Origin of the sequence: Rathayibacter sp. AY2B5 (genome assembly GCF_002931645.1) — a bacterium.
Taxonomy (GTDB): domain Bacteria; phylum Actinomycetota; class Actinomycetes; order Actinomycetales; family Microbacteriaceae; genus Rathayibacter.
On the sequence record NZ_PSUE01000027.1, the window covers coordinates 1 to 43,552 of the forward strand.

A 43,552-nucleotide genomic window follows, 5' to 3' on the forward strand; every position below is an offset into this window, starting at 1 on the left:
GGCCGGGAGAGGGCGGGGCCGGGTCCCGCAGGCGCCTGATGCGACCCGGTGAGGGTCGCCGTCACGCTCCAGGGGCTGCCGCGGCTACCGGCGCCGTGGGCGCCGGGGCCGGCCGCCTCGCGTGACGCTAGGCGTCACGCGTCGTGGTCGGTGGTGAGGAAGGTCGCGAGCTCCTCGAGCACGGCCTGCTCGTTGTCGCCCTCGACGCTGACGGTGAGCTCGTCGCCGTGCTCGATGCCGAGCGAGATGATCCCGAGGATCGACGCGGCGTTGACCGGGGTCGCGTCGCCCTTGGCGACGAGGACCTTCTGACCCGACTTCGCCGCGGCCTGGCTGAAGAGCGAGGCGGGGCGGGCGTGGAGGCCCTTCGACGATGCAACCTGCACGGTGCGCTCGACCATGAACGTTTCTCCTTGATCCTGCAGTCGCGACTGCATCAGTGGTGCCCGGAGTCGGGCTCGCCCGGACGGACCGGGCGGGTGGAGGAGTCCCCGTCCGCGCCTGCGACGACCGCGCGAGCGGCGAAGAGGACGGGCAGGGTCTCGAGCACGGCATCGGCACCGTGCGCTCCGAAGACATCGGGCGGGAGGAGGGCGGCCGCGGCTCCCACGAGCTCCGCACGGTGGCGGAGTCCGTCGAACTGCGACTCGAGGTGCGGCCCCACGAGGAGGACGTCGGCCTCGGGGAGGGAGTGGTCGAGACCGGTGAGGGTCTCGGAGCGGAACACGGCATCCATGCCGCGCTCCTTCGCGCCCGCTCGCAGCCGGTGGGCCAGGAACGTGCTCGACGCGCCTGCACCGCAGACGATCAGGATCTTCCGCACCTCGTTCGCCTCCTCGCGTCCGGGTCGTGATTCATCCAAGCATCCCCTCGGAGGGGCGGCACCCTCCAGCAGACAATCTTCCGCGGGGGCGGAAGACGGCCCCTTCCACCCGCGGCGCGGGGGCTCCCGGGCGCGTCGCCGGGGTGATTGACTGACGGGACGTACGACTCGCCGCCCGCGTCCTGCGGGCCCGCGGCAGGGTCGTGGCGCTCCCGGCGCCCGCCCCGACCGCACGCCTGGAGCCTGATGCCTGACAACCGCGAACGACTGCTGGAGTACCTCTCCCGCGCCGACGGCTGGGTGACGGCGCACGAGCTCGCCGACAGGCTCGGAGTCACCACCCGCAGCGTCCGGAGCTACGTCACCGCGGTGAAGGCGCAGGCCGCCCCGCTGGAGCCGGTCGAGTCCTCCGCGAACGGCTACCGGCTCGCGCGCGAGGCGTACGCGGCCTACCTGGAGGCGCAGCGCAGCCGCGACGTCGAGCCCGACACCCCGCGCGACCGGCTGTACAGCATCGTCCGCCGCCTGGTCGACTCCGACGAGGGCCTGGACGTCTTCGCCCTCGCCGACGCGCTGTCGGTGAGCGAGTCGACCGTCGACGCCGATCTGCGCCGGGTGAAGGCCCTCGCCGACGAGGCCGGCCTCGGGCTGGTCCGGCGCGGCCCGTCGGTGCGCCTCGAGGGCAGCGAGGAGGCCCGCCGCCGCCTGATCTCGCGGATGTTCCGCGACGAGAGCGCGCAGGGCGTCTTCACGCTCGACGACGTCCAGCGCGAGTTCGCCTCCCCCGGCCTCGGCGCCTTCAAGACCGAGCTGCTGGCCGAGCTCGAGACCCGCGGCTACTACATCAACGACTACGGCGTGAACAGCGTCCTCCTCCACATCGCGATCGCCGTCGACCGCGTCGCCCGGGGCATCGGGGACCCCTCCGGCTCCCGCCCCTCCCCCGCGATCCACGGCGAGCTCGCGGCCCTGCTGGCGGAGCTGGTGGAACGGCACTTCGCGACGCGCCTGACCGACGCCGAGCTCGCCCAGCTCGCGATCCTGATGACGACGCGGGTGGCGACGCCCGGGCAGAACGAGCCGGTCGCCGCCGTGGTCGAGAACTACCTCGACCCGGAGGACCTCGCCGTCGTCCGCGAGCTCGTCGCCGACGTCAACCGCGAGTACCTGGTCGACCTCGACGACGAGGGCTTCATCGTCCGCCTCGCCCTGCACGTGCGCAACCTGATCGCCCGGGCCGCCGAGGGCGGCTACTCCCGCAACCCGCTCACCCGCTCGATCAAGACCAGCTACCCGATGACCTACGAGATCGCGGTGTTCCTGGCGAGCGGGCTGCAGCGCCGGCGGGGCGTCGTGGTCAACGAGGACGAGATCGCCTACATCGCCCTCCACGTCGGCTCCTTCCTCGAGCGGGTGTCCCGGCGGGAGGAGCGTCTGTCCTGCGTGATCGTCTGCCCCAACTACTACGACCTCGCTCACATGCTGCGCCTGCGCGTCGAGCGCTCCCTCGGCACCGAGGTGGAGGTGCGCTCGCTGATCACGCGGAGCGACGTCGACTGGGACCGGCTCACCGCCGACCTCGTGATCACCACGATCGACGAGCGCCCCGCGTCCGACGACGTCGTGGTGGTGCAGCCGTTCCTCACCGACCACGACGTCGAGACGGTGCGCCGGGCCATCGCCCGCGTCCGCCGGCACCGCCGCCGCGCGCAGATCAAGGACGAGCTGCTGCAGTTCTTCGACGAGGAGCTGTTCTTCCGCAACGTGCACGCGCGCGACGAGGCGGCGATGATCCGGATGCTGGGCGAGCGGATGATCGCCGGCGGCATCATCGACGAGGACTACGTCGACGGCGCCATCGAGCGCGAGCGGATGAGCTCCACGGCGTTCACCGACAACCTCGCGGTCCCGCACGCGATGGCGATGAGCGCCCGCCGCACCTCCATCGCGATCGTCGTGAACGACACGGCGATGGAGTGGGGCGAGCAGCGGGTGAACGTGATCGCTATGATCGCGTTCGCCTCGGCCGGCCGCAGCACCTTCCAGTCGGTGTTCGACCAGTTCGTCGAGGTGTTCGCCGACCGGGCGGAGGTGCAGCGACTCATCCGGCGCTCCACGGACTTCGGCGGCTTCATCGAGGAGCTGGTGCGGGTGATCGACAGCTGACTGTCCGCTCAGACAGGGATCGAGAGGGTGCTGTCGCCCTCTCGCGCCATCCCGCGCCCTGCGGGCGCCCGCCAGACCCGAGCCAGTCGCGAGAGGACGACAGCACCCTCCCTCCGCATCGGATCGGAGGAGCTCTGAGCTGGGGGCCTTTACGCGAAGGGCGTCGGCACGATCCCGTAGGGGGCGAGGCCGGCCGCGCCGCCGTCGGCGAGCGTGGTGACCCAGATGCCGTCGTGGTGCACGGCGACGGAGTGCTCCCAGTGGGCGGCCATGCTGCTGTCCTCGGTCGCGACCGTCCACTCGTCCTCGCGGACGAAGGTCTCGGCGCTGCCCGCGGTGACCATCGGCTCGATCGCGACGACGAGTCCCGGCTTCACCTCGGGGCCGCGCTGGCGCACCCGGTAGTTGAAGACCGGCGGAGCCTCGTGCATGGTGCGCCCGATGCCGTGGCCGATGTAGTCGGTGAGGATGCCGTAGACGCGGCCCGAGCGCTCGGCCTCGTCCTCGATGTACTCCTCGATCGCCGCGCCGACCTCGTTGAGATGGCGGGCGGAGGCGAGGGCGGCGATCCCCCGCCACAGGGATCCCTCGGTCACCCGCGAGAGCTCGGCGCGTGCCGCGACCTCCTCCGGGCGGGAGGGATCGGGCAGGACCACCGTCATCGCGGAGTCGCCGTTCCAGCCGTCGATCTCGGCGCCGCTGTCGATGGAGACCAGGTCGCCCGGCTCGAGCACGCGCCCGCCGGGGATGCCGTGGACCACCTCGTCGTTGACCGAGGCGCAGATCGTGTGCCGGTAGCCCGGGACGAGCTGGAAGTTCGAGTGGCCGCCGAGCGCGACGATCGCCGCCTCGGCGATCGCGTCGAGCTCGAGCGTGGTGACGCCCGGGCGGACCGCCGCGCGGACCGCGTCGAGCGAGGCGGCCGTGGCGAGGCCCGGAGCGAGCATCGACCGCAGCTGCGCGGGCGTCTTGTAGAGCGAGGAGCGGAACGCCACGGCTCAGGCGGCCGGGGTGTCGAGGCGGCCCACGCGGTGGCCCTCGAGGGCGACGACGATCCGCTCGGTCACCTCGTCGACCGGCCCGAGGCCGTCGACCACGACCACGAGCCCGCGGGCCGCGTAGACGTCGATGAGCGGAGCGGTCTGCTCCTCGTAGAGCGCGAGTCGGCGCCGGATGACGTCCTCGGTGTCGTCGCTGCGCCCCTGCTCGAGCGAGCGCTTGAGCAGGCGGCCGACGACCTCGTCGGGATCGGCCGTCAGCTGGACGACCGCGTCGAGCCGGTTGTCGTCCGCGGCGAGGATGCGGTCGAGCTCGTCGACCTGCTCCGTGGTGCGCGGGTAGCCGTCGAGCAGGAACCCGGTCGACGCGTCCGCCTCCTGGAGGCGGTCGTGCACGATCGCGTTGGTCAGCTCGTCCGGCACGTAGCGCCCGTTGTCGAGGTAGGCCTTCGCCTGGAGACCGAGCTCGGTCTCGTTGGCGACGTTCGCGCGGAAGATGTCCCCGGTCGAGATGGCGGGCACCCGGAGGATGTCGCTCAGCCGAGCGGCCTGGGTCCCCTTGCCTGCGCCGGGAGGGCCGATCAGCAGGAGACGGAAGCCGATCGGGTGCGACGTCATCGGAGGAGTCCTTCGTAGTGGCGCTGCTGCAGCTGGGAGTCGATCTGCTTCACCGTCTCCAGGCCGACTCCGACGATGATCAGGATGGACGTGCCGCCGAAGGGGAAGTTCTGGTTCGCACCGACCAGCGCGAGGGCCACGAGGGGCACGAGCGCGATGAGGCCGAGGTAGACCGATCCGGGCAGCGTCACCCGGGTGAGCACGTAGTTGAGGTACTCGGCGGTCGGGCGGCCGGCGCGGATGCCGGGGATGAAGCCGCCGTAGCGCTTCATGTTGTCGGCGACCTCGTCCGGGTTGAAGGTGATCGCGACGTAGAAGTAGGTGAAGCCCACGATCAGGAGGAAGTACAGCGCCATGTAGAGCGGGTGATCGCCCTTGGTGAGGTAGTTCGTGATCCAGGTGACCCAGACCGGGGCCTCCTGGCCAGCGGCGGGCTGGTTGAACTGCGCGATGAGCGCGGGCAGGTACAGCAGCGACGAGGCGAAGATGACGGGCACGACGCCGGCCATGTTGACCTTGATCGGGATGTAGGTGTTGTTGCCGCCGTAGGTGCGGCGGCCGACCATCCGCTTGGCGTACTGCACGGGGATCCGCCGCTGCGACTGCTCCACGAAGACCACGGCGACCACGAGCACGAGGCCCACGCCGAGGACGAGGAGGAAGGTCTCGAAGCCGCGCGACTGCGCGATCGACCACAGGGAGGTGGGGAACTGGGCGGCGATCGAGGTGAAGATCAGCAGCGACATGCCGTTGCCGATGCCGCGCTCGGTGATGAGCTCGCCCATCCACATGATGATCCCGGTGCCCGCGGTCATGGTGATGACCATGAGGAGGATGGAGTACCACTCGTCGGTGATGATGAGCGCCGAGCACTCCGGGACGCCGGAGTTGCCGAAGAGGGCGCCCGAGCGGGCGACGGTGATCAGCGTCGTCGACTGGAGGACGCCGAGCGCGATGGTGAGGTACCGCGTGTACTGGGTGAGCTTGCCCTGACCGGACTGCCCCTCCTTGTACAGGGTCTCGAAGTGAGGGATGACCACGCGCAGCAGCTGCACGATGATCGACGCCGTGATGTACGGCATGATCCCGAGCGCGAAGATCGACAGCTGGAGCAGTGCTCCACCGCTGAAGAGGTTCACGAGCTCGTAGAGACCCGAGGTGCCCTGGTTGCCGGCGAGACAGGCCTGCACGGCGCTGAAGTCGACGAACGGAGCAGGGATGAAGGATCCCAGCCGGAAGATCGCCACGATCGCGAGGGTGAAGCCGATCTTGCGGCGGAGGTCGGGGGTGCGGAAGATCCGCGCAACGGCGCCAAACACTACCTAAGGTCTCCTGCTCAATTCTGTGGTGCGGGATACAGGTCGAGCTTGCCACGCGCTCCCGGAGGGAGTCGGCGTGGCAAGCTCGACCGACAAGCTGCTGGTGCTACTTGATGGATCCGCCCGCAGCGACGATCTTCTGCTCGGCAGAGCTGGAGACCTTGTCGACCGCGACGTTCAGCTTAACCGCAATGTCGCCGTCCCCGAGGACTTTGACCTTCTCGTTCTTGCGGACAGCACCCTTGGCGACCAGGTCGCCGATGGTGACGTCGCCGCCCTGGGGGTAGAGCTCCGCGAGAGCGGACAGGTTCACGACCTGGTACTCGACCCGGAACGGGTTCTTGAAGCCGCGGAGCTTCGGGGTGCGCATGTGCAGCGGCATCTGCCCACCCTCGAAGCCGACGCGCACCTGGTAGCGGGCCTTGGTGCCCTTGGTGCCGCGACCGGCGGTCTTTCCCTTGGAGCCCTCACCGCGACCCACGCGGGTCTTGGCCTTCTTGGCTCCGGCAGCGGGGCGGAGGTGGTGGACCTTGAGCACGTGCTCCTTGGTCGCCGGCGCCGCCGCGCCCTTCGTGGTGGTCGCCTGCGCGGGAGTCGTGGACTCCGCGGCGGCGGCCTTCTTCGTCTCAGCCATTAGTCAATCTCCTCGACCTTCACCAGGTGGGCGACGGTCTTCACGTATCCGCGGTTCTGGGCGTTGTCCTCGCGGACGACGCTCTGACCGATCTTCCTGAGGCCGAGCGAGCGCAGCGTGTCGCGCTGGTACTGCTTCTCGCTGACCTTCGACTTGATCTGGGTCACCTTGAGCTGGGCCATCAGGCACCTGCCTTCGCGTTGGACGCGGCGGCGAGGGCGTCGGCCTCGGCACGGACGAGACGTGCCGGCGCGACCTGGTCGAAGTCGAGACCACGACGAGCGGCGACGGCGCGCGGCTCCTCGAGCTGCTTCAGAGCCTCGACGGTCGCGTGGACGATGTTGATGGTGTTCGACGAGCCGAGCGACTTGCTCAGGACGTCGTGGATGCCGGCGCACTCGAGGACGGCGCGGACGGGACCGCCGGCGATGACACCGGTACCCGCGGCGGCGGGGCGCAGGAGCACCACACCGGCGGCGGCCTCACCCTGGACAGGGTGCGGGATGGTCGAGGCGACGCGGGGGACGCGGAAGAAGTTCTTCTTCGCCTCCTCGACGCCCTTGGAGATGGCGGTCGGGACCTCGCGGGCCTTGCCGTAGCCGACGCCCACCAGTCCGTTGCCGTCTCCGACGACCACGAGCGCGGTGAAGCTGAAGCGACGGCCGCCCTTGACGACCTTCGACACGCGGTTGATGGTCACGACGCGCTCGAGGAACTGGCTCTTCTCGGCGTCACGGCCACCGCGGTCGCGGCCACCCTGGTTGCGGTCGCGGCCGCCGCGGCGGGGCTCACGAGCCTCCTGCTGCGGCTGCGTGGACGCAGCGGTCTCGACGGGGGCCTCCGACACAGCGGCGACCTCGGGTTCCTTGTTCTCTGCGGCGCTCACAGGTTGAGCCCTGCCTCTCGTGCTCCATCGGCGATCGCGGCGACGCGACCGGCGTACTTGTTGCCTCCGCGGTCGAAGACGACCGCCTCGACACCGGCGTTCTTGGCGCGCTCGGCGACGAGCTCGCCGACCTTGCGGGCCTTGGCGGTCTTGTCGCCGTCGAACACGCGCAGGTCGGCCTCGAGGGTCGACGCCGACGCGAGGGTGCGGCCCTGAGCGTCGTCGACGACCTGCACGAAGACGTGGCGGGCCGAGCGGTTGACGACGAGGCGGGGGCGCTCGGCGGATCCGACGACCTTCTTGCGCAGACGGTCGTGACGACGACCGCGCGCAGCGGACTTGCTCTTTCCTCTGGTTCCGAGTCCCATGATCACTTACCGCTCTTTCCGGCCTTGCGGCGAACGACCTCGCCGGCGTAGCGCACGCCCTTGCCCTTGTAGGGCTCGGGCTTGCGGATCTTACGAATGTTGGCGGCCACCTCACCGACGGCCTGCTTCGAGATGCCGTGCACGGTGAGCTTGTTGTTGCCCTCGACCGTGAACGAGATGCCCGCGGGCGGGGTGACGACGACCGGGTGCGAGAAGCCGAGCGCGAACTCGATGTCCGAGCCCTTCGCCAGCACGCGGTAACCGGTTCCGACGACCTCGAGGCCCTTGGAGTAGCCCTGCGTGACACCGATGATGTCGTTCGCGATGAGCGTGCGGGTGAGGCCGTGGAGCGAGCGCGACGCGCGCTCGTCATCGGGACGCGAGACCAGCACCTGGCCGTTCTCGACGGACACCTGGATGGGGCTGGCGACCGAGACGGTCAGCTCGCCCTTGGGGCCCTTGACGGTTACAGCGGATCCGGCGACGGAGACGTCGACGCCCGCCGGGATCTCGATGGGGAGTCTTCCAATACGCGACATGAGGGGTTACCACACGTAGGCGAGGACTTCCCCACCCACGCCCTTCTTCTCGGCCTGGCGGTCGGTCAGGAGACCGCTCGAGGTGGACAGGATGGCGACGCCGAGGCCGCCGAGCACGGTGGGGATCTCGGCCGACTTCGCGTACACGCGGAGTCCGGGCTTCGAGACCCGCTTGATGCCGGCGATCGAGCGCTCGCGGTTCGGGCCGTACTTGAGGGAGATGGAGAGCGTCGTGCCGACGCGCGCCTCCTCGACCTTCCAGTCGGCGATGTAGCCCTCGGTCTTGAGGATCTCGGCGATGTTCGCCTTGAGCTTCGAGCCCGGGAGGGTGATGGAGTCGTGGTGCGCGGAGTTCGCGTTACGGATTCTGGTCAGCAGATCTGCGACCGGATCAGTCATGGTCATGGCTGATGGTGCCTTTCTCGCCTGGTTTCGGCACCCTTTACAAGAGTGACGACCTGTGGTGTGGGACGGCGCCGACGACGTCGACGCCCATGCGGCCGCGCGAACGCAGGCCAACGAGCCATGCTACATGGCGGAGGTCCTGCGGTCGAGGGCTGATCGTGCACGGGATCCGGGGATCCCGCGTGGCGCCCGCCGCCGGCTCCGGACGGACCGGTCCGGCGGCGGACGCACGACGAGGCCGGAGGGCGGTTCTCACCGTCCCCCGGCCTCGAGGCTTGCTGCTTACGCGTTGTCCGACGACTTGAACGGGAAGCCGAGCTGCTTGAGCAGCGCGCGACCCTCGTCGTCGGTCTTGGCGGTGGTCACGACGGTCACGTCGAAGCCGCGGACGCGGTCGATGCGGTCCTGGTCGATCTCGTGGAAGATCGACTGCTCCGTGATGCCGAAGGTGTAGTTGCCGTTGCCGTCGAACTGGCGGTCCGACAGCCCGCGGAAGTCGCGGATGCGGGGCAGCGCCACCGAGAGCAGGCGGTCCAGGAACTCCCAGGCGCGGTCGCCCCGGAGGGTGACGTGAGCGCCGATGGCCTGACCCTCGCGCAGCTTGAACTGCGCGATGGACTTGCGGGCCTTGGTGACCTGCGGCTTCTGACCGGTGATGGCGGTGAGGTCCTTGACCGCGCCGTCGATGATCTTGCCGTCGCGGGCGGCCTCACCGACACCGGTGTTGACGACGACCTTGACCAGGCCGGGGACCTGGTGGACGTTGCCGAAGCCGAACTGCTCCTTGAGAGCGGGGATGATGTCGGCCTGGTACTTGGCCTTGAGCCGCGGCTGAACCTTCGCAGCCACTGCGGTGGTGTCAGTCATTACAGTTCCTCACCCGACGCCTTCGCGTAGCGCACGCGAACGGTCTTGGTCACGCCGTCCTTGGTGACGGCCACGTTGCGGTGGCCGACCCGGGTCGGCTTCTTGGTCTTCGGGTCGACGAGCGCGACGTTGGAGATGTGGATCGAGGCCTCGACGGTCTCGATGCCGCCCTCCTTCGAGCCGCGCTGCGTCTGGCCGACGCGGACGTGCTTCTTGACGAAGTTCACGCCCTCGACGACGACGCGGTTGCGCTCGACCAGCACCTCGAGGACCTTGCCCTGCTTGCCGCGGTCTCCACCGCGGGCCTGGGTAGCGCCCGAGATGACCTGGACGAGGTCACCCTTCTTGATCTTGGCCATGACTAGATAACCTCCGGTGCCAGCGAGACGATCTTCATGAACTTCTTGTCGCGGAGCTCGCGACCGACCGGTCCGAAGATGCGGGTGCCACGGGGGTCCCCGTCGTTCTTGAGGATGACGGCGGCGTTCTCGTCGAACTTGATGTACGAGCCGTCGGCGCGACGGGTCTGCTTGATGGTGCGGACGATGACGGCCTTGACCACGTCGCCCTTCTTCACGTTGCCACCGGGGATCGCGTCCTTGACGGTGGCGACGATGATGTCACCGAGGCCCGCGTAGCGACGGCCGGAGCCTCCGAGGACGCGGATGGTGAGGAGCATCTTGGCGCCGGTGTTGTCGGCGACCTTGACTCGGGATTCTTGCTGAAGCATGTGTCTCTCCTGCTAACTCAAGTAGGCCGCGGCCTACTTGGCCTTCTCGAGGATCTCGACCAGGCGCCAGCGCTTGGTGGCGCTGAGGGGACGGGTCTCGCTGATGACGACGGAGTCGCCGATGCCGGCGGAGTTCAGCTCGTCGTGGACCTTGACCTTGGACGTACGGCGGATGACCTTGCCGTACAGCGGGTGCTTCACCCGGTCCTCGACCTCGACGACGATGGTCTTGTCCATCTTGTCGCTGGTGACGTAGCCGCGACGGGTCTTGCGGTATCCGCGAGCGCCCGCCTCCTTCACGTCGTGGGCGGCCGACTCGTGGCCGGCGCTGTCATTGACGGTTGCCATTACTTGGCCTCCTCGTTCGACTCGGTCGCCTCGACCTCGGCCTTGGCGGCCTTCTTGGTCTTGGGCTTCTTCTCCGCCTTGGCCGGGGCCTCGACGGGTGCGGGGGTGGCGCGGATGCCCAGCTCGCGCTCACGGATGACCGTGTAGATGCGGGCGATGTCGCGCTTGACGGCACGCAGGCGGCCGTTGGTGTCCAGCTGACCGGTGGCCGACTGGAAGCGGAGGTTGAACAGCTCCTCCTTGGCCTTCTTCAGCTCGGTGACGAGACGCTCGTCCTCGTAGGTGTCGAGCTCGGCGGGGGCGAGCTCCTTGGATCCGATCGCCATTACGCGTCTCCCTCCTCGCGCTTGATGATGCGTGCCTTGAGGGGCAGCTTGTGGATGGCACGGGTCATGGCCTCACGAGCGAGCTGCTCGTCGACGCCGGCGACCTCGAAGAGGACGCGACCCGGCTTGACGTTCGCGACCCACCACTCCGGCGAGCCCTTACCGGAACCCATGCGGGTCTCGGCGGGCTTCTTGGTGAGCGGACGGTCGGGGTAGATGTTGATCCACACCTTTCCGCCACGCTTGATGTGACGCGTCATCGCGATACGAGCGGACTCGATCTGACGGTTGGTCACGTAGGCGGGGGTGAGGGCCTGGATGCCGAACTCACCGAACGACACCTTGGTGCCACCGGTGGCCTGGCCGGACCGGCCCGGGTGGTGCTGCTTGCGGTGCTTGACTCGACGCGGAATCAACATGGTTATGCCTCAACTCCTGCTGCGACGGGCGCCTCGCTCTGCTGGCGGGGTGCACGGCGCGGACGGTCGCTGCGCTCGGGGCGCGACGACTTGCTGTTCGCCTGCTCGCGGGCGAGCTCCTTGTTGGTGATGTCGCCCTTGTAGATCCAGACCTTCACGCCGATGCGGCCGAAGGTGGTCTTCGCCTCGTAGAAGCCGTAGTCGATGTTCGCGCGGAGGGTGTGCAGCGGCACGCGTCCCTCGCGGTAGAACTCCGAGCGGCTCATCTCGGCGCCGCCGAGGCGGCCGGAGACCTGGATGCGGACGCCCTTGGCGCCGGCGCGCTGAGCACCCTGCAGGCCCTTGCGCATCGCGCGGCGGAAGGCCACGCGGGCGGAGAGCTGCTCGGCGATGCCCTGGGCGACCAGCTGAGCCTCGGCCTCGGGGTTCTTGACCTCGAGGATGTTGAGCTGGATCTGCTTGCCCGTGAGCTTCTCGAGGTCGGCGCGGATGCGCTCGGCCTCGGCGCCGCGGCGGCCGATCACGATGCCCGGGCGGGCGGTGTGGATGTCGACGCGGACGCGGTCACGGGTGCGCTCGATCTCGATGCGGGCGACGCCCGCACGGTCGAGCTGCGTGGCGAGGAGTCGGCGGATCTTGACGTCCTCGGCGAGGTAGTCGCTGTACCGCTGGCCCTTCTTGGTGCTGTCGGAGAACCAGCGCGACACGTGGTCGGTGGTGATTCCCAGACGGAAACCGTAGGGGTTTACTTTCTGACCCATTACTTGGTCCCCTCCTCAGGAGTGGCCAGCACGACGGTGATGTGGCTGGTGCGCTTGTTGATGCGGAAGGCACGACCCTGAGCACGGGGCTGGAATCGCTTGAGGGTGGTTCCCTCATCGACGAAGGCGCGGGACACGATCAGGTCCTGGTCGTCGAGGTACTCGTTCGAGGCATCGGCCTTGACGCGAGCGTTGGCCATCGCCGAGGCGACGAGCTTGTAGACGGGCTCGGACGCACCCTGCGGCGCGAACTTCAGGATGGCCAGTGCCTCCTGAGCCTGCTTCCCGCGGATCAGGTTCACGACACGGCGAGCCTTCTGGGGGGTGACGCGGATGTGTCGCACGCGTGCGATCGACTCCACCATTTCTCTCCTCCTTCTCGTCGCCGCGTCAGCGGCGACGGCCCTTCTTGTCGTCCTTCTCGTGACCGCGGAAGGTCCGAGTGGGGGCGAACTCGCCGAGCTTGTGGCCGACCATGGTCTCGGTCACGAACACGGGGATGTGCTTGCGACCGTCGTGGACCGCGATGGTGTGACCCAGCATCGCCGGGATGATCATCGAACGGCGCGACCAGGTCTTGATGACGTTCTTGTTGCCGGCTTCGTTGGCCGTGAACACCTTGCGGAGCAGGTGGTCGTCAACGAAGGGGCCCTTCTTGAGACTGCGAGGCATCTTCTACAACTCCTACTTGCGCTTCTTACCGGCGGTGCGGCGGCGAACGATGAGCTTGTCGCTCTCCTTGTTGGGGCGACGGGTGCGTCCCTCGGACTGACCCCACGGGCTGACCGGGTGGCGTCCACCGGAGGTCTTGCCCTCTCCACCACCGTGCGGGTGGTCGACCGGGTTCATCGCGACACCGCGGACGGTCGGGCGGACGCCCTTCCAGCGCATGCGGCCGGCCTTGCCCCAGTTGATGTTCGACTGCTCGGCGTTGCCGACCTCGCCGATCGTGGCGCGGCAGCGCGCGTCGACGTTGCGGATCTCGCCCGACGGCAGGCGGAGCTGCGCGTAGGGGCCGTCCTTGGCGACGAGGCGGACCGAGGTGCCGGCCGAGCGGGCGAGCTTGGCGCCGCCTCCCGGCTTGATCTCGATGGCGTGGATGACCGTACCGGTCGGGATGTTGCGCAGCGGCAGGTTGTTGCCGGGCTTGATGTCGGCGCCGGCGCCCGACTCCACGACGTCGCCCTGCGAGAGCTTGTTCGGGGCCAGGATGTAGCGCTTGGTGCCGTCCACGAAGTGGAGCAGCGCGATGCGCGCCGTGCGGTTGGGGTCGTACTCGATGTGAGCGACCTTGGCGTTGACGCCGTCCTTGTCGTTGCGACGGAAGTCGATCAGACGGTACTGGCGCTTGTGGCCACCACCGATGTGACGCGTCGTGATGCGGCCGGAGTTGTTGCGGCCACCGGTCTTGGACAGCGGGCGCAGGAGCGACTTCTCGGGCGTCGAGCGGGTGATCTCGGCGAAGTCGGCAACGCTGGAGCCGCGGCGACCGGGGGTCGTGGGCTTGTACTTACGAATAGCCATTGTCTGTTTCCTCTACGCTTCTTCGGCTCAGCCGACGCTCGTGAAGATGTCGATGGAGCCGGACTTCAGCGTGACGATCGCGCGCTTGGTGTCCTTGCGCTTGCCGGTGCCGAACTTCGTGCGGCGGGTCTTGCCCTGGCGGTTCAGCGTGTTGATCGACGCGACCTCGACGCCGAAGATCTTCTCGATGGCGAGCTTGATCTCGGTCTTGTTCGAACGCGGGTCGACCACGAAGGTGTACTTGCCCTCGTCGATCAGGCCGTAGGACTTCTCCGAGACCACCGGGGAGATGATGACGTCGCGGGGGTCCTTGTTGAACGCGGCGGACTGGCTCATGCGTTCACCTCTTCCTTGTTGGACTCGACGCCCGACTTGGCCGCGATGAACGCGTCGAGCGCGCCCTTCGAGAACACGATGTCGTCGGAGACGAGCACGTCGTACGCGTTGAGCTGGTCGGCCGGCAGGATGTGCACGAACGGCACGTTGCGGAGCGAGAGCTCGGCGATGTAGTCGTCGCGCTCGAGCACCACGAGGACGTTGCGCGACACCGAGAGGGCGTCGAGCAGGACGAGGACGTCCTTGGTCCGGGGGGTGTCGCCGAGGGCGAGGGACTCGACCACGTGGATGCGGGCACCGCGGGCGCGGTCCGAGAGAGCGCCGAGCAGAGCCGCGGCGATCATCTTCTTGGGGGTGCGCTGCGCGTAGCTGCGGGGGGTCGGTCCGTGGACCACGCCACCACCGGTCATGTGCGGGGCGCGGATCGAGCCCTGACGAGCGCGACCGGTTCCCTTCTGCTTGAACGGCTTGCGACCGGCTCCGGAGACCTCACCGCGGTTCTTCGTCTTGTGGGTTCCCTGGCGCGCCGCGGCGAGCTGGGCCACGACGACCTGGTGGATGAGGGGGATGTTGGTCTGGACGTCGAAGAGCGCGGCGGGGAGCTCGACCGAGCCCGCCTTCTGGCCCTTGACGTCGATGATGTCGACAGAGGTAGCCATGGAACTACGCTCCCTTCACGGCGTTGCGAACGAACACGAGGCGACCGCGGGCACCGGGGACGGCGCCCTTGACGAGCAGCAGGCCCTTCTCGGCGTCGACGGAGTGCACCTTGAGGTTGAGCACGGTGACGCGCTCGCCACCCATGCGACCGGCCATGCGCATGCCCTTGAAGACACGGCTGGGGGTCGAGGAGGCGCCGATGGAGCCGGGCTTGCGGTGGTTGCGGTGCGAACCGTGCGAAGCCGAGACGCCCTTGAAGTTGTGACGCTTCATGACACCGGCGAAGCCCTTGCCCTTGCTGGTGCCGACGACGTCGACCTTGGTGCCGGCCTCGAAGACGGCGTCCACGGTCAGCTCCTGGCCGGCCGAGTAGTCGGCGGCGTCGGAGGTGCGGACCTCGGTGAGGTGGCGGCGGGGGGTGACGCCCGCGGCGTCGAAGTGACCGGCGGCGGGCTTGTTCACCTTGCGCGGGTCGATCGCACCGGCGGCGAGCTGGACGGCGGTGTAGCCGTCCTTCTCCTCCGTGCGGACCTGGGTCACGACGTTGGGGCTGATCTCGATGACGGTGACCGGCACGAGCTTGTTGTTCTCGTCCCAGACCTGGGTCATTCCGAGCTTGGTGCCGAGGAGGCCCTTGCTGGTCTTCAGCGTGGGGGAAACAGTGACAGACATGGTGGCACTCCTCCTTAGAGCTTGATCTCGATGTTGACGTCGGCCGGCAGGTCGAGGCGCATGAGCGAGTCGACGGCCTTGGGCGTCGGGTCGATGATGTCGATGAGGCGCTTGTGGGTGCGCATCTCGAAGTGCTCGCGGCTGTCCTTGTACTTGTGGGGAGAACGGATCACGCAGACCACGTTCTTCTCGGTCGGCAGCGGCACGGGGCCGACCACCGTTGCACCGGCACGGGTGACCGTGTCGACGATCTTGCGCGCCGACGTGTCGATGACCTCGTGGTCGTACGACTTCAGTCGGATGCGGATCTTCTGTCCCGCCATGTGTGATCTCTCACTCTCTTGTTATTGCGTCGTACGCGACTCCCCCGGCCGGAGCCGGACTCGTCTCGCATTGGACGCGCTCGCGAAGGAACTCCGGTGACCCGGAAAAGTGCAACCAGTGTTCTTCTGTCAAAAGCACCGCACCCTCGGAGCGCTCCGATCGGCGTGCAGAACGCACGACGCACGGAGAACCCGTTGAGATGTCGGTTGTTGTCGTTCTGCTACCCGCCGCCTCGACGTCGCACCCGCGCGGCCGCCCTCTCGGGTCGAGCCTCCGCGATGCCGTCTCGGCACTGCCTGGCAGTGTCCCCCTCCGAGCAGCACGCCGCCCGAGAGGAAATTTTGAACTAGAAGAGTCTCCCACAGATGCCCCACCCCTGCAACCCGGGCGTGTCGCGCCGGAGGGCTCCTCCGCGAGCACGTCGTGACGGCCCTGGGGAGCCGGTCGCTCCGAGCAGCAGCGCGGGTCGGAGCGCCTCCCCCGCTACTCGAAGAGCAGCGCCCGGACGGCGGTCTCGGCCGACGCGGGGCGCGACGCGTCGATGGTCTCGCCGCCGCGGAAGTGGTCGAGCAGCCGCGGGTCGACGTAGCTGGCGCGGGCGACCGTCGGCGTGTTCCCGAGCACGTCCGAGGCGTCGCGCATCGCCTGGGCGATCGCGGAGTTCCGAGCGCGCTGCGTGGCCTGCGGGCCCGACTTCGCCAGGCTCAGCGCGGCCGCGACCGTGCCGTGCAGAGTGCGGAAGTCCTTCGCCGTGAAGTCGTCGCCGGCGCGCTCGCGCACGTAGTCGTTGATCTCGGGCGCCGAGATCGGCCGCCACTCCCGCCCGTCCTTCCAGGCGAGCAGGCGGGCGTTCGGCCCGCGACGCTTGAGAGCACGGACGACGCGCGAGAGGTCGTGGTCGAGGATCTCGCTCGTCCACGCCTGATGGCTCTTCCCGGGGAAGGCGAGGGCGACCCGGTCCCCGTGGGTCGTGGCGTGCGCGCACAGGAGCGTCGAGAGGCCGATGCTGCCGTGCTCCTTCGCGTACCTCTCGCTGCCGACGCGGAGCGATCCGGTGTCGAGCATCCGGAAGGCGGTGGCCAGCGCGCGCTCGCGGCTGGGTCCGTCCGAGCGGAGGGCGATGGTCACGGCCCGGCGCGCCCCGGGCAGGGCCTCCGCGAGCCGCAGCGCCCGGTCGAACTTGATCCGGTCCTTCTGCTCGCGCCAGGTCGGATGGTAGATGTACTGGCGGCGGCCGGCGGAGTCGACGCCGGTGGCCTGGATGTGCCCGTTGGGATACGGGGCGATCCAGACGTCCGTCCAGGCCGGCGGGATGCCGAGATGGTCGAACCGCGCGCGCAGCTCCTTGTCGGCGACGGTTGCGCCCTTCGGGTCGCGGTAGCTGAAGCCGGAGCCCGCGCGCACCCGGGTGTAGCCGCGCCCGCTCGAATCGGTCCTGCGGAGTCGTTGCGCGCGAGTGTCAGCCATCGATCCGACGATAGGACGGCGGATCCGAGGCCCGCACCCGCTTGACGGCGGGGAGGAGCAGTCGGACGGCAGCCGCTACTCGTTGCCGATCCGCTTGTCGGCCTGGCGCTTCAGGTCCTCGATGCGGTCGTCGTACTTGCCGTTGGTGAGGCGGCTGGCGATCTCGCCCGCCTTCTCGAGGGTCTGGTCGGAGACCTGCTCGGCCTTCTCGCTCCGCAGCGCGTCCTGGGCCTTCCGGCTGTTGAGCAGTTCGCCGGCCTGGCGTCCGAGCTTCCCGAGATCCACGATGATGCCTCCTTGTAAACGCGCACAGGGCGGCGCGTGCCTCAGTGTGGCGCTCCCGGCTGGGGGAACGGTGCGGGCGCGCCGGTCAGCCGGCCAGTGCGATCACCTGCTCCGCCGCGTCTGCCAGGGCGCGGCCGTAGGAGGGACCGTGACCGGCGGCGTGGACGGCGAGCGGGTGCAGCTGGTGGAGCGGCACCCGCTCCTCGTAGCCGGCCCCCAGCGGATGCTGCTCGCGGTAGCCCTTGAGGACGGCGTCGAGGTGCGGAGCACCGAAGAGGGCCAGCATCGCCAGATCGGTTTCGCGGTGTCCCCCGTGAGCGGCGGGGTCGATCAGGACGGCGCCGTCCGCCGTCCAGAGCACGTTGCCGGTCCAGAGGTCCCCGTGGATCCGGGCGGGCCCCGCACCGTCGTCGAAGGCTCCGGCCGCCACCCGGCCCAGAGCCTGCTCGACGAGCCGCGACTCGGCTGCCGTGAGGTTGCCCGCCTCCACGGCGGGGCCGAGGAACGGCCGCACCCGCTGCTCCGCGTAGAAGCGCCCCCACGAGTCGTCCGGGCGGCACGGCATCCCGCGGCGGCCGATGTACGCGGGGCCGGTCCATCCCGGGGGCGGCGCTCCGAACGCCGCGGCTCCGGCGTCGTGCGTCCGGGCGAGCGCGGCGCCGAGAGCCCGAGCCGACTCGGCCGAGGGACGCACGGAGCGGATCTCCTCCAGCTCGATGCGCCCGGGCGACACCCTCTCCACCCCGACACAGCGCGCACCGCCGTCCGCCTCGCGCAGCCAGTCCAGGCCGGCCGCCTCCCACTCGAAGAACTGCGGGAGGGCACGGGGGTCGCTCTTCACGAAGGGCATGCCGCCACGCTAGCCGGGCGTCCCCGGGAACGACGAGAGGGGCCGCCCGCCGAAGCGGACGACCCCTCTCGAGAGATCGGTAGGACGGACCTACTTGATGATCTTGGTGACCGTACCGGCACCCACGGTGCGTCCACCCTCACGGATGGCGAAGCCGAGGCCCTCCTCCATGGCGATCGGCTGGATCAGCGCGACCGTCATGTCGGTGGTGTCGCCGGGCATGACCATCTCGGTGCCCTCGGGCAGCGTGATGACGCCGGTGACGTCGGTGGTGCGGAAGTAGAACTGCGGACGGTAGTTCGCGTAGAACGGGTTGTGACGCCCACCCTCATCCTTGGACAGGATGTACGCAGTGCCCTCGAAGTCCGTGTGCGGCGTGACCGAACCCGGCTTGACGACGACCTGGCCGCGCTCGACGTCCTCGCGCTTGGTGCCGCGGAGGAGCAGACCGCAGTTCTCGCCGGCCCAGGCCTCGTCGAGCTGCTTGTGGAACATCTCGATTCCGGTGACCGTGGTCTTCTGCGTCGGGCGGATGCCGACGATCTCGACCTCGGAGTTCAGAGCGAGGGTTCCACGCTCCGCACGGCCGGTGACGACGGTTCCACGACCGGTGATCGTGAAGACGTCCTCGATCGGCATGAGGAACGGCTTGTCCTTGTCGCGCACCGGGTCCGGGATGGACTCGTCGACCGCGTCCATCAGGTCGAGGATCGACTGGGTCCAGGTGTCGTCGCCCTCGAGAGCCTTGAGGCCGGAGACGCGCACGACGGGGGCGTCGTCGCCGGGGAAGCCCTGCGACGAGAGGAGCTCGCGGACCTCGAGCTCGACGAGCTCCAGGATCTCCTCGTCGTCCACCATGTCGGCCTTGTTCAGCGCGACGAGGAGGTAGGGGACGCCGACCTGCTTGGCGAGGAGGACGTGCTCACGGGTCTGAGCCATCGGGCCGTCGGTGGCGGCGACCACGAGGATCGCGCCGTCCATCTGGGCCGCGCCGGTGATCATGTTCTTGATGTAGTCGGCGTGACCCGGGGCGTCGACGTGCGCGTAGTGGCGCTTCGGCGTCTCGTACTCGACGTGCGAGATGTTGATCGTGATGCCGCGCTGGCGCTCCTCGGGAGCGGAGTCGATCGACGCGAAGTCACGCTGGACGTTGGTCGCGGACGGGAACTTGTCCGCCAGAACCTTCGAGATCGCCGCGGTGAGCGTGGTCTTTCCGTGGTCGACGTGACCGATGGTTCCGATGTTGACGTGCGGCTTGGTCCGCTCGAACTTGGCCTTAGCCACTGTGGGTCCTCCTCAGGACTTAGGTGCAAGCATCCGCATCCGGGCGGCCGCACGGGGCGGCACGAGGACAGGAGGACTTGCGGGGGTTTTGTGTACGTATGTTACCGGCAGTGGTCGTGCGGCCGTCCCGCTGCGACAGGGGGCGCGCTGCACTCGGCAGCAAACCCGCACGACACTACCAGGCCGCCGCCGTTCCGGGGAACGGCGACGGCCCAGGGGCGGAGCTACTCGCCCTTGTTCTTCTGGACGATCTCCTCGGCCACGGCCTTGGGGACCTCGGCGTAGGTCTCGAACGTCATCGAGTAGACGGCGCGGCCCGAGGTCTTCGAGCGCAGATCTCCGATGTAGCCGAACATCTCGGACAGCGGGACGTTGGCCCGGATGACCTTGATGCCGGTGGCGTCCTCCATCGACTGGATCATCCCGCGACGCGAGTTGATGTCGCCGATGACGTCGCCCATGTACTCCTCGGGAGTACGGACCTCGACGGCCATGAGCGGCTCGAGGAGGACCGGCTGCGCCTTGCGCGAGGCCTCCTTGAACGCGATCGAGCCGGCGATCTTGAACGCCATCTCGGAGGAGTCGACGTCGTGCGCCGCTCCGTCGACCAGGGTCGCCTTCACGCCGACCATGGGGTAGCCGGCGAGCACGCCGACCTGCATGGCGTCGCGGATGCCCGCGTCGACGGAGGGGATGTACTCGCGCGGGACGCGGCCACCGGTGACGCCGTTGACGAACTCGTAGGTCTTGTCGGCCTCGACCTCCATCGGCTCGATGGTGATCTGGACCTTCGCGAACTGGCCGGAGCCACCCGTCTGCTTCTTGTGGGTGTAGTCGTACTTCTCGACCGTGCGGCGGATCGTCTCGCGGTACGCGACCTGGGGCTTGCCCACGTTGGCCTCGACGTTGAACTCGCGCTTCATGCGGTCGACCAGGATGTCGAGGTGCAGCTCGCCCATTCCCTTGATGACCGTCTGACCGGTCTCCTGGTTCTGCTCGGTGCGGAAGGTGGGGTCCTCCTCCGCGAGCTTCTGGATCGCGGTGCCGAGCTTCTCCTGGTCCGCCTTCGTCTTGGGCTCGATGGCGACCTCGATGACGGGCTCCGGGAAGGTCATCGACTCGAGCACGACCTGCGCGGCCGGGTCGCTCAGGGTGTCACCGGTGGTGGTGTCCTTGAGGCCGATGACGGCGTAGATGTGGCCGGCGGTGACCGAGTCGACCGGGTTCTCCTTGTTGGAGTGCATCTGGAAGATCTTGCCGATGCGCTCCTTCTTGCCCTTGGTCGAGTTGATGACCTGGGCGCCGGAGTCGAGCTTGCCCGAGTAGACGCGGACGTAGGTCAGGCGGCCGAAGAACGGGTGCACGGCGACCTTGAACGCGAGCGCCGAGAAGGGCTCGGTCGAGTCCGCGTGGCGCATGATGACCTTCTCCTCGTCGCGGACGTCGTGCGCCTCGATGGCGGGGACGTCGAGCGGGGAGGGGAGGTAGTCCACGACAGCGTCGAGCATCGGCTGGACGCCGCGGTTCTTGAACGCCGAGCCGCAGAGCACCGGGTAGATCTCGGAGTTGACGGTCATCTTGCGGATGGCGGCCTTGATCTCCGCGACGGTGAGCTCCTCGCCGCCGAAGTACTTCTCGAGCAGCTCGTCGGAGGTCTCCGCGACGGTCTCGAGGAGCTTCTCGCGGTACTCCGCCGCCTTGTCGGCGAGGTCGGCCGGGATCTCCTCGATCTCGTACTTCGCGCCGAGCGCGACGTCGCCCTTCGAGTCGCCGCGCCACGTGAGCGCGCGCATCTCGACCAGGTCGACGACGCCCTCGAAGGAGGACTCCGCGCCGATGGGCAGCTGGATGACCAGCGGCTTCGCGCCGAGGCGCTTGATGATCGTGTCGACCGTGTAGTAGAAGTCGGCGCCGAGCTTGTCCATCTTGTTGACGAAGCAGATGCGCGGGACGTCGTACTTGTCGGCCTGACGCCAGACGGTCTCGGACTGGGGCTCGACGCCCTCCTTGCCGTCGAAGACGGCGACGGCGCCGTCGAGGACGCGGAGCGAGCGCTCGACCTCGACCGTGAAGTCGACGTGACCGGGGGTGTCGATGATGTTGATCTGGTTCTTGTTCCAGAAGCAGGTCGTCGCGGCGGACGTGATCGTGATGCCGCGCTCCTGCTCCTGCGCCATCCAGTCCATCGTCGCGGCGCCGTCGTGGACCTCGCCGATCTTGTGCGTGATACCCGTGTAGAACAGGATGCGCTCGGTGGTGGTGGTCTTGCCGGCATCGATGTGGGCCATGATGCCGATGTTGCGGACCTTGTTCAGGTCGGTGAGCACATCTTGTGCCACGGAGTTCCTCCGATAGGTGATGGAGCCAGCGCACCGGGTTCATGGCCGAATGGCTGGGATTCTGGTGGTGGCGGTCGCCCGGTCGCGGGGATCGGGCGATCCGCCGCCGGGACCGGGCCCGCAGCGGTGACGCCGCGGGCCCGGTGGTCGCGGTCGCCCGGGGGCGGCCGCGGGGTGCGCTACCAGCGGTAGTGCGCGAAGGCCTTGTTCGACTCGGCCATCTTGTGGGTGTCCTCGCGACGCTTGACAGCGGCGCCCAGACCGTTCGACGCGTCGAGGATCTCGTTCATGAGACGCTCGGTCATCGTCTTCTCGCGACGGGCCTTCGCGTAGCTGGTGAGCCAGCGGAGCGCGAGGGTGTTGGCGCGGTGGGGCTTGACCTCGACCGGGACCTGGTAGGTCGAGCCGCCGACGCGGCGGCTGCGGACCTCGAGGGTCGGGCGGACGTTGTCGAGCGCCTTCTTGAGGGTGACGACCGCGTCCTGACCGTTCTTGCCGGCGACGCCCTCGAGGGCACCGTAGACGATGCGCTCGGCGAGGCCCTTCTTGCCGTCCAGGAGGATCTTGTTGACGAGCTGGCTGACGATGGGAGCGCCGTAGACGGGGTCTGCGACGACGGGGCGCTTGGGAGCGGGGCCCTTACGAGGCATTACTTCTTCTCCATCTTCGCGCCGTACCGGCTGCGAGCCTGCTTGCGGTTCTTGACGGCCTGGGTGTCCAGGGCGCCGCGAACGATCTTGTAGCGGACACCGGGGAGGTCCTTGACGCGACCGCCGCGCACGAGCACCATCGAGTGCTCCTGCAGGTTGTGGCCCTCGCCGGGGATGTAGGCGGTGACCTCGGTGCCGTTGGAGAGCTTCACGCGGGCCACCTTGCGGAGGGCCGAGTTCGGCTTCTTGGGCGTGGTCGTGTAGACGCGCGTGCAGACGCCGCGCTGCTGGGGGTTGGCCTTCAGGGCGGGCGCCTTGGTCTTGGTGACCTTCGGCGTGCGTCCCTTGCGGACCAACTGCTGAATCGTTGGCACTGGTTTTGCTCCTTGAATGCTGCACGGTGACAGCGGATCGATGGTCGACATTCGGCCCTCCCGTCTCCGGGAACGGCCGAGTTCATCTGGACCCGACGCACCCCGCGGCCCCGCGAGCGGGACCGGGAGGGTGAGGGGTATGCCGTGGGGGCCGCCCGATCGGACGAACCCGCGGATCCTCGCGGACCCGGTGGAGCGAAGTGCGGCGACCGCATCGGCCCGGAGGCACGACACGAGCGCACGGCAAAGCGCACACCCGAAGAATATTACGGGGAGTGACGGGGCCGGTCAACCGAGCGGCGTTCGCCCTGGGAGATGCCGCAGCGCCGCGACGAGACGCGCCGGGACTCCGCCCTCACTCCCGCTCGTCGCCCTCCCAGCCCCAGTGGGGGCTGCGGCCGCCGGCGTCGCGACGGGCCAGGAGCAGGAGGAACACGAGCTGGACGGCCGCCGCGAGCACGCCGGTCGCGATCGCGAAGACAGTGGGGGCGTGGTCGAGGATCCAGCCGAGGATCTCCCCCGGCTCCTGGCGGCCGAGCCCGTAGAGCGCTCCGCCGGTGAGGAGGAAGAGCAGGTAGACGACGACCCCGGTCAGCAGCGACGGGCCGAGGACGCGGTGGACGGCGGGACGGGCGGCGAGGGTCACCATCGCGACCAGCACGGCGACGACGCAGACCGCCACCGACACCGGCCCCAGCAGCGGACCGGCGTCGCGCTCGGGCACGACGTCCTGGTCCAGCAGGAGGCTGAGGACCCCGAACGCGCAGACGACCAGGGCGAGGTAGAGGAACGCGGCGAAGCCGGCCAGCGCGAGGCCGTAGCCCAGGCCGGCTCCGCGGCCCTGCCCCTGCCCCTCCGGAGTCACGACTGCGCGGCCGCTTCGCGCTCGGCGTTGCGGCGCTTGACGCCCCGGGCACGGCCCGCGATCGCGGCGCCGCCCCAGACGCTCGCCTCCCGGCCGAGGACGCCGGCGGCGAGGACCGCCGCGAGTACGGCGGGATCGCGGACGTAGTCGAGCGCGAGGGAGCGGTCGATCGGCAGGGCGAGCGGTCCGACGGCGCTCCAGCCGCCGACCAGCGCGGCCGCGGCCGTGAGGAGGGCGACGAGGAAGCCGGCGAGGACGTAGGCCCACCAGCCCGCGCGGTTCACGACCAGCACGATCAGCGCCAGGCCGACGAGGAACGCGGCCACCGGGGCGAGGAAGAGCGCGGTCGGCGCAGCGTCGAGCGCGAGGGCGACCGGGTCGCCGCCGACGCGGTCGACCAGCAGGCGGATCGCCGTCAGGGCGACGAGGTACAGGACGGCGAAGACCGCGGTCGTCAGGAGGGCGAGCGCGAGGCCCGCGAGGCGGTTGCCGGAGCGCCGGACCGGCTCGGGCTCGGCCTCGACCGGCCCGAGGGCGCTGGGGGCTGATGCCGCGACGGCCGGGGCGACGGGCTCGACGGTCGGCTGCCGGCCCGTCACTGGTTCGGGCCAGACGTACTCCCGGGTCGGCTGGGGTCCGGTTCCGCCGGACGTCTCGGTCGCGGAGGGGATCCGCGTGGTCTCGGCGTCGCTGCTCCAGGTCACCCGGACAGCATAGGCACGCCTTCCGCCGCGCCCGGTGCGCCGCGCGGCTCCCCGTCGACGGGGGACAGCGCCGACCGTCTACTCGAGCGGGTGGAGGAGGCGGTGCAGGAACTGCCGGGTGCGAGGCTCCCGCGGCTCCCGGAGGATCTGCGCAGGGGCGCCCCGCTCGACGACCACGCCGTCGGCCATGAAGACGACCTCCGAGGCCACCTGCCGGGCGAACTCGAGCTCGTGCGTCACGACGAGCATGGTCCAGCCCTCCCCCGCCAGCTCCCGCATCAGCGAGAGCACGTCGCCGACCAGCTCCGGGTCCAGCGCCGAGGTGGGCTCGTCGAAGAGGAGCAGATCGGGCCGCAGCGCGAGCGCCCGGACGATGCCCACGCGCTGCTGCTGACCGCCGGAGAGCTCGAAGGGGTAAGCGCTCCCCCGGCCGCCGAGGCCGACGCGCTCGAGCAGGCGCTCCGCCTCCGGGACCACCTCGGACGCGGGACGGCGCTGCACTCGCAGCGGCCCCTCCGTCACGTTCTGGAGGACGGTCAGGTGCGGGAAGAGGTTGAAGTGCTGGAAGACCATCGCGGAGTGGTCGCGCAGCCCGGTCAGCGCCTTCCGTCCGACGCCGCGGTCGAAGTCGAGGACGCTGCCGTCGGCGAGCTCGACCACCCCGCCGTCCGGCACCTCGAGGCTGTTCAGCGAGCGCAGGACGGTGGTCTTGCCCGAGCCCGAGGGCCCGATCAGGGCGACGACCTCGCCGCGGCGGATCTCCAGGTCGATGCCGCGCAGCACCTCCACCCCGCCGAACGACTTGCGGAGGCCGCGGGCCGTGAGCACGGGCCGCGCGTCGGTCGGAGTGTCAGCGGGCGACATAGCGGTCCAATCGCTTCTCGAGCAGACCCTGGCCGCTGGAGAGCACCAGGCAGATGAGCCAGTAGATCAGAGCGGCCTCGAGGTAGAGGAGCATGAACTCGCTCGACGCGGTGGCGATCTTCTGCGCCTGCCGGAAGAGCTCGGTCACCAGGATGAGGGAGGCCAGCGAGGTGTCCTTCACCAGCGAGATGAAGGTGTTCGACAGCGGCGGGACGGAGACGCGCGCGGCCTGCGGGAGGATGATGCGCCGCAGCGAGAGCGAGCGGCTCATGCCGATCGTGTGCGCCGCCTCCCACTGCCCCTTCGGGACGCTGAGGATCGCCGCGCGGATCACCTCCGCCGCGTAGCCGCCCACGTTGAGGGCGAACGCGATGGTGGCGCTGGGCCAGGGATCGATCTTCAGTCCGAGGCTCGGCAGCCCGTAGAAGATCACGAACAGCTGCACCAGGAGCGGCGTGCCCCGGATGACGGAGATGTAGGCACGCGCGATCCAGGAGAGGATCCGCACCCGCGAGAGCCGCATCAGGGCGACCGCCAGCGCGAGCACGAGCCCGATGGCGAAGCTCGCCAGCGCGAGCGGGATCGTCCCGACGATGCCCCCGGAGAGGATCGGCCAGAACGACCGGAGGACGAGGTCCATTGTGTTCTCCCGCCTTCGCGGGAGGATCCGCGGTCGGCTCGATCGGGTGGTGGCGTCGGGGGCGGATCGTCTCCGCCTCCTGGGGAATGCTGGCACGCTTCGCTCCGGGGCGGGCGCCCTTGCGGGCGGACCCGCTGCCTGAGCCGCTCCGCCGCTCCCCCGCGTCGGGGCCGCTCACGCACGAGACGGCCCCTCCCGGAAGGGGAGGAGCCGCCTCGGGGTGGGGCTACTGGGAGACGTCGGCTCCGAAGTAGCGCTCGGAGATGGAGGCGAGGGTGCCGTCCTCGCGCAGCTCGTCGAGGGCGGAGTCGACGGCCTCGACGAGGTCGTCCGAGCCCTTCGGGAAGGTGAAGGCGCTCTCGGAGGTGTCGTCGGTGGTGACGGCGACCTTGAGGCCCGCGGCCTGGTCGGGGTAGGTCGTGGACCAGTCGAGCCAGGTGAGGCGGTCGTTCACGGTCGCGTCCACGCGGCCCTGCTCGACGAGGGCGATGGCCTGCGCCCAGCCCTCGACGCCCTCGACCTCGGCGCCGTTCTCCTGCGCGACGGTGTACCAGTTGCTCGAGAGCGACTGCGCGGTGGTCTTGCCGGAGAGGCCGGCGAGGTCGGTGATCGAGGTGTCGCTCGAGGGGACGATCACGACGCCGGGGCTGACCGAGTACGGCTCCGAGAAGTCGTACTTCGCCTCGCGCTCGTCGTTGATCGAGACCTGGTTCGCGATCACGTCGAAGCGCGCTCCGTCCAGGCCCGCGAACATCGCGTCCCACTGCGTCTCCTGGAAGTCGGGCTCGACGCCCAGCTTCTCGGCCACGGCGGTGATCACGTCGACGTCGTAGCCGGTGAGGGCTCCCGTCCCGCCGTCGGCGTGGAAGGAGAAGGGCGGGTAGGTGCCCTCGGTGCCGATGGTGAGCTTTCCCGACTCCTCGACCTCGGCCAGTGTCAGGCCGGAGCTCGCGGAGGCGGTGCCCTCGCCGCTCGAGCCGGAGACCACGTCGTCGGTCGAGGCGGGCGCGCAGCCGGCGAGGACCAGGGCGGCGGCGGCGGCGGTCGTGCCGAGCAGGACGCGCAGGGAGGTGCGGGCGGAGAGGGTCACGGTGTTGTCCTTCGGTGCATCACGGAGTCGTGGCGGTCCCGCTGCGCCGGATGCGGCGCGGGGATCGACGAGGGGACGGGTCGTCCCGGGGCGGACCGCTGCTCGGCGGAACCGCCCGGAGTGACGATAACCAGTGGAGGGGGCGGCCCTATTCCCGGATGTCGCCGTGTGACGCCGGGAGTCCGGCCAGGAAGTGCTCGGCACCGGCGACCTCGTCGCTCGTGAGGCCCGCCGCCGACTCCGGACGCACCAGGTGGAAGGGGGTGCTCTGCTCGCGGGCCCAGTCGTAGGCGTCCTCGTGGAGGTTGTCGTCGATCCACACCACGGCGTCGATCGCGCCGCGCTCGGCGGCCGCCTCCAGCCACACCGCGACGGGCTGGAGCTTGCCCGTCCGGCCCGGGAACCGCGGGTCGCGCGGGAGGCCGCCGTCGAAGACGATCGCCTCCGTACCCGCCGGCAGCCCGAGGTCCTGGGCGAGGACCCGCGTCAAGCGCGGCGGCCAGGTCGTGGCCCACACGATCGTGCCGACCGCGGCCAGGCGGGCGACGAGCGCCGCCCGCTCCGGCTCGAGCTCCAGGCGGTGCGAGCCCGAGGCGCGATCGCTGCGGACGGAGGGGTTCAGGACGCCGTCGACGTCGAGCAGGATCAGGGCGGCCATGCCTGTCACCGTAGCGGCGGCGGGGCGGATCGCGCGAGGAGCGCTAGCGTGACGGGATGCCTCCGTCCCTCCTGCTGCCGGGAGGCCGCACAGCCTTTCTGGGGCCGGATCCCGTGCGGCCGGAGGCGCTGCTGCTCACGGTCGACGGCGCGGAGCAGTCGCTGATCGATCCGGGCGATCCCCGGGCTCTGCACCTCGAGTACCTCGCGCGCCTCGGCGCGGTGGTCGACGCCGCCGCCCCGCCCGGCGAGCCGCTGCGCGTGCTGCACCTCGGAGCCGGAGCCCTGGCCCTGGCCCGGTACGTCGCCGCGACCCGGCCGGGCTCCGAGCAGCTCGCGGTGGAGAGCGCGGCGGGACTCGTGGAGTTCGTGCTCGAGCACGCGCCGCTCCCCCGCGGCGCGCGCGTCCGGTTCCTCACGGCCGACGCCGCAGGGCCCCTGCCGCCCTGGAGCGCCGACCTCGTCGTGCTCGACGTCTACGACGGGGACGAGATCCCGGAGGCGTTCTACCGCGCGTCCGTCCTCGCTCCGCTCGCCGCCCGCGTCGGCGCCGACGGGCTCCTCGCGGTCAACGTCGCCGACGACGCCGACCACCGGAGGCTGGACCGCCTGCGCGGGGTCGTCCGGGAGCTGCTCCCGGTCACCGCAGCGGTCGGATCGACGGCCTTCGTCGAGGGGCGCACCGGCGGGAACGCGATCCTGCTCGCCTCAGGCTCGGCGCTCGCCGACCACGTCGCCGGCCGCCTGCTGCGCGCCGGCCCGCACCCGGTCTCCGCCGCGGCGGATGGCGACGTCGTGGTCGCCGAGGTGGCGGTAGAAGTCGACCCGTGAGTCGAGAGTGACGCCGGTCTCGAGGTACTTGGCGCGGATCCGCTTGATGTAGGTGCGGACGGTGTGCTCGGCGACGCTGAGGTCGACCGCGACGGTGCGGACCGCGGCACCCGCTCCGTAGGCGCGCATCACACGGCTCTCCTGGGGGCTCAGCACCGGGCGGCGCTCCTCGCGCCCGTGCACGAGCCGGTGGCGGGCGGTGTCCGAGATCCAGGTCCGGCCGGAGGCGACCGAGACGACCGCCGCGGCGAGCTCGCTGGGGTCGTCGCCCTTCCAGACGTAGGCCGCTCTCTCCCGTCGCAGCACGGCCCGCACCGGCTCCAGCGAGTCGGAGGAGGAGAGCACGACGAGGCCGACGGTCCGGGTAGCCGCACGCTCGAGGGTGTCGGCCACCTCCTCGCCGGGCACGCCGTCCAGGTCGAGGACCGCGATGCGGTCGACGCCCTCCTCGTCGTGCGAGAACTGCGGCAGAAGCTGCGCGAGCAGCGCCTGCAGCGCGGCACGCTCGATCGCTGGTCCGTCGACGACGGCCAGCGTGAACCGATCGAATCCGGTCACGGGGGTCCCCTAGCAGGGGCAGGTTCGGGTCCGCCCCGGCTGCACCGTAGCGGTCCGCGACGTCGTCGTGCACGTGATGGGACATTCCGTCTCAGTGGGAGGACGCCCCAGAGCACTCCGGATCGGCTCACGGAGCGCGTGGAGGACCACCCGCGGCACCGTCTCCGGCTAGTGTCCCTCTCCATGGACGACAGCGCAGAGGGCTCCCGGCGGGCCCGGAGGATCCCCGCGGAGCAGGTCCGCAGCCGCATGATCGCCACGGCGCGCGACGTCGTCTCGAACCACGGCCTCACGGTGAGCTTCGCGCACCTGCCCATGGAGGAGTACATCCGCCTGGCCGGCGTGCCGCGCAGCTCCGTCTACCGGATCTGGAGCACGCGCGAGGAGTTCGTGGCCGACCTGGTCGGCGAGGTCTTCGTGCGGGACCGGTACGCGGAGGGCGCCGATCCCGAGGCCCAGCAGGAGATGCGCGAGGTCTACGAGCGCTCCACCGATCTGCTCTCCACGGCCGCCGGCCGCCGCCGGGTCGCCTGGGAGACCATCCGCATCGGCGCGCGGGCCAATGCCGAGTCGCTCCGCCGCTCCGCCGACTGGTCCTCGTACAACGCGCTGCTCGCCTGCACTTTCTCGATGGAGGAGGGGCCTGCACGCGACGCCGTGCGCGCCACGGCGAAGCGGATCGAGGGCATGCTCACGCGCCGGATGCGCGACTTCTACGAGGAGACGCTGCAGGTCTTCGGCGGGACGATGCGCCCGGGATTCACGACGCTCCAGCTCGCCCACCTCACCGCGATCGTGATCGACGGGCTCGCCCACCGCGGCCGGCTCCTCGACGACGACCTCGACGCTCCGGTAACCGCCCCCGGCCTCGACGGCGAGCCGGTCGAGTGGACCCTGGCGGCCTGGACGATCCGCTCGATCGTCGACGGGATGCTGGAGCCGGTCGCGGAGGACTGAGCGGACCCCGCGACCCGGATCACTCGTCCGGTTCGGTGAACCCGTCGATCAGCAGCAGCACCGACACCACCGCCAGTGACGGCCCCTCGGGATCGGCCGGGTCGAGCGGGCCGGTCACCAGCTCCGGTGCCGCGATCCGCGCGATGCACAGCCCCTCGATCAGGGCCGAGACGGCGGAGGCGAGAGCGGCGGAGCCGCGGTCCGGGCGCAGCCGGAGCCCCGCCTCGGCGAGGGTGTGCTCGTAGTACTTCGCCATGTTGTCGATGAAGTGCAGCTGGCGGGCGCGCAGAGCGGATCCGATGGCGGTCCGCGCCGGCTCTTCGTGCGAGCCCACCGCGCCGGCGAGAGCGATGAAGTTGCGCCAGTGCTGCGACGAGAAGACGTTGTCGACGTTCGCATCGACGGCGACCCGGACGGAGGCGATCAGGGCCTCGCGGCGCTGCGCCGGGGTCGGCTCGGGGTCGAGGCTGTGGTGGAGGTGGGAGTTCCCGGCCCGCAGGGACGGCTGGTCGAGGCGGGTGGCGAGGACCCGCTCCGGGATCGCGGCGATCAGCTCGTCGTAGAACGCCTGGCGAGTGGGCCAGATCCGGTACACGGTGCTGCGCGGAACACCCGCCGAGCGGATGACGTCCTCGAGGGGCAGGTGGGCGACTCCGACGCGCAGGCCCTCGGCGCGGACGACCGCGAGAGCGGCGTCCAGCAGGCGGGTGCGGACCTGCTCGCGGGTCAGGCGGGGAGGACGCGCCGGCTCCTCCGCATCGAGGGGGTCGTCGCTCATCAGGCCTCCGGCGCCGGGATGCACGGAGGAGCCTCCGACATCTACTGTCCAGCCGAGCGTACCCGGAGGGAGCGCGGAACGTGAGAGGAGATCGGAGACGGGCGCGGCCCGCGCATGCGGCTCGGGTGCCGCGCGGGCCGCGCTGCCTGTCCCCCAGGCGGCCTCCCCATGGGCCGGTCCGACCGTATGCTTCCCGACAGACGTCCGTCAACTGACGCGACATGGTGTCTCCTCGGCGGTGTCCGCCGACCGGTCACGAGGACCGCCTCCGGGACTCCTCCGCCGCCGGGAGCGCCCTCGCCGCGGTCTGCGCTCGAGAGGCGTGCGGAGCGGACAGCTCGCCCGCGACGACGTCCGACACGACGCCGGTGGCGTGCTCGACGAGGTCGACGTTCCGGGTCAGCCGCGCGTGGTGGCACGGGCTCGCGTCGACGTCGACCACGAGCTTCGCGAAGCGCAGAGCGTCGCCGAGCCGCGCGAACGGCGAGAGCTCGGCGACGAGGGACGGCACGTCAGCTGCGGCGAGGTAGGTGTAGCGGCAGGTCGAGACCACGTAGTCGTCGACTCCGGCCGTCGCCGATCCGGTCGCGACCATGATGTCGCCGAGGTCGACCGGGGCGCTGGCCAGGCCGAGCGCCACCGCGGCGGTCACCTGGATGTCACCCACCAGCGCCGTCACGTGGACACCGGCGGGCCAGGGCGGCAGGGAGCCGAGCTCGGTCGACCCCGTCCGCAGTCCCTTGCCCGCCGCCGAGGCGAGGGCGTCGATCATCGGCACTCCCGTGCACTCCCCCGCGTGCTCGGCGTCCTCCGAGACGGCGTCCCCGCAGGAGGCGAGCATCGCCGAGACGCTCAGCCGGCTCTGCGGGTCCAGTCCTGCGATCACCGCGGGGCTGACCTGACCGGAGTCGTCGACCATCCGTCCGAGGCGCTCCGCGACGTCGGATCCCGTGTTCGGGGTGCCGAAGGTGAGGACGGACGAGACCATCGAGGCGACGGCGGTCCCGTCGACCGAGCCGCTCAGCGCCTGGCGGGCGGCGAGCCCTCCCATCGAGTGCGCGACGACGACGGCGCGGTGCCCGGTCGCGGAGACGAGGCAGGCGATCGAGGAGGCGAGCGCGTCGCTGATCCCCGGGTCGGTGACCCAGCGCGCAGCGAGCCGGCGGTAGTCGAAGGTGTAGACCGCGGCGCCGTCGATCTGCTGCAGTCGGCCGAGGAGGGACGGCTCGGGAGCGTCGAGCGGAGCGGTCGCCGACTCCGACGACACCATGTCGACGAGATGGGAGAAGGCCCCTGTGCGGTCGGCGTCGTGCGTCGCCGTGCCCAGCCAGCCGTGCAGCATCACGATGGGGACCAGGGCGGCGGCGGAGCGCGGCCGGACGTCGTCGCCCGTGAGCACGGGAGCCAGCTCCGCGACGCCGCAGGACGAGGGTGCGACCGCCTCTGCCGCCTCCGCCCGCCCCGCGGGCACCACGACGACGCCGACCACCACGAGCAGTGCGGCCAGCACGACGATCACGAGTCTCATCCGCGCGTTTCCTCACGTGCCGCGACCAGGACGGGGAACGGGTACAGGCTCGACCCGACGAGCACCCATCGAGTCAATCACCCCGCTCCTGCGGGGAAGGCCGCTCGTCGCGAACGGGCGGCCCCCCGTGCGGGTGACCGCGGGTCGGGGACGACGAAGGCCCCGCCGGTGTCCCGACGGGGCCTTCGATCGTTCAGCTCACCTGGATCAGCTGTAGTTGCCCGGCTCGTAGCCGTCGCTCGAGAACGAGTCGAAGTCGACGAACGAGAGGTCGGCGTCGCTGAACGCGGCGTCGTCGGCGAAGATGCGGTTGGGGTACCGCTCGGCCTTCGCCTCCTCGGTCGCCTCGACCGACACGTTCCGGTACTTGGGCAGACCGGTTCCCGCCGGGATCAGCTTTCCGATGATCACGTTCTCCTTCAGGCCCATCAGCGGGTCGCGCTTGCCCTCCATGGCCGCCTGCGTCAGGACGCGGGTGGTCTCCTGGAAGGACGCGGCCGACAGCCACGACTCGGTCGCGAGCGAGGCCTTGGTGATGCCCATGACCTCCTGGCGGGCGGACGCGGTCCGCTTGCCCTCGGTCAGAGCCGCACGGTTGACCTCGCTGTAGCGCGAGCGGTCGACGAGCTCGCCCGGCAGCAGCTCCGTGTCGCCGTGGTCGACCACGGTGACCTTGCGGAGCATCTGACGCACGATGACCTCGATGTGCTTGTCGTGGATCGGCACACCCTGCGAGCGGTAGACGCCCTGGACGCCGCCCACCAGGTGCTTCTGGACCTCGCGGACGCCCAGCACGCGCAGGACCTCCTTGGGGTCGACCGTTCCGACGTGCAGCTGCTGCCCGAGCTCGACGTGCTGGCCGTCCTCGATGAGGAGCTGCGAGCGCTTGAGCACCGGGTAGATGACCGCCTCGTCGCCGTTGTCCGGCTGGAGGATGACGCGGCGGGCACGGTCGGTGTCCTCGATGGTGATCCGGCCGGCGGCCTCCGCGATCGGCGACGCGCCCTTGGGGGTGCGGGCCTCGAAGAGCTCCTGCACGCGGGGAAGACCCTGCGTGATGTCGTCGGCCGAGGCCGATCCACCGGTGTGGAAGGTGCGCATCGTGAGCTGCGTGCCGGGCTCGCCGATCGACTGGGCCGCGATGATGCCGACGGCCTCTCCGATGTCGACGAGCTTGCCGGTGGCGAGCGAGCGGCCGTAGCAGGCCGCGCAGACGCCGACGGCGGACTCGCAGGTCAGGACGGAGCGCACCTTGATGTGGCGCACGCCCGCTCCGACCAGCTTCTCGATGAGCACGTCGCCCACGTCCTCGCCGGCCTCGGCGACGAGCTCGCCGGCCTCGTTCGACGCCGGGGTGGCGAGCGAACGGGCGTAGACGGAGTTCTCGACGTTGGAGTCCTTGATCCAGGCGCCGGTGGCGTCCTGGAGCATGATCGGCAGGTCGAGGCCCTTCGAGGTGCCGCAGTCCTCCTCGCGGATGATGACGTCCTGCGAGACGTCGACGAGTCGACGCGTCAGGTAGCCCGAGTCCGCGGTGCGGAGCGCGGTGTCGGCCAGGCCCTTGCGGGCACCGTGCGTGGCGATGAAGTACTCGGCGACCGACAGGCCCTCGCGGTACGAGGAGATGATCGGTCGGGCGATGATCTCGCCCTTCGGGTTGTTCACCAGGCCTCGCATGCCGGCGATGTTGCGCACCTGCAGCCAGTTGCCGCGGGCACCGGAGGTGACCATGCGGTTGATGGTGTTGTCCGTCGGGAAGTTCGCGCGCATGGCCTTGGCGACCTCGTCGGTCGCCTCGGTCCAGATCTTCACGAGCTCCTGGCGGCGCTCGGCCTGAGTGGTCAGACCCTTGTCGTACTCGGACTCGACCTTCGCGGCCTTCTTCTCGTAGCCCGCGATGATCTCGGGCTTCGACGGAGGCGTGAGGATGTCGGACAGCGCCACGGTGACACCCGAGCGGGTGGCCCAGTAGAAGCCGGCGTCCTTGATCCGGTCGAGGGAGGCGGCGACCTCCACCTTCGGGTAGCGCTCCGCGAGGTCGTTGACGATCCCGGAGATGGTCGTCTTGTCGGCGACCTGCTCGAAGTAGGGGTAGTCGACCGGCAGCGCCTCGTTGAAGAGGGCGCGGCCGAGCGTGGTCTCGAGGAGGACCGGCGCGGTGACCTTGCCGTTCTCGTCGATCTCGACGCCCTCGGGTGCCTGACCCTGCGCGAAGTACACGTCCGACATGCGGATCCTGACCTTCGAGTTCAGGTGCAGCGAGCCCTGGTCCTTCGCGAGGATCGCCTCCGAGACGGAGGAGAACGCGCGGCCCTCGCCGGCGGCGCCCTCGCGGATCGTCGTCAGGTGGTGGAGGCCGATGATCATGTCCTGCGTGGGCAGGGTGACCGGACGGCCGTCCGAGGGCTTGAGGATGTTGTTCGACGCGAGCATCAGGATGCGCGCCTCGGCCTGGGCCTCGACGGACAGCGGCAGGTGGACGGCCATCTGGTCGCCGTCGAAGTCCGCGTTGAACGCGGCGCAGACGAGCGGGTGCAGCTGGATCGCCTTGCCCTCGACCAGCTGGGGCTCGAAGGCCTGGATGCCGAGACGGTGCAGCGTGGGCGCGCGGTTCAGCAGGACGGGGCGCTCGCGGATGATCTCCTCGAGCACGTCCCACACCTGCGGGCGCGAGCGCTCCACCATGCGCTTGGCGGCCTTGATGTTCTGCGCGTGCGACAGGTCGATCAGGCGCTTGATCACGAACGGCTTGAACAGCTCCAGCGCCATCTGCTTGGGCAGACCGCACTGGTGCAGCTTGAGCTGCGGGCCGACGATGATGACCGAGCGGCCCGAGTAGTCGACGCGCTTGCCCAGCAGGTTCTGGCGGAAGCGACCCTGCTTTCCCTTGAGCATGTCGCTCAGGGACTTCAGGGCGCGGTTGCCGGTTCCGGTGACGGGGCGGCCGCGGCGGCCGTTGTCGAAGAGGGCGTCGACCGCCTCCTGGAGCATGCGCTTCTCGTTGTTCACGATGATCTCGGGGGCACCGAGGTCGAGCAGGCGGCGGAGTCGGTTGTTGCGGTTGATCACGCGACGGTAGAGGTCGTTCAGGTCGCTGGTCGCGAACCGGCCTCCGTCGAGCTGCACCATCGGGCGCAGCTCCGGCGGGATGACCGGGACGACGTCGAGGACCATCGCGGCCGGCGAGTTGCCTGTGGCGAGGAACGAGTTGACGACGCGCAGGCGCTTGATGGCGCGGATCTTCTTCTGACCCTTGCCCTCGGCGATCTGCAGGTGCAGCGTCTCGGCCTCGGCCTGGAGGTCGAACTGCTCGAGGCGCTTCTTGATCGCCTCGGCGCCCATGTAGGCCTCGAAGTAGACGCCGTACCGGTCGACGAGCTCGTTGAAGACCGCGTCCTCGGGCTTGAGGTCGCCGACCTTGAGGGTGCGGAACTGCTCCCACACGCTCTCGAGCCGCGCGATGTCCTCGTCGAAGGACTTGCGGATCTGGCCCATCTCCTTCTCGGCGCCGTCCTTGGTGCGGCGCTTCTGGTCGCTCTTGGCGCCCTCCGCCTCCAGGGCGGCGAGGTCGGTCTCCAGGCGCGCCAGGCGGTCCGCGATGCGGGAGTCGCGCTGGTCCGAGAGGGTCTTGATCTCGAGCCGGAGCTCGTTCTCGAGCCCGGGCATGTCGGCGTGACGGCCGTCGTCGTCCACGTCGATGATCATGTACGCCGCGAAGTAGATGACCTTCTCGAGGTCCTTCGGCGCCATGTCCAGCAGGTATCCGAGGCGCGAGGGGACGCCCTTGAAGTACCAGATGTGGGTGACGGGGGCGGCGAGCTCGATGTGGCCCATCCGCTCGCGGCGGACCGAGGACTTGGTGACCTCGACGCCGCAGCGCTCGCAGACGATGCCCTTGAAGCGGACTCGCTTGTACTTGCCGCAGGAGCACTCCCAGTCGCGAGAGGGTCCGAAGATCTGCTCGCCGAACAGGCCGTCCTTCTCGGGCTTCAGGGTGCGGTAGTTGATGGTCTCGGGCTTCTTCACTTCACCGTGCGACCAGCGACGGATGTCATCGGCCGTTGCGAGGCCGATGCGCAGCTCATCGAAAGTGGTTACGTCGAGCAATGTTTTCTCCTTGTCGGAAAACAGGGTGTCTCGTCAGAGACGGGAGGTCGTCAGATGCTGGCGCGGATCAGATGTCGTCGACGGAGGACGACTCGAACCGGGAGGAGATGTTGATGCCGAGCTCTTCCGCGGCGCGGTAGACCTCGTCATCGGTGTCGCGCAGGCTGACCGCGGTGCCGTCGGCCGAGAGGACCTCGACGTTCAGGCACAGGGACTGCATCTCCTTGATGAGGACCTTGAAGGACTCCGGGATGCCGGGCTCCTGGATGTTCTCGCCCTTGACGATGGCCTCGTACACCTTCACGCGGCCGAGGATGTCGTCCGACTTGATGGTGAGGAGCTCCTGGAGGGCGTAGGCGGCGCCGTAGGCCTCGAGGGCCCACACCTCCATCTCGCCGAAGCGCTGGCCGCCGAACTGCGCCTTACCACCGAGCGGCTGCTGGGTGATCATCGAGTACGGGCCCGTCGAGCGCGCGTGGATCTTGTCATCGACGAGGTGGTGCAGCTTCAGGATGTACATGTAGCCGACCGAGACCGGGTCCGGGAAGGGCTCCCCGGAGCGGCCGTCGAACAGCTGCGTCTTGCCGGACGAGCCGATCAGGCGCTCTCCGTCGCGGGTCGGGGTGGTGGAGTCGAGGAGCCCTGCGAGCTCCTCCTCCGCCGCGCCGTCGAAGACGGGGGTCGCGACCTTGGTGCCGGGCGCCGCCTCACGGGCGTGCTCGGGCAGGCGCGCGGCCCACTCCGGCTGGCCCTCGACCTTCCAGCCCTGCTTCGCGATCCAGCCGAGGTGGATCTCGAGGACCTGGCCGAAGTTCATGCGGCCGGGGACGCCGAGCGGGTTGAGGACGATGTCGACCGGGGTGCCGTCGGCGAGGAACGGCATGTCCTCGACCGGCAGGATCTTCGAGATGACGCCCTTGTTGCCGTGGCGGCCGGCGAGCTTGTCGCCCTCGGTGATCTTGCGCTTCTGGGCGATGTAGACGACCACGCGCTGGTTGACGCCCGAGCCGAGCTCGTCGTCGCCGTCCTGCGCGTCGAACACCTTGACGCCGATGATCGTGCCCTGCTCGCCGTGGGGCACCTTCAGCGACGTGTCGCGGACCTCGCGGCTCTTCTCGTTGAAGATCGCGCGGAGCAGGCGCTCCTCGGCCGAGAGCTCGGTCTCGCCCTTGGGCGTGACCTTGCCGACGAGGATGTCGCCGGGGCGGACCTCGGCGCCGATGCGGATGATGCCGCGCTCGTCCAGGTCGGCCAGGAGCTCCGGGCTGACGTTGGGGAGGTCGCGGGTGATCTCCTCCTTGCCGAGCTTGGTGTCGCGGGCGTCGACCTCGTACTCCTCGATGTGGATCGAGGAGAGGACGTCGTCCTTCACCAGGTTCTGGCTGAGGATGATCGCGTCCTCGAAGTTGTGGCCCTCCCACGGCATGAACGCGACGAGCAGGTTCTTGCCCAGCGCGAGCTCGCCGTTCTCGGTGGCGGGGCCGTCGGCGACGACCTCGCCGACCTCGATGCGCTCGCCGGCCGAGACGACCACGCGGTTGTTGTACGAGGTGCCCTGGTTGGAGCGGTCGAACTTGCGGAGGAAGTAGGTCTGCGTGCCGCCCTCGTCCAGCTGGACGGTGACGGAGTCGGCGGAGACCTCCTGGACGACACCGGCCTTGTCGGCGGTGATGACGTCGCCGGCGTCGATGGCCGCGAAGCCCTCCATGCCGGTTCCGACGACGGGCGACTCGCTGCGCAGCAGCGGGACGGCCTGACGCTGCATGTTCGCGCCCATGAGCGCGCGGTTCGCGTCGTCGTGCTCGAGGAACGGGATCAGCGAGGTCGCGACCGAGACCATCTGGCGCGGCGAGACGTCCATGTAGTGGACGCGCTCGGCGTCGACGAGCTCGACCTCTCCGCCCTTGGGGCGGACCAGGACCTTGCCCTCCGCGAAGCGGAAGTCCTTCGTGAGGGGGGCGTTCGCCTGGGCGACCAGGTACTCGTCCTCCTCGGACGCGGTGAGGTAGTCGATCTGCGAGGTGACGGTGCCGTCGACGACCTTGCGGTACGGGGTCTCGATGAAGCCGAACGAGTTGATGCGCGCGAAGGACGCGAGCGATCCGATCAGGCCGATGTTCGGGCCTTCCGGGGTCTCGATCGGGCACATGCGGCCGTAGTGCGAGGGGTGGACGTCGCGGACCTCGACGCCGGCGCGCTCGCGGGAGAGTCCGCCGGGGCCGAGCGCCGACAGGCGGCGCTTGTGGGTCAGACCCGCGAGCGGGTTGTTCTGGTCCATGAACTGCGACAGCTGGCTGGTCCCGAAGAACTCCTTGATCGCGGCGACGACGGGGCGCACGTTGATCAGGGTCTGCGGGGTGATCGCCTCGATGTCCTGCGTGGTCATGCGCTCGCGGACGACGCGCTCCATGCGGGACAGTCCGGTGCGGACCTGGTTCTGGATCAGCTCGCCGACCGCGCGGATTCGGCGGTTGCCGAAGTGGTCGATGTCGTCGACGTCGAGACGCAGCTCGACCGACTCGCCGTCGCGCACGCCGGGGAGGGCGGTGCGGCCGTCGTGCAGGGCGACCAGGTACTTGATGGTCGCGATGATGTCCTCGACCGTGAGCACCGAGTCGGACAGCGCCTTGTCGATGCCGAGCTTGCGGTTGATCTTGTAGCGGCCGACCTTCGCGAGGTCGTAGCGCTTGGAGTTGAAGTAGAAGTTGTCCAGCAGCGCGCGGGCGGCCTCGGCGGCGACCTGCTCGCCCGGACGGAGCTTGCGGTAGATGTCGCGGAGGGCGTCCTCCTTGGTGAGGATGTTGTCCTTCTCGAGGGTCAGCTCGATCGACTCGTAGCCGGCGAACTGCTCGAGGATCTCCTCGCTCGTCAGGCCGAGGGCCTTGAGGAACACGGTGACCGACTGCTTGCGCTTGCGGTCGATGCGCACGCCGACCTGGTCGCGCTTGTCGATCTCGAACTCGAGCCAGGCGCCGCGGCTCGGGATGACGCGGGCGGAGTAGATGTCCTTGTCGGACGTCTTCTCCTGCTGGCGCTCGAAGTAGACGCCGGGGCTGCGCACGAGCTGGGACACGACGACACGCTCGGTGCCGTTGATGATGAACGTGCCCTTCTCGGTCATCAGCGGGAAGTCGCCCATGAAGACCGTCTGGGTCTTGATCTCACCCGTGAGGTGGTTCATGAACTCGGCCTCGACGTACAGCGGAGCGGCGTAGGTCTTGCCGCGCTCCTTGCACTCCTCGATCGTGTACTTCTCGGGCTCGAGGTACGGGTTCGTGAAGCTCAGCTGCATCGTCTCGCTGAGGTCCTCGATCGGGGAGATCTCCTCGAAGATCTCGTCGAGGCCGGAGTTGGCGGGGAGGTCCTCCCGGCCGGCGGCCTTCGCCTCGGCGACGCGGGTCTTCCACGCCTCCGAGCCGACGAGCCAGTCGAAGCTCTCGGTCTGCAGCGCGAGCAGATCCGGAACGGTCAGGGTGTCGCTGATCTTGGCGAACGAGAGACGCGAAGCTCCGCGTCCGTTCTTGGGTGAGGTGGTGGTCGCGGTGGACGCAGCAGCCAAGGAAGGAACCTCCGTAGACCCTCGCGGGTCTCAATCTGTGGGATGTGTGGAGTGGGCTCCCGCCGGACGGGCCGCCACCCCTGCCCGCACGCCGTGCGGACCGAGGCGACTCGGTCTTGGGGGCGGCGCTAGAGTGTAGCAACGGCATCCACCATCTGATGCCGGGTTCCGGTGACCTGCCGACCGCGATATGAGGGCATGGGTACTCGGGAGCGCAAAGTACGAATATAGCCGCATCGCGCCACGCCGCGCAAGTGCGGATGCTTGCGTCGCCCCGCGGGGTCCGGTATACGAGGCCACGGCCTCCCGGATCGATCCGACCGGGCCGGGCGCGGAGCCCCGCCGTCCCGCCGCCGCGGCAGACTGGTCGGATGCAGGAACGCACCGGCCGCCGACGCGGAGACGACTCCGAGCACCCCCGCGCCGTGCTCGCCAGCGGGTACACCGCGCGGATCGAGCCCGACCGCCACTCGCCCGAGGCGGCGACCCTGGTCGTCGACGGCACTCCGCAGTCGCACGTCGACCTCGCGGATCCGACGCACCTCTCGTTCGAGTACGTCCGCCGGATCGGCCACGCGATCGACCTCGTCGCCCCCGAGGGCGAGAGCGTCACGGCGCTCCACCTGGGCGCCGGAGCGCTGACCCTCCCCCGCTACGTCGCCGCGACCCGGCCGGGCTCGCGCCAGCAGGTCGTCGAGATCGAGGGCGCTCTGGTCGAGTTGGTGCGCGAGGCGCTCCCGCTCCCCCGCGGGGCGCAGATCCGCATCCGCCAGGGCGACGCCCGCGAGGTGCTCGGCAAGCTGCCGCCCGGGCTGCGCGGCACGGTCGACGTGGTCGTCGTCGACATCTTCTCGGGCGCGCGCACTCCCGCGCACGTGACCAGCGCCGAGTTCTACGGGGCGATCGCGCCGCTGCTCGCCCCCGGCGGCCTGGTCGCGGTGAACGTGGCCGACGGCGGCGCGCTCGCCTTCGCCCGCGCCCAGGCCGCGACGCTCGCCTCCGTCTTCGCGCACACCGCGATCATGACCGACACCCAGATGCTCAAGGCCAAGCGCTTCGGGAACGTGGTGATGCTCGCCTCGGCCGATCCGCTGCCGCTCGACGGCCTGCCGCGGCGCCTCGCCTCCGACCCCGCGCCCTCCAAGCTGGTGCAGGGGCGGGAGCTCGAGAACTTCATCGCCGGCGCCCTCGTCGTCACGGACGAGACCGCCACCCCGTCGCCGCTGCCGGCGCGGAGCATCTTCCAGGTGCGACGGGGCTGACCCGGGCCGCGCGTCGGGGCGCCGTCCGGGGACCCGCCGGTACACTCGACGCCGGGGTCAGCGACCCCGACCGTCCTCTCGTCCGCCGCGCGCGACGATCCGGATCCGCACTCCACGAGGAAGCATCGCCCTGAGCATCATCATCCGCCACGACCCCGCGACCCTCCACGAGGAGATCGACGTCGACGCCGCCCAGGAGCGCCTGGAGGAGATCGGCGCGCTGCGCAGCCTCGCCGCGCTCACCGAGAAGGCGGAGCTGCTGCGCCTGCTCGGGCGCGTCGACGAGGCGTGGGACCTCGCGAACGAGGCCGTCCGCCGCACCCGCTTCTCCGGCGACCGCGCCGAGCTGCTCACCGCCCGCGTCCGCCGCGCCCGCCTCATGCAGCTGCGGGGCCGCACCGACGAGGCCCTCTCGGAGCTCGCGCTCTGCGTCGAGGAGGCCCGCACGCACGAGTGGCACCTCGAGCACTCCTTCGCGCTCAAGCACCGCGGCCTCACCTTCTTCGAGCTGGGCGAGTACGGTCGGGCGATGCGCGACTTCGACGCCGCGACCGCCCTCGGCGAGCGCGTCGGGGTCCCCGAGGAGGAGCTCGAGGTCGCCCGCCTGGGCTACGCCGCCGCCTCCGAGTTCCAGGACGGGACCGACCGCGAAGCCCGCACCGACGGCACCGCCCGCGGCCGCCGCCGCGCCGACGGCGACGAGTCCTAGGCAGCGCCACCGGTGGCCGACCTCGAGGACGTGGCCCGCTGGGCCGACGCGCTGATCGAGGAGCACCTCGACCCCTCCTGGTCCTTCGCGCTCGACCACGCGCGCACCCGCGGCGGCGCCTGCCACTGGACGCGCCGCCGGATCACGGTCTCGCGCCACCTCGCCGCCCGCTGGAGCGACGAGGAGGTCCGGCAGACCCTCCTGCACGAGGTCGCTCACGCGCTCGCGGGGCCCGACGCCGGGCACGGACCGCAGTGGCGGCGGATCGCGGCGCGGCTCGGCTACACGGGATCGCGCACCCACAGCAACCCGACCGCGGACGAGCTCGCACCGTGGGTCGGCACCTGCCCGGGCGGACACCTCTTCTACCGCCATCGCCGGCCCACCCGGCCCCTGGCCTGCGGCCGCTGCGCGCGCCGGTTCGAGCCCGCGAACGCGATCCAGTGGCGGCGCCGACCGGTCCCGGCGCCGTGACCCCGGACGAGGCCCCGCACGGCGGGCGCACGCCGGTCACCGGGCAGTGGCTCCCCGAGGCCGACGGCCGGCGCTGGTGGTTCGACTCCGGGAGCCTCGCACTCGACTTCGCCACGACCGGAGCACTGCCTCCGGGAGCGGCCGAGCACCTCGACTCCGACGCCGCCCTGGCCGCCTGGCTCGCCGAGCGCTTCGAGGCGGTCGTCCCCGAGAGCCGGGACGCACGCCTCGACGACGCGCTGATGCTCCGAGGCGCTATCGCCCGGCTGGCCGTCGCGGCCGAGGCGGGCACCGCGCTCGACCCGCGCGACGTCGACGTGGTCAACCTGGTCGCGGCGATGCCCGACATCCCACCGGTGCTGGGCGGAGGGTCGCGGCAGGCAGGACGGCTCCATGCGGCGGGCAGGCAGGCGCTCGCGTCCATCGCCCGGGAGGCCGTGGGGCTGCTGGGCCCGGCCGTGGCCGGACGGCTGAGGCGCTGCGCGGATCCGGAGTGCCGGATGCTCTACCTCGACACGTCCCGCGCCGGCTCGCGCCGCTGGTGCTCGATGCAGCGCTGCGGGAACCGGTCGAAGGTCCGGGCGTACCGGGCGCGCGCCGCCGCCCCGCGCGGCTGACGCACCGCCGCGGCACCGGGAGCGGCACCGCGGCGGGACGGGTCAGTCGGAGACGCGGACCGAGCGGTCGAAGGCGACGTAGCCCGAGAAGTCCTTGCCGACGCGGTCGAACGCCGTCGGGTAGGGGTGCGGGTACGACCAGGCCTTGTCCTTCTGCAGGCCGTCGCCGGTCTGCACCGAGAAGTACTGGCACTCGCCCTTCCACGGGCAGGTGTAGGGCGTGGGGCTCTCGACGAGCACGCCCTCGGCGATGCTCGACGGCGGGAAGTACCAGTTGCCCTCGATCGAGATCAGGTCGGAGTCGGGGGCGTCGGCGAGGACGACGTCGTTGAGGACGGCTTTCATGCGGGCCAGCTTTCGGTCGGGGCGGGGGGGGGCGG

The 43,552-nt window shown here is 70.1% G+C and carries 50 protein-coding genes; 6 read left to right on the forward strand and 44 right to left on the reverse strand.

Annotation, left to right across the window (positions count from 1 at the left end; translation table 11 throughout):
- Positions 1–134: 134 nt before the first annotated feature.
- Positions 135–401: an HPr family phosphocarrier protein gene (locus C5C30_RS14465; RefSeq protein WP_104224553.1), complete on the reverse strand. Its 267-nt coding sequence runs from the start codon at positions 399–401 to the stop codon at positions 135–137.
- Positions 402–436: 35 nt separating this feature from the next.
- Positions 437–862, reverse strand: a complete 426-nt coding sequence (locus tag C5C30_RS17790) for a PTS sugar transporter subunit IIB (RefSeq protein ID WP_181065531.1) — start codon at positions 860–862, stop codon at positions 437–439.
- A 207-nt stretch (positions 863–1,069) separates the two neighbouring features.
- Between C5C30_RS17790 and C5C30_RS14475 the strand changes: the two genes are divergently transcribed.
- On the forward strand, positions 1,070–2,989 hold the full coding sequence (locus C5C30_RS14475; protein ID WP_104260916.1) for a BglG family transcription antiterminator: 1,920 nt from the start codon (positions 1,070–1,072) through the stop codon (positions 2,987–2,989).
- A gap of 149 nt (positions 2,990–3,138) precedes the next feature.
- Here C5C30_RS14475 and map read toward each other — a convergent pair whose 3' ends face one another.
- The 37 genes from map to C5C30_RS14660 all read right to left on the reverse strand — a co-directional run bounded on the left by map (position 3,139) and on the right by C5C30_RS14660 (position 29,181).
- Entirely contained in the window at positions 3,139–3,984 is an 846-nt protein-coding gene (gene map / locus C5C30_RS14480) for a type I methionyl aminopeptidase (RefSeq protein WP_104226753.1), read from the reverse strand.
- A 3-nt stretch (positions 3,985–3,987) separates the two neighbouring features.
- Positions 3,988–4,605 (reverse strand): adenylate kinase, encoded by a 618-nt coding sequence (locus tag C5C30_RS14485; RefSeq protein WP_181028829.1) that lies wholly within the window; start codon positions 4,603–4,605, stop codon positions 3,988–3,990.
- On the reverse strand, positions 4,602–5,924 hold the full coding sequence (gene secY, locus C5C30_RS14490; protein ID WP_104224557.1) for a preprotein translocase subunit SecY: 1,323 nt from the start codon (positions 5,922–5,924) through the stop codon (positions 4,602–4,604). Before secY ends, C5C30_RS14485 begins: the two co-directional genes overlap by 4 nt.
- Positions 5,925–6,030: 106 nt before the next feature.
- A complete protein-coding gene (rplO, locus tag C5C30_RS14495; protein WP_104226755.1) occupies positions 6,031–6,558 on the reverse strand; it encodes a 50S ribosomal protein L15 in 528 nt (175 codons plus the stop codon).
- Complete coding sequence (gene rpmD / locus C5C30_RS14500) at positions 6,558–6,740, reverse strand: 50S ribosomal protein L30 (protein ID WP_181024623.1); 183 nt, start codon at positions 6,738–6,740, stop codon at positions 6,558–6,560. The genes rplO and rpmD overlap by 1 nt, the downstream gene beginning before the upstream one ends.
- Complete coding sequence (gene rpsE, locus C5C30_RS14505) at positions 6,740–7,444, reverse strand: 30S ribosomal protein S5 (RefSeq protein ID WP_104224559.1); 705 nt, start codon at positions 7,442–7,444, stop codon at positions 6,740–6,742. Before rpsE ends, rpmD begins: the two co-directional genes overlap by 1 nt.
- Positions 7,441–7,812: a 50S ribosomal protein L18 gene (rplR, locus tag C5C30_RS14510; RefSeq protein WP_056037296.1), complete on the reverse strand. Its 372-nt coding sequence runs from the start codon at positions 7,810–7,812 to the stop codon at positions 7,441–7,443. The genes rpsE and rplR overlap by 4 nt, the downstream gene beginning before the upstream one ends.
- 2 nt (positions 7,813–7,814) lie before the next feature.
- Positions 7,815–8,351 carry a 50S ribosomal protein L6 gene (gene rplF, locus C5C30_RS14515; RefSeq protein WP_104333990.1) on the reverse strand — a complete coding sequence of 179 codons (537 nt, stop codon included), beginning with the start codon at positions 8,349–8,351 and terminating at the stop codon, positions 7,815–7,817.
- A 6-nt stretch (positions 8,352–8,357) separates the two neighbouring features.
- Complete coding sequence (gene rpsH / locus C5C30_RS14520) at positions 8,358–8,756, reverse strand: 30S ribosomal protein S8 (RefSeq protein WP_068209423.1); 399 nt, start codon at positions 8,754–8,756, stop codon at positions 8,358–8,360.
- A 282-nt stretch (positions 8,757–9,038) separates the two neighbouring features.
- Positions 9,039–9,623, reverse strand: a complete 585-nt coding sequence (gene rplE, locus C5C30_RS14525; protein WP_068209425.1) for a 50S ribosomal protein L5 — start codon at positions 9,621–9,623, stop codon at positions 9,039–9,041.
- A complete protein-coding gene (gene rplX, locus C5C30_RS14530; RefSeq protein ID WP_104224561.1) occupies positions 9,623–9,982 on the reverse strand; it encodes a 50S ribosomal protein L24 in 360 nt (119 codons plus the stop codon). Before rplX ends, rplE begins: the two co-directional genes overlap by 1 nt.
- Before the next feature lie 2 nt (positions 9,983–9,984).
- On the reverse strand, positions 9,985–10,353 hold the full coding sequence (rplN, locus tag C5C30_RS14535) for a 50S ribosomal protein L14 (RefSeq protein ID WP_104224562.1): 369 nt from the start codon (positions 10,351–10,353) through the stop codon (positions 9,985–9,987).
- A gap of 33 nt (positions 10,354–10,386) precedes the next feature.
- Positions 10,387–10,701: a 30S ribosomal protein S17 gene (rpsQ, locus tag C5C30_RS14540; RefSeq protein WP_104224563.1), complete on the reverse strand. Its 315-nt coding sequence runs from the start codon at positions 10,699–10,701 to the stop codon at positions 10,387–10,389.
- Positions 10,701–11,027 carry a 50S ribosomal protein L29 gene (rpmC, locus tag C5C30_RS14545; RefSeq protein ID WP_104224564.1) on the reverse strand — a complete coding sequence of 109 codons (327 nt, stop codon included), beginning with the start codon at positions 11,025–11,027 and terminating at the stop codon, positions 10,701–10,703. The genes rpsQ and rpmC overlap by 1 nt, the downstream gene beginning before the upstream one ends.
- A complete protein-coding gene (gene rplP / locus C5C30_RS14550; protein WP_068209436.1) occupies positions 11,027–11,446 on the reverse strand; it encodes a 50S ribosomal protein L16 in 420 nt (139 codons plus the stop codon). The genes rpmC and rplP overlap by 1 nt, the downstream gene beginning before the upstream one ends.
- Positions 11,447–11,448: 2 nt before the next feature.
- Positions 11,449–12,207: a 30S ribosomal protein S3 gene (rpsC, locus tag C5C30_RS14555; RefSeq protein WP_068209439.1), complete on the reverse strand. Its 759-nt coding sequence runs from the start codon at positions 12,205–12,207 to the stop codon at positions 11,449–11,451.
- Positions 12,207–12,572, reverse strand: a complete 366-nt coding sequence (rplV, locus tag C5C30_RS14560) for a 50S ribosomal protein L22 (RefSeq protein WP_077221988.1) — start codon at positions 12,570–12,572, stop codon at positions 12,207–12,209. The genes rpsC and rplV overlap by 1 nt, the downstream gene beginning before the upstream one ends.
- A gap of 25 nt (positions 12,573–12,597) precedes the next feature.
- Positions 12,598–12,879: a 30S ribosomal protein S19 gene (rpsS, locus tag C5C30_RS14565; RefSeq protein WP_055787078.1), complete on the reverse strand. Its 282-nt coding sequence runs from the start codon at positions 12,877–12,879 to the stop codon at positions 12,598–12,600.
- Positions 12,880–12,891: 12 nt separating this feature from the next.
- Complete coding sequence (gene rplB / locus C5C30_RS14570) at positions 12,892–13,731, reverse strand: 50S ribosomal protein L2 (RefSeq protein WP_068251462.1); 840 nt, start codon at positions 13,729–13,731, stop codon at positions 12,892–12,894.
- Positions 13,732–13,758: 27 nt separating this feature from the next.
- A complete protein-coding gene (gene rplW, locus C5C30_RS14575; protein WP_068209445.1) occupies positions 13,759–14,067 on the reverse strand; it encodes a 50S ribosomal protein L23 in 309 nt (102 codons plus the stop codon).
- The gene (gene rplD / locus C5C30_RS14580; RefSeq protein ID WP_104224565.1) at positions 14,064–14,726 is read right to left on the reverse strand and encodes a 50S ribosomal protein L4; all 663 of its coding nucleotides are present in this window, start codon (positions 14,724–14,726) and stop codon (positions 14,064–14,066) included. The genes rplW and rplD overlap by 4 nt, the downstream gene beginning before the upstream one ends.
- A gap of 4 nt (positions 14,727–14,730) precedes the next feature.
- Positions 14,731–15,399, reverse strand: coding sequence for a 50S ribosomal protein L3 (gene rplC / locus C5C30_RS14585; RefSeq protein ID WP_104224566.1), 669 nt, complete (start codon positions 15,397–15,399; stop codon positions 14,731–14,733).
- 14 nt (positions 15,400–15,413) lie between these two features.
- Positions 15,414–15,722 (reverse strand): 30S ribosomal protein S10, encoded by a 309-nt coding sequence (rpsJ, locus tag C5C30_RS14590; RefSeq protein WP_005050520.1) that lies wholly within the window; start codon positions 15,720–15,722, stop codon positions 15,414–15,416.
- Positions 15,723–16,206: 484 nt separating this feature from the next.
- A complete protein-coding gene (locus C5C30_RS14595) occupies positions 16,207–17,190 on the reverse strand; it encodes a DNA topoisomerase IB (RefSeq protein ID WP_104333991.1) in 984 nt (327 codons plus the stop codon).
- Positions 17,191–17,265: 75 nt separating this feature from the next.
- Positions 17,266–17,475: an antitoxin gene (locus C5C30_RS14600; RefSeq protein WP_159939075.1), complete on the reverse strand. Its 210-nt coding sequence runs from the start codon at positions 17,473–17,475 to the stop codon at positions 17,266–17,268.
- 85 nt (positions 17,476–17,560) lie between these two features.
- Positions 17,561–18,325: a fructosamine kinase family protein gene (locus C5C30_RS14605; protein WP_104333992.1), complete on the reverse strand. Its 765-nt coding sequence runs from the start codon at positions 18,323–18,325 to the stop codon at positions 17,561–17,563.
- 90 nt (positions 18,326–18,415) lie between these two features.
- Positions 18,416–19,609, reverse strand: coding sequence for an elongation factor Tu (gene tuf, locus C5C30_RS14610; RefSeq protein WP_104224570.1), 1,194 nt, complete (start codon positions 19,607–19,609; stop codon positions 18,416–18,418).
- 224 nt (positions 19,610–19,833) lie between these two features.
- Positions 19,834–21,948, reverse strand: coding sequence for an elongation factor G (gene fusA, locus C5C30_RS14615; protein WP_104247597.1), 2,115 nt, complete (start codon positions 21,946–21,948; stop codon positions 19,834–19,836).
- Positions 21,949–22,127: 179 nt separating this feature from the next.
- The gene (gene rpsG / locus C5C30_RS14620; protein WP_068251443.1) at positions 22,128–22,598 is read right to left on the reverse strand and encodes a 30S ribosomal protein S7; all 471 of its coding nucleotides are present in this window, start codon (positions 22,596–22,598) and stop codon (positions 22,128–22,130) included.
- The gene (gene rpsL / locus C5C30_RS14625; protein ID WP_011186743.1) at positions 22,598–22,972 is read right to left on the reverse strand and encodes a 30S ribosomal protein S12; all 375 of its coding nucleotides are present in this window, start codon (positions 22,970–22,972) and stop codon (positions 22,598–22,600) included. The genes rpsG and rpsL overlap by 1 nt, the downstream gene beginning before the upstream one ends.
- A gap of 355 nt (positions 22,973–23,327) precedes the next feature.
- On the reverse strand, positions 23,328–23,837 hold the full coding sequence (locus C5C30_RS14630) for a DUF6121 family protein (protein ID WP_104233922.1): 510 nt from the start codon (positions 23,835–23,837) through the stop codon (positions 23,328–23,330).
- On the reverse strand, positions 23,834–24,541 hold the full coding sequence (locus tag C5C30_RS14635) for a hypothetical protein (RefSeq protein WP_104247595.1): 708 nt from the start codon (positions 24,539–24,541) through the stop codon (positions 23,834–23,836). Before C5C30_RS14635 ends, C5C30_RS14630 begins: the two co-directional genes overlap by 4 nt.
- A 78-nt stretch (positions 24,542–24,619) precedes the next feature.
- Positions 24,620–25,405, reverse strand: a complete 786-nt coding sequence (locus tag C5C30_RS14640; RefSeq protein WP_104226760.1) for an amino acid ABC transporter ATP-binding protein — start codon at positions 25,403–25,405, stop codon at positions 24,620–24,622.
- Complete coding sequence (locus C5C30_RS14645; protein WP_104224574.1) at positions 25,392–26,045, reverse strand: amino acid ABC transporter permease; 654 nt, start codon at positions 26,043–26,045, stop codon at positions 25,392–25,394. Before C5C30_RS14645 ends, C5C30_RS14640 begins: the two co-directional genes overlap by 14 nt.
- Before the next feature lie 226 nt (positions 26,046–26,271).
- Positions 26,272–27,135, reverse strand: coding sequence for an amino acid ABC transporter substrate-binding protein (locus tag C5C30_RS14650; RefSeq protein WP_374953606.1), 864 nt, complete (start codon positions 27,133–27,135; stop codon positions 26,272–26,274).
- Positions 27,136–27,283: 148 nt separating this feature from the next.
- The gene (locus C5C30_RS14655; RefSeq protein WP_104233923.1) at positions 27,284–27,793 is read right to left on the reverse strand and encodes an HAD domain-containing protein; all 510 of its coding nucleotides are present in this window, start codon (positions 27,791–27,793) and stop codon (positions 27,284–27,286) included.
- 707 nt (positions 27,794–28,500) lie between these two features.
- Positions 28,501–29,181, reverse strand: a complete 681-nt coding sequence (locus C5C30_RS14660; RefSeq protein WP_104224576.1) for a LuxR C-terminal-related transcriptional regulator — start codon at positions 29,179–29,181, stop codon at positions 28,501–28,503.
- A gap of 183 nt (positions 29,182–29,364) precedes the next feature.
- On the opposite strand from C5C30_RS14660, the gene C5C30_RS14665 reads away from it, so the two are divergent.
- Complete coding sequence (locus C5C30_RS14665; RefSeq protein ID WP_146076607.1) at positions 29,365–30,138, forward strand: hypothetical protein; 774 nt, start codon at positions 29,365–29,367, stop codon at positions 30,136–30,138.
- Between the two features lie 19 nt (positions 30,139–30,157).
- Here the strand turns inward: C5C30_RS14665 and C5C30_RS14670 are convergent, their stop codons facing one another.
- From C5C30_RS14670 to rpoB, 4 genes are all read right to left on the reverse strand, one after another.
- Positions 30,158–30,916 carry a TetR/AcrR family transcriptional regulator gene (locus tag C5C30_RS14670; protein WP_104269388.1) on the reverse strand — a complete coding sequence of 253 codons (759 nt, stop codon included), beginning with the start codon at positions 30,914–30,916 and terminating at the stop codon, positions 30,158–30,160.
- A 253-nt stretch (positions 30,917–31,169) separates the two neighbouring features.
- Entirely contained in the window at positions 31,170–32,444 is a 1,275-nt protein-coding gene (locus C5C30_RS14675; protein WP_104333993.1) for a triacylglycerol lipase, read from the reverse strand.
- A gap of 207 nt (positions 32,445–32,651) precedes the next feature.
- A complete protein-coding gene (locus tag C5C30_RS14680) occupies positions 32,652–36,551 on the reverse strand; it encodes a DNA-directed RNA polymerase subunit beta' (RefSeq protein ID WP_104224580.1) in 3,900 nt (1,299 codons plus the stop codon).
- A 67-nt stretch (positions 36,552–36,618) separates the two neighbouring features.
- Complete coding sequence (gene rpoB, locus C5C30_RS14685; RefSeq protein WP_104260909.1) at positions 36,619–40,110, reverse strand: DNA-directed RNA polymerase subunit beta; 3,492 nt, start codon at positions 40,108–40,110, stop codon at positions 36,619–36,621.
- A 371-nt stretch (positions 40,111–40,481) separates the two neighbouring features.
- Between rpoB and C5C30_RS14690 the strand changes: the two genes are divergently transcribed.
- The 4 genes from C5C30_RS14690 (at position 40,482) to C5C30_RS14705 (ending at position 43,172) form a co-directional block, all read left to right on the forward strand.
- On the forward strand, positions 40,482–41,372 hold the full coding sequence (locus tag C5C30_RS14690; RefSeq protein WP_104226766.1) for a spermidine synthase: 891 nt from the start codon (positions 40,482–40,484) through the stop codon (positions 41,370–41,372).
- A 379-nt stretch (positions 41,373–41,751) separates the two neighbouring features.
- Entirely contained in the window at positions 41,752–42,081 is a 330-nt protein-coding gene (locus C5C30_RS17795; protein WP_181027192.1) for a hypothetical protein, read from the forward strand.
- Between the two features lie 12 nt (positions 42,082–42,093).
- Positions 42,094–42,555 carry a SprT-like domain-containing protein gene (locus C5C30_RS14700; RefSeq protein ID WP_104250885.1) on the forward strand — a complete coding sequence of 154 codons (462 nt, stop codon included), beginning with the start codon at positions 42,094–42,096 and terminating at the stop codon, positions 42,553–42,555.
- A complete protein-coding gene (locus C5C30_RS14705) occupies positions 42,552–43,172 on the forward strand; it encodes a CGNR zinc finger domain-containing protein (protein ID WP_104333995.1) in 621 nt (206 codons plus the stop codon). Before C5C30_RS14700 ends, C5C30_RS14705 begins: the two co-directional genes overlap by 4 nt.
- A gap of 42 nt (positions 43,173–43,214) precedes the next feature.
- On the opposite strand, the gene C5C30_RS14710 is transcribed toward C5C30_RS14705, so the two are convergent.
- Positions 43,215–43,517, reverse strand: coding sequence for a DUF427 domain-containing protein (locus C5C30_RS14710; protein ID WP_104224584.1), 303 nt, complete (start codon positions 43,515–43,517; stop codon positions 43,215–43,217).
- Between the last annotated feature and the right edge of the window lie 35 nt (positions 43,518–43,552).

What these genes read in the sequence shown, in the direction of transcription:
- C5C30_RS14465 (WP_104224553.1), bottom strand. Translation starts at nt 401, where the DNA reads ATGGTCGAGCGCACCGTGCAGGTTGCATCGTCGAAGGGCCTCCACGCC.
- C5C30_RS14475 (WP_104260916.1), top strand. Translation starts at nt 1,070, where the DNA reads ATGCCTGACAACCGCGAACGACTGCTGGAGTACCTCTCCCGCGCCGAC.
- C5C30_RS14485 (WP_181028829.1), bottom strand. Translation starts at nt 4,605, where the DNA reads ATGACGTCGCACCCGATCGGCTTCCGTCTCCTGCTGATCGGCCCTCCC.
- rplO (WP_104226755.1), bottom strand. Translation starts at nt 6,558, where the DNA reads ATGGCTGAGACGAAGAAGGCCGCCGCCGCGGAGTCCACGACTCCCGCG.
- rpmD (WP_181024623.1), bottom strand. Translation starts at nt 6,740, where the DNA reads ATGGCCCAGCTCAAGGTGACCCAGATCAAGTCGAAGGTCAGCGAGAAG.
- rplR (WP_056037296.1), bottom strand. Translation starts at nt 7,812, where the DNA reads ATGGGACTCGGAACCAGAGGAAAGAGCAAGTCCGCTGCGCGCGGTCGT.
- rplF (WP_104333990.1), bottom strand. Translation starts at nt 8,351, where the DNA reads ATGTCGCGTATTGGAAGACTCCCCATCGAGATCCCGGCGGGCGTCGAC.
- rpsH (WP_068209423.1), bottom strand. Translation starts at nt 8,756, where the DNA reads ATGACCATGACTGATCCGGTCGCAGATCTGCTGACCAGAATCCGTAAC.
- rplE (WP_068209425.1), bottom strand. Translation starts at nt 9,623, where the DNA reads ATGACTGACACCACCGCAGTGGCTGCGAAGGTTCAGCCGCGGCTCAAG.
- rplX (WP_104224561.1), bottom strand. Translation starts at nt 9,982, where the DNA reads ATGGCCAAGATCAAGAAGGGTGACCTCGTCCAGGTCATCTCGGGCGCT.
- rplN (WP_104224562.1), bottom strand. Translation starts at nt 10,353, where the DNA reads ATGCTTCAGCAAGAATCCCGAGTCAAGGTCGCCGACAACACCGGCGCC.
- rpsQ (WP_104224563.1), bottom strand. Translation starts at nt 10,701, where the DNA reads ATGGCAACCGTCAATGACAGCGCCGGCCACGAGTCGGCCGCCCACGAC.
- rpmC (WP_104224564.1), bottom strand. Translation starts at nt 11,027, where the DNA reads ATGGCGATCGGATCCAAGGAGCTCGCCCCCGCCGAGCTCGACACCTAC.
- rplP (WP_068209436.1), bottom strand. Translation starts at nt 11,446, where the DNA reads ATGTTGATTCCGCGTCGAGTCAAGCACCGCAAGCAGCACCACCCGGGC.
- rpsC (WP_068209439.1), bottom strand. Translation starts at nt 12,207, where the DNA reads ATGGGTCAGAAAGTAAACCCCTACGGTTTCCGTCTGGGAATCACCACC.
- rplV (WP_077221988.1), bottom strand. Translation starts at nt 12,572, where the DNA reads ATGGTGGAGTCGATCGCACGCGTGCGACACATCCGCGTCACCCCCCAG.
- rpsS (WP_055787078.1), bottom strand. Translation starts at nt 12,879, where the DNA reads ATGCCTCGCAGTCTCAAGAAGGGCCCCTTCGTTGACGACCACCTGCTC.
- rplB (WP_068251462.1), bottom strand. Translation starts at nt 13,731, where the DNA reads ATGGCTATTCGTAAGTACAAGCCCACGACCCCCGGTCGCCGCGGCTCC.
- rplW (WP_068209445.1), bottom strand. Translation starts at nt 14,067, where the DNA reads ATGAGCCAGTCCGCCGCGTTCAACAAGGACCCCCGCGACGTCATCATC.
- rplD (WP_104224565.1), bottom strand. Translation starts at nt 14,726, where the DNA reads ATGGCTACCTCTGTCGACATCATCGACGTCAAGGGCCAGAAGGCGGGC.
- rplC (WP_104224566.1), bottom strand. Translation starts at nt 15,399, where the DNA reads ATGTCTGTCACTGTTTCCCCCACGCTGAAGACCAGCAAGGGCCTCCTC.
- rpsJ (WP_005050520.1), bottom strand. Translation starts at nt 15,722, where the DNA reads ATGGCGGGACAGAAGATCCGCATCCGACTGAAGTCGTACGACCACGAG.
- C5C30_RS14595 (WP_104333991.1), bottom strand. Translation starts at nt 17,190, where the DNA reads ATGGCTGACACTCGCGCGCAACGACTCCGCAGGACCGATTCGAGCGGG.
- C5C30_RS14605 (WP_104333992.1), bottom strand. Translation starts at nt 18,325, where the DNA reads ATGCCCTTCGTGAAGAGCGACCCCCGTGCCCTCCCGCAGTTCTTCGAG.
- rpsG (WP_068251443.1), bottom strand. Translation starts at nt 22,598, where the DNA reads ATGCCTCGTAAGGGCCCCGCTCCCAAGCGCCCCGTCGTCGCAGACCCC.
- C5C30_RS14640 (WP_104226760.1), bottom strand. Translation starts at nt 25,405, where the DNA reads ATGTCGCCCGCTGACACTCCGACCGACGCGCGGCCCGTGCTCACGGCC.
- C5C30_RS14645 (WP_104224574.1), bottom strand. Translation starts at nt 26,045, where the DNA reads ATGGACCTCGTCCTCCGGTCGTTCTGGCCGATCCTCTCCGGGGGCATC.
- C5C30_RS14655 (WP_104233923.1), bottom strand. Translation starts at nt 27,793, where the DNA reads ATGGCCGCCCTGATCCTGCTCGACGTCGACGGCGTCCTGAACCCCTCC.
- C5C30_RS14665 (WP_146076607.1), top strand. Translation starts at nt 29,365, where the DNA reads ATGGACGACAGCGCAGAGGGCTCCCGGCGGGCCCGGAGGATCCCCGCG.
- C5C30_RS14670 (WP_104269388.1), bottom strand. Translation starts at nt 30,916, where the DNA reads ATGAGCGACGACCCCCTCGATGCGGAGGAGCCGGCGCGTCCTCCCCGC.
- C5C30_RS14675 (WP_104333993.1), bottom strand. Translation starts at nt 32,444, where the DNA reads ATGAGACTCGTGATCGTCGTGCTGGCCGCACTGCTCGTGGTGGTCGGC.
- C5C30_RS14690 (WP_104226766.1), top strand. Translation starts at nt 40,482, where the DNA reads ATGCAGGAACGCACCGGCCGCCGACGCGGAGACGACTCCGAGCACCCC.
- C5C30_RS17795 (WP_181027192.1), top strand. Translation starts at nt 41,752, where the DNA reads ATGCAGCTGCGGGGCCGCACCGACGAGGCCCTCTCGGAGCTCGCGCTC.
- C5C30_RS14710 (WP_104224584.1), bottom strand. Translation starts at nt 43,517, where the DNA reads ATGAAAGCCGTCCTCAACGACGTCGTCCTCGCCGACGCCCCCGACTCC.